Source organism: Brachyspira pilosicoli (assembly GCF_008016535.1).
Taxonomy (GTDB): Bacteria; Spirochaetota; Brachyspiria; order Brachyspirales; family Brachyspiraceae; genus Brachyspira; species Brachyspira pilosicoli_A.
Genome location: NZ_SAXY01000011.1, coordinates 1 through 43,761, shown reverse-complemented (window position 1 = coordinate 43,761; position 43,761 = coordinate 1). Strand labels below are relative to the sequence as shown.

The window sequence follows — 43,761 nt, the reverse complement described above, 5'->3', positions numbered from 1 at the left end:
GTATAGCTTGTATCCTAAAAGGTGAAGTTTTTAAGACATATTTTAAGAAAGATAAAGCACTAGAAGGTGTTTTATCCTCATAGATTTGCCTCCAACTATAACGAGTAGCTAAATCTACAGCAGTAAATTGATAAACTGTTTTTCTGCCTAATTTGATATATTTAGTGTCTATTTGAACTATTTTGCCTTCTTTTTGTATTTTAGAGACAAATTTACGCTTATCATATCGCTTCTTTTTCTTTTTTGTTTTATATCTCCAAAGATTATTTCTTTTTAGTACATTCTCTATAGCTGTAACACCTATCTTAATGCCTTCACGATTTAAATATGCTTTAATATAATGCTTACCTCGATATTCTTTAGTATAGAGTTCAATAATTAAATTAATAGCTTCTTGATTATTAAAGATATTTGGAGAAGTTTTTGGTTTAGTGCTAAAATTAGCGACAGTTCCAGTGTCTTTATATTTCTTAAGCCAAGCATAAAAAGTAGATTTGGGTATTTCTTCTATCTTTAAAAATCTTTTAATATTTTTAGTTTCTAATGCTTCATCCACTATAAATAATTTAAATTCTGTGCTATAATCTTTTTTCATAGTAGTATCCTTTATTTATTTTCTATATCAAAATATTATAACAAGTATACTGCTTTTTTTATACTAAAAAATGTCCAATATCTCATACTCCTAAACAATATTTTACTATAATAGTATTGTATAAATATTTAAATATGTTATAGTTAATGCAGTTATATATAAGGAGAAATTAATGGATAAAGTAAAGGCCGTATTAATAGAAAATGACTCTAATATTATAGGAAAATATAAAAATGGACTTTCAGCATCTTTTGATATAACTACTTTTAAAGACACTCATTCATCTATGTCATTTATTATAAAAAATAATATAGACGTTTATTTTTATATGATTAGATATAATGAAAAAGATGAAAATAGTATTAGTTTTTTTGCTGATAAAATAAAAGATATAAATCCGCAAATAAAATTAGTTATTATAGAAGCAGAAGATGATTTTAATAATGATAAATATCCTTATGCTATAATATTTAATAAGAAATCTGATATGAGTTATATCAATAATATGCTTTTACAGTATGTTAATAATAATGAAAGTTCTCAGAGAAGACAATATTCAAGAGTAAATTGGCCTTTGAATGTTATAATAGCTTATAAAGATAAAATGCGTGGCACTATGGAAAGAAATATATTATCTATTAGCGGTAATGGTGCTTATATTCGCTCTGATATTAATATTCCAAACAAGGGTGAGATGCTTGGGCTTACTATTTCTTTTAGAGATTTTAAATTATTTACAGAAGCTAAAGTTGTTTTTATAAATAATGGCTCAGAAAGACCTAATTTTCCTAAAGGTTTTGCGGTGCAATTTATTGATATAGGTGTGGCTTCTCAAAAGATTATTGATCAGATTATAAGAGATAAGTTATTACAAGAAATATTGATAGAATATGAAGATGAAAATTTCTCATCATAATAATTAAAATTAAAGTGCATACAAAAGAAGAGAAACAAATTTTAAGAAAATCATTAAAACTTATACGAAGTAAGTTAGATAGTAATTTTATAGAGAGTAGGGCTAGTATAATTACTAATAAATTCTTTAATATAGTAGACATAAATAAATTTAGAGAAGTTTGTTTATATATAGATTTTGCTAATGAAGTTCCTACAAAAAATATCATAGAGAAACTTTTAAATAAAAACATTAAAGTATCTGCTCCATATATAATAGATGATCATAATATGATATTAAAATATATAGAAGATTATGACAAGGATATTAATTTTAATACTAAGTTTGGTAATGGTGAACCATTTGAACATTGCAAAGATTGTAATGTAGAAAATATAACAATGTTTATAATACCAGCTTTAGGTTTTGATGAACATTGCAATAGAATAGGCTTTGGAAGAGGTTATTATGATAATATTCTAAAAGAAAATAAAAATGCTTTAAGAATAGGGATTTCATATGATTATCAGATACTTCCAATACTACCTAAAGATGATAATGATGAAATATTAGATATTATAATAAGTGAAAATAAAGTAATAACAGCAATATTTTAATTTTCTATATTTTCTTCTATATCGTCATCATCGCCGACTATCAATTTTTCTAAGTCAAGAACAACTAATAATTTATCTTCTAATTTAGCAACACCTTTAATATATTTTTGACCTATTCCAGATAACATAGGTGGAGGTGGCTGTATATTAGAAGTGACAATGGATACTACTTTAGAAATAGCATCTATAATAATACCCATATCTACATCATCTATTTTTACAATAATGATACCTGTATTTTTTTCACCGTCATTTTCTTCTAAATTAAATCTTTTTTTAAGATCAACTATTGGAATAATATTTCCTCTAAGATTAATAACGCCTTCAACATAATCTGGAGCATTAGGTATGAGCGTAATTTTTTCCATTTTAATAATTTCTTTAGCCTGCATAATGTCTATAGCATATTCATTGTTTCCTAATTTAAAAGTAACTAGGTTAATACTATTTTCTACATCAACCTTATTTTCAATAGGTTGTTGCTCTATTTCAGCCATATATAATGCCTCCATATAATTTTTGCAGTTATTAGATTATCGGAAATATATTTGCAAAATTAATAAATATTGTTTTTATTATTAGTAACGTATTTTATTATGTTTTTATTAAAAAGTCAATGAATATATACATTGACATATTTTAGTAATTTAAATCTTTTTAGTTTGGAAACATATTATTTGCTATAAAAAATAAATTCAAATCAATTTTCTTTAGTATACCTATACCCCCTACTTGAATTTTATTGAAAATATATTATAATAACATTGTTAGACTATTGTAACATTTTATAAAAAATAGTAAAATACTTTTTATACAGGGGTTTATATATATGAAAATGACTTTAAAAATAGGAGGCATGCACTGTGCGGCATGTTCAAGAGCAGTAGAGAGAGCTTTGAAAAAAACAGAAGGTATTGAAGAGGCTAATGTTAATATAGCTACAGAAAAAGCTGTATTTAACTATGATGAAAAAAAGCTTAAATATGATGATATAGTTAATGTTGTTGTAAAGGCGGGGTATCAAGTTTTGGGTAAAGAAGAAGACCCTGCCTTAGTAAAAGCAAGAGAAATAAAAGAGCAGAAAATAAGACTCATAGTATCAGCAATATTTTCCATACCTTTATTTTATATATCAATGGCACCTATGGTAAGTTTTGTTAAGTTTCCAATACCTAGTTTTTTAGTGCATCATTTAAATCCGCAAATTTTTTCTATAGTAGCAATATTTTTATGTGTACCTGTTATGATATCAGGCTATAAATTTTATACATTAGGTTTTCCTGCACTTTTTAGAGGAAGTCCTAATATGGATTCACTTGTGGCAATAGGAACAACAGCGGCATTTAGTTATAGTATTTATTCTACTGTTTTATCATTTATGGGACTTAATCCTCATGGAGATAATCTCTATTATGAGTCAGCTGCAGTTATAATAACATTAGTACAGTTTGGAAAATATTTAGAGGCTAGAAGCAAAGGAAAAACAGGAGAGGCTATAAAGAAACTTATGGGACTTCAGCCTAAAACTGCAACTATAATAAAAGACGGTGAAGAAAAAGAGATAAAGATTTCAGATGTAAAAGTTGATGATATAGTATTAGTTCGTCCGGGAGAGAAGATTCCTGTTGACGGAGAAATTATAGAAGGATACAGCAGTGTTGATGAATCAATGCTTACAGGGGAGAGTATACCTGTTGAAAAGAGCGTAGGAGATAAAGTAGTTGGGGCTTCTATAAATAAAACAGGAAGTTTCAAATTTAAAGCTCAAAAAGTAGGAGCTGACACTGCATTAGCACAAATTATAAAACTTGTAGAAGATGCTCAGGGTTCAAAAGCTCCAATAGCACATATTGCCGATGTGGTTTCTTCATACTTTGTGCCTGCTGTAATAACTATAGCTTTGATATCTGGTATAATTTGGTTTATAGCTCTTCATAATTTTGTATTTTCTTTAACAGTATTTGTATCTGTGCTTGTTATAGCTTGTCCTTGTGCTTTAGGGCTTGCTACACCTACTGCAATAATGGTTGGTACTGGAAAAGGTGCTGAGCTTGGAATACTTTTTAAAAATGCTGAGGCTTTAGAGATTTCTCAAAAAATAAATGCTGTAATGTTTGACAAAACAGGAACTCTTACTGAGGGCAAGCCTTATGTTACAGATATTATTTCTGATGATAAAGATAAACTTCTTTTAATAGCAGCAAGTGCTGAAAATGGAAGTGAGCACCCATTAGGTGAAGCTATAGTAAGAGAGGCTAAAGAAAAAAATATTAAACTTCTAAATATAGAAAATTTCAAAGCAATAGCAGGTTTTGGTATAGAAACATATATTGATAATAAAAAAGTTTTAATGGGCAATGACAAACTAATGAATAAAGAAAATATCAATATAGAAAATTATAATTCTGATATGGATAAACTTTCAAAAGAAGGTAAGACTCCTATGTATGTTGTATACGATAATAAACTTTTAGGAATAATAGCAGTTGCTGATAAATTAAAAAAAGAAAGCATAGAAGCAATAAATAGACTTCATAAACTTGGAATAAAAACTGCAATGATTACAGGTGACAATAAAAACACAGCTAACTCAGTTGCAAAAGAAGCGGGTATTGATATTGTATTTGCTGAGGTACTGCCTGAAGAAAAATCTAATGAAGTGAAAAAACTTCAAGATGAAGGTTTTACTGTTGCTATGGTAGGCGATGGTATAAATGATGCCCCTGCTTTAACTCAAGCTAATGTTGGTATTGCCATTGGGAGCGGTACTGATGTTGCTATTGAAAGTGCTGATATAGTATTAGTAAAATCAAACACTAATGATGTTGTTACTGCCATAGAATTAAGCAAAGCTACTATGAGAGATATAAAACAGAACTTGTTTTGGGCTTTTTGCTATAATGTAATAGGCATACCAATTGCGGCAGGAGTTTTGCATGTATTTAGAGAGCCTTTAATAGCTTCTTCTATGGGAGGATTTTTGACTGCTATTATGGGTAAGGATTTACTTCTCAATCCTATATTTGCTGCTCTTGCTATGAGTTTAAGTTCTGTTTCTGTTGTTACTAATGCTTTAAGATTAAACTTTTTTAAACCTAGCAAATAACTTTTAATAACTACTTAGTTTTTTTATTCATACTTTACTCCAAAATCTATGTAAATTAGAATTAATTTTAATTTACATATATTATTTTTTTATATTTTTTATATCTTTTAACGCACGCAGTGTGAAGCTAACAAATAATAATAAATTACTATTTAAATTTTATAAAAAAACAAAATTTTATTTATCGTGCGTTAATTGATGTGTAAATTTGATTAATACTTGTGTGGGACTATAATTTTTTATTTGGCAGTAAAATAAATTAAAATAATAATTTAAAATTAAACATAAAATATAAAAGGTGGGGGAATATATAATAAATTATAAAAATTATACTAATAACTTGAGAATTTTTTATAAAAAAACTTGCAATAGCAAATTTTTTATATATACTATTAAAATGTAATGAAATTACATTTTAAAATAAAATAAAAATAATAAATGTAATAAAATTACAAAAAAATATTTTTAGGAGTATGTTTTATGCAAGAATTATCTTCTATAGTAATTCTAATACTATGTGTATACACAGTCATAGGCGTATTAGATCAAATTTCCATACAAATTGGGGTATATACACCATTATTTGCTGCCACTTTTACAGGTTTTTTATTGGGAGATATAAAATCTGGTCTATTTATAGGTGCAACTTTGCAATTAGCTACATTAGGTGTAGCCACTTATGGAGGAGCTACAGTTCCTGATTATTTATCTGGGGCAATAATAGGTACTTCTTATGCTATATTATCTCAAATGGGTGCTGAATATGGAATTGCTATAGCGGTTCCTATAGGGCTTTTATTAACACAGTTAGATATTTTAGGAAGAATGACAAATGTAATATTCCAGCATAAAGCAGATAGATATGCCGAGGAAGGTAATTATAAAGGCGTAGAGATGTGCAATGTACTTGGTACTTTGCCATGGGTATTATCAAGGGTTATACCCGTATTTATAGGATTGTTTTTTGGAGAAACAGTGATACAAACTATCAATAATTTCATACCAGACTGGTTTATGAACGGATTAAAAGCAGCTGGGGCTTTACTTCCTGCAATGGGTATTGCTATACTTATGAGATATTTACCACTTAAAAAATATTTTTATTATTTTATCATAGGATTTGTTGCTATAGCATTCAGCGGTGGAAACATGAGTGTATTAGCTGTAGCTTTATTAGGATTTGCTTTTGCCTCTCTTAATTATTACAGAACAATGGAGAAAGGAACTGTAAAAGAAACTGCTGGAACTTCTGTTTCTGATGATGATGAAATAGAAATAGATGGATAATAATTTATTTTAATTATATAGGAGTTAATAAATGGAAAATAATAAATTAACTAAAAGTGATATTAATAAAGTATATGTTAGAAATTTATTCGGATTTCAATGGGGTTGGAATTATGAGAAAATGCAGGGGTTAGGATATGCTTGGGTAATAATGCCTGCTTTAAAAAGAATATATAAAAATAATCCTGAAGGAATGAAAAAAGCTTTAAAAATGCAATTAGGATATTTTAATACTACTCCAGCAATGTCTCATCTTATAATAGGTGCTGATATGGCTTTGGAAGAGAGTTTAGGTGAAAAATCTGAAGAGGCTGTATCTAGTTTAAAAACTGGATTAATGGGACCTTTTGCTGGTGTAGGTGATACTTTATTTATTGCAATATACAGAGCTATAGTGTTCTCTATTGCTTCTTATATAGCATTAGATGGTAATGCTGTAGGATTAATAGTTCCTGTATTGGCATGTTTAGCCGTACTTTTCGTAAGATATAAATTTACTTATGTGGGATATAATGAAAGTAAGAAATTAGCCGTAGGTTTTGCCAATTCTATAGCACCTATAACAGAAGGAGCTGCAATTTTAGGATTAACAGTTGTAGGTGGATTAATAGCATCTGTTATAACTTATAAATTAAATCTTACTTTTAATTTAGGAGAAGTTTCTTTAGATATACAGTCAATGCTTGATAAAATAATGCCTTCTTTGATACCTCTTGTTGTAGTATTATTTTCATATTGGTTGTTAGGTAAGAAAAAATTTAACTCTACACATTTGATTATAGTAATAATAGCAATAGGAATGGTATTGGGTAATTCTCAAGGAATGCTTGACTTTATTATTAGTTTATTCAGTAAATAATTTAAAAATACATATAAGGAGGCAATAATATGAGTATAGTAAATGCTAGAGTAGATGAAAGATTAATACATGGACAGGTTGCTATGGTATGGACAAATACTGTAGGAGCTACAAGAATAGCTGTGGTTAATGATCAGGCTGTAAAAGATGAAACTATAATAGCTGCTTTAAAAATATCAAAGCCTGCTGGAGTAAAATTATCAATATTATCAAAAGCTAAAGCAGCAGAAAAGTTCAAAGAAGGAACTTATGATGAAGATAAAATATTTTTAATAACTAAAAATATAGAAGATATGAATGAGATAATAAAAAATGGAGTACCTATAAAAACAGTTAATATTGGTAATGTAGCAAAAAAGGAAGGTTCTGTGCAAATAAAGAAATCTGTGAATCTTACAGAAGATGATATTGCATTAATAAAAAGTATGATAGCTGATGGTATAAATATAACAGCTCAAATGCTTCCTAATGAATCTGATCAATCTATAGAAGCATATTTAAAATAATGAGCAGAGTAATTAAATGAATGCATATTTAGTAATAAGAGATAAATACGAAGATTTTAGTAAAGCATACAAGAAAATATCTAATTATATCTTGTCCAATCCCAAAGAGGTTATTAAATTAACTGCTTTGGATATTTCAAAAAATTGCGGGGTATCTTCAGCTTCTGTGGTAAGATTTGCAAAGGATATTGGATTTAAGGGATTAGATGAGCTTAAAATATCAATAGCAAGTAAAAATAGCGATGATGATAATAAATATAATATTAATACTATAATATCAGCTGATGATAATGTAGAAGAATTATGCGATAAAATTATGCTTTTGATTAAATCATCTAATGAAGATTTTTTCTATCAGCTAGATAAAGATGCTTTGGAGAGGGCTTTTAAATTAATAAGAAAAGCAAGAAATATATATATGCTTGGTATAGGTGCTTCTTCTTTATCTGCTTATGATTTATTTCATAAACTTAAGAGAGCAAATTTTAATGCTTTCTTTTATGAAGATGCCCATTTAAATGCTGAGTTTTTTAATTATCTTACAGAAGAAGATGTAGTTATAGCTTTTTCATATAGCGGAAGAAGCAATGAAGTAATTTATCCTGTAAAAATAGCTTCTTCAAAAAATGCTTCGATAATAGCTGTAACAAGAAAAAAAACGAATTATCTCTCTAAAATGGCTGATGTTCTAATTACGGTACCTAATAATGAAGAACTTACTAGAATTGGAGCTATTACTTCTAAGTATTCATCTCTTATCGTGAGTGATCTTTTATATTTCGGAGCTATACAAAAAGATTTTGAAAATATAAAAGAAAATCTTATAAAGACTAGCATTCTGACTAGAGAATTAAAATTAGATGATGAAGAATAAAGATATATGGAGTTATAAAATTATGGAAAATTTAGATAATCTTGTAACAGAATCTGTAAATGAAAATTCCAAGAATATAGATGCTTTAAGTACTATAGAAATGGTTAAAATAATTAATACAGAAGATTCTAAAGTTGCTGATGCTGTAGGAAAAGAAAGTGAAAATATTGCAAAAGCTATAGATGAAATAGCAAAAAGATATATAAAAGGTGGGAGATTGATATATATAGGTGCTGGTTCATCTGGAAGAATGGGTACTTTAGATGCAGTAGAGCTTACTCCTACATATAATGTTTCACCTGAAAGAGCTTTCGGACTAATAGCAGGAGGCAAAGAAGCTATGTATAGAGCTGTAGAAGGTGCGGAAGATTCAAGAGAATTAGGAAGAGAAGATTTAGTAAATTGCAAACTTTCTAATTTGGATTGTGTTGTAGGTATAGCTGCAAGCGGAAGAACTCCTTATGTATTAGGAGGATTGGATTATGCAAAAGAAATAGGGGCATTAACTGTGATGATATCATCAAACAGAAATGAAAATGTTGAAAAATCTGCTGATATAGTAATTACTCCTATAGTGGGGGCTGAAGTAATATCAGGTTCTACTAGAATGAAATCAGGAACAGCTGCTAAGATGGTTGTAAACAGTATTTCAACAGGGGTTATGATAAAATCAGGAATGGTATATGGAAACTATATGGTTAATGTGCTTCCTACAAATAAAAAGTTGGAAACTAGAGCTATAAGAATGATATCTTCAATAACAGGAGTTGATATAGAAAAATCTTCTAAATTATTTGAAGAATCAGGAAAATCTGTTGCTGTATCAATTATAATGAATAAGGCTTCCATAGATAAGGATAAAGCTCAGAAACTTTTAAAAGAATCTAATAATATGGTAAGAATAGCTATAGAAAAAGCTAAAAGTGCCTAAAAAATTATAATTTATACTTAAGGAAATTACTGTGAATAAATTTGATACTATATCATCTATATTAAATAAAGCTATAGAAAACAACATTATATATAATGTTTCATATAGTTTTATTAAAGATAATGATGTTAAAAATAATTATATAGGTATTTATGGAACTAATAATTTAAAGAGAGTTGATAATAACAGTATTTATGATTTAGCTTCTCTTACAAAAGTGATAGGTACTACTTCAATGATGCTCAAATTATTAGATTTTGGTAAAATCAATTTAGATGATAAAGCTGTCAAATTTTGCAGTAATTTTAAAGATGAAAATATTACTATAGAAGAACTTCTGCTTCATAATTCAGGAGTTAAAGCAGATTTAGATAATAAAACTAATATAGATAAAAATAAAATATTTGATAGCACTATTATAAATAAAGAAAACTATCATAAAACAATATATTCTGATATAGGTTTTATTATACTTGGATTTATAATAGAAAATATTACAAATTCAAATTTAGATAAATCATTTAAAGATTATATTTTTAATTCTGCTAATATGAATAATACTTCATATCATCCTTTAAATAAAGATTGCTGCATACCAACTGAAATTACAGATAAGAGAGGAATAATTTGCGGAGAGGTTCATGATTCTAAATCTTATGCTTTAGGAGAGATAGGAAGTGCGGGGTTATTTTCTACGCTTGAAGATTTAAATATTTTTGTTTGTTCTATATCAAATGATGATGAAAAAATTTTATCTCATAATTCAATAAAAAAATTAATAGATATTAATTTTGGAGAGAGAACTTTAGGTTGGGATAAAAGATATGGAAAATATACTTTATATCATACAGGTTTTACAGGAACTTCTATATTAATAAATTTAAACTCTAAAGAGGCTATGATAATTCTTACAAACAGAATTCATCCAAATAGAGATAATAATACTTATTTAGAATTAAGAGAAGAAATTAATAAAATATTTATGGAGTAATAAATGAAACCTAGTTTAATACTTATGAGTCATGGTAATTTTGCTCATGAAATAATGGAATCTGCCAAAATGATATTAGGAGAAGTTTCAGGATATCATACAGTATGTATGACTGCTGATGACGGATTTGAAGGAACTTCTAAAAAATTACAAAGCTGTTTGAATGAAATGAATGATGTAAAAGATATTATAATATTAGCGGATTTATACGGCGGAACTCCTTTTAATATAGGAAATATATTTTCAAAAAAAGAAAAAGATAATTTTAATATAAGATTAATAGCAGGAATGAATTTTGCTATGTTATTAGAATATTTTTCTTCTGATAAAGAAGATATTAATGAATTAGTAAATGATATAATTAGTACAGGTAAAGATGCAATTTTAGAACCATCTTTAAATGAAGAAGATGATGATGATATAGATTTAGATTAATTATATTAATAATAAAAAAGCCTTTGATAGCTAAAAACTACCAAAGGCTTTTTGTTTATTGAAAACTAAATAAATATATTACTTATCTTGTAATACAGCTATACCAGGTAATTCTATTCCTTCAAGGAACTCTAAAGAAGCACCACCACCTGTAGATACGTGAGTCATCTTGTCAGCAACACCAGATTTATTAACAGCAGATACACTGTCTCCGCCTCCGATAATGCTTACAGCACCAGAATTAGCAATAAATTTAGCTACCTCGAAAGTACCCTTAGCAAAATTAGCCATTTCAAATACACCTAATGGTCCATTCCAAACAACAGTTTTAGCATTTTTTAGTATGTTTTCAATTTCTGTTAAAGTTTTAGGACCAACATCCATACCCATCCAACCAGCAGGTATAGCATTAGAATCTACAACTTTTATAGCAGCATCATTATCAAATTTGTCAGCTATAACATTGTCAACAGGTAAATATAAAGTTTTATTTAATTCTTTAGCTTTATCCATAATCTCTTTAGCAGTAGCAATATAATCATCTTCACATAAAGAAGTACCTATTTCTAATCCTTTAGCCTTAAAGAAAGTATAAGCCATACCGCCTACAACAATTAAAGTATCAACTTTGTTAAGCAAGTTTTTAAGTACAGATATTTTAGAAGAAACTTTAGCTCCGCCGATTATAGCAACAAAAGGACGAGCAGGGTTAGCAACAGCATCTCCTAAATATTGTATCTCTTTCTCCATCAAGAAACCAGCAACAGCAGGCATTCCAGCTTTAGCAGATACTATTCCAGCAGTAGAAGCATGTGCTCTGTGAGCAGTACCGAAAGCATCATTAACATAAACATCAGCTAAATCAGCTAATTGTTTAGAGAATGCTGCATCATTTTTCTCTTCTTCAGCATGATATCTTAAGTTTTCAAGTAAAAGTACGTCTCCTGACTTTAATTCAGCAGCAAGTTTTTTTACTTCTTCACCTATACAATCATTAGCAAAAATAACTTTATTGTTAGGAAGTTTAGTTTTCAAATAATCATAAACAGGTTTCAAAGAATATTTAGGATTAGCTTCACCTTTTGGTCTTCCTAAATGGCTCATAAGTATGAGAGAAGCACCCTGAGAGAGAATGTATTCTATAGTAGGCATAGCAGCATCTACTCTTGTAGTATCTGTAATTTTAGAGCTTGTTTCTTTATCAAGAGGTACATTGAAATCAACTCTCATTATGACTTTTTTACCTTTAATGTCTATATCTTTTACTGATTTTTTCATTTTTATATCCTTTAAATTTTTTATACTTATTAAAAATTTAAAGGGTGCTATAATTTATAATATTATGCACCCTTATTATAGCCTAATAAATTAATTATTATAACTTATTATTATTTTTTGCCATACATATATAATAATAAATCAATTACTCTGTTAGAATAACCCCATTCATTATCATACCAAGAAACGATTTTGAAGAATCTTTTCTCACCTTTTAAGTTGTTTTGAACTGTAGCTAAAGAATCGTAAATAGAGCTTCTGTTATCATGTATGAAGTCGCTAGATACTAATTCTTCATTGCAGAAACCTAAAACATTTTTCATATAAGATTCAGAAGCTTTTTTCATTAAAGCATCGATTTCTTCAATAGAAGTATCTTTTTCACTTCTGAAAGTTAAGTCTACAACAGATACGTCAGGAGTAGCAACTCTGAAACTCATACCTGTTAATTTACCTTTAGTAACTGGTAAAACTTCACCAACAGCTTTAGCAGCACCAGTAGTAGATGGTATTGTGTTTACAGCAGCAGCACGTCCGCCTCTCCAGTCTTTTTTAGAAGGACCATCTACTGTTTTTTGAGTAGCAGTATAAGAGTGAATAGTAGTCATAAGACCTGTTTCTATACCGATACCTTCTTTAAGAAGTACATGTACTAGCGGAGCTAAACAGTTAGTAGTACAAGAAGCATTTGATACTACATGATGTTTAGAAGGGTCATATTCTTCATGGTTAACACCATAAACGAAAGTTCTTAAATCACCTTTACCAGGAGCTGAAATGATAACTTTTTTAGCACCTGCAGCTATATGACCTTCAGCTTTTTCTTTGTCAGTGAAAAGACCAGTAGATTCTATTACATATTCAACACCTAAATCTTTCCAAGGAAGGTCTTTTAATTCTTTAGTAGCACCGATACATTTAATTTTGTTGCCGTTAACTACTAATACATCTTCACCTTCTGTTGTAATGTCAGCTTTCATTCTGCCATGAACAGAGTCATATTTTAATTGATAAGCAAAATATTTAGCATCAGTACTAACATCAACAACACCTACTACATCTATTTCTTTTCCTAATAAACCGCGTTCTACTAATGCCTGAAAAACTAGACGACCGATACGTCCAAAACCATTTATTGCTACTTTTACAGCCATAAAATTACTCCTTAATTAAAATAATATTCTATATACGAACATATAAAATCTATGCTATCATAAATAAAAATTTAAGTCAAGGATAATTTAATATTTTTAATTTTATCTAACATAATTTTATTTGTTTTATTTTCCGACATAGTTAAATTATATTATTTAGTAAAAAAATATAATTGAAATTTATTGTTTTAATTATATATTAAAAATGGTAGGGTTTTTAAGTAATGAATAAATTATTAATTATTTCATTATTGTTTGTTTTTATCATATCTTGTGAAAAAAATATAGTTTATGAAAGTAAACAATATACTGCTAATATGACAAATAATGTATATACCAATGATATAGATGTTAGAAGCAGAAAATTTGATGCTATAGGCTTAATAAAAAAAAGTTCTTTTACAATGTACCCTGATATAAAAATAGAGGATTTGATATCATCTTTTAATACTGTTGAATGGGAAGATTTTATAGCAGAAGATGATTATATGCGTTATGTAGATATCATAGGTACAATAGATACAAATAAATATATTTTTCAATTTAAAATACTTGACCATTATAATTGGGAGCTATACGCTTTTGAGATGAATAATAAGGCATATACTACAGATAGAGCTTCGTATAGATTATATTCTCTCTATACAAACCATATTGTAGAGACTAATACAGCAACAAATTAATATATGATTTTCTATTAGTAATAAAATTATAAATACTGTGCTGTAAACTCTTTTATTTTTTCCCAATATAATTTTTCATTATGTTTTGCAGAACTTATATGATAAGCACCTTCTACAATTAATTTATCCTTTTTTGATGAACAAGCATTATATAGCCTATCCATCATTTCTAAAGGCACTAAATCATCTTTACTGCCGTGAATAAATAGTATAGGAGTTTTTGTTTTTGATACAGATTTTAAAGCATTAGCCTGTGAAAAGAAATATCCTATTCTTAATTTTGTTATTAATGATATTATGGGTATAAAAGGAAAATAGGGCAGATGATAGCTTATTTTTAATCTATTTCCAAGCTGTTCATTAGCATTAGTAAATCCAGAATCTTCTATAGCAAGTTTAACATTTGAAGGGAGATTTTCAGCTAAAGCAATCATTATAGCCTCTGCTCCCATAGAAATGCCAAATAAAATAATATCAGCATTACTATTAATTGATAATATGTATTTAATCCAAGAGAGAATATCCTCTTTTTCTAAATAACCCATACCATAAGAATTACCCTCGCTTAATCCATGAGTTCTCAAATCTACAAGAAGAGCATTATACCCCATATTAAAAAACTTCTCAGCATAATATCTCATATTAGAGCCTTTACTCTCGTATCCGTGAACTATTATGGTGTAAATATTAGAGTTTTTATTCTCTATAAAATGAGCATGCAGTTTTAAATTATCAGAAGTTTTGGTATATACATCTATTTGAGATTTTTCAAACCATTCTCTTCTTTTTTCTTTTTCTAATAGTTCTTCTTCAGTTTCTTCTTTACTGTTTTTTTTGATTTCAAGTACTCTTTTTTTGCCTTTAATTAAAACTAGCTGCACATAATAATTTGATATAATAATAATAATAATAATAACTAAAAGTAATAATATTATTATAAATATCATATTATTTTTAATAGCCTATAGTAGTGCCGAATTTCATTCCCACTTGTGCACCTATATCCAAAGAAGCTAAGTTTCTGCTTTCAACAAGAACTTTTTCTGCACCTCTTAAATCTATCCCAAAATCAGTGCCGACATATGCACCAACTAATAATGCAACATTATCTTTAATGTTAAAAGAATAATCAAAAGTAAGTTTAATATATGTCATAACTGCATTTTTCATTACATCATCTATTTTTAATGCATCATAATAACTAAAAGTTTTAGTGCTTGTATTTCCGCTAAAAAACTCTGCAGAATGTGTAAGGTATAAAGGCACTTTTACTCCAATACCAAGTCCTAAAGCAAAATTATTATAATGGAACTTAGGAAGTATGCCAATTTGCATATTTTCAAAAGTATAATACTCTCTTACATTTACATCTTGCTGAGTAACTCCGTCTTTGTAAGAGCTTTTAAGTCCAAAAGAGTCATGAGAATAACCTATATCTACTAATAAACTTATTCCTTTATCTTCATCAGTTACTAAATAACCAGCCTGAAAACTTATACCCGCATCAAATCCAACAGTACCGCTATTTTTTTTATAAGCATCTTTGTAGCTTTGCGGAGCATCTTGAGAAAAATAAACATTATAAAAGCTAAAACTAGCCCCAATAGGTATAGTAGCACCAAATTGCCAGCCGCTTTCTGCAAATGATAATTTAGCAAATAAAAATAAAAAAGATAAAATAACAATTTTTTTCATAACACTCTCCATAAAATAACTTTATTTTTAAAAAATTTAATTCATATCTATTTTTTTAGCTTCATGCCATAATTTATCCAAATCATAATACTCTCTTCCTTCTTGTGTAAACAAATGTATCACCAAAAATCCGTAATCCGTTAAATACCACAAAGAATCAGAATTGTTATCATTTTCTGCATAAGGAGTAATACCCTCTTCCTTTAATTCTTTATAAACAGCATCAGAACCAGCCTTCATTTGCGGAGCAGAAGAAGCTGTTGCTATAATAAAAAAATCTGAAAGGGTAGTAACACCGTCTAAATCTAATATTACTATGTCTTCAAGTTTTTTATCGTCTAAGGCTTTTGCTGCTTTTAGAGTTAGGCTTTTAGCCATTTCTCTGTCTATCATTTTTTTTGTTTTGTTTGAATCATTGAATTTCATAGTAATCATACCCCAAAATTAATACTGCATTATTTAAAAGCCTTCTATCGGTTTTGGCATATATTCTGCTAATTCTACATTCATTAGCAACCATAAAAGACTTTTCTATCTCTCCGTTTCTTATAAGAATAATGCTATTATACACTTTAGCAGGAAAATTTCCATATTCCCCAGCCGCAAAGCCCCTATAACGCATCCTAATATTTATCCTATCCGCAAGCCCAGAAACATCAGTGCCATTCAAAATTATTAAACTAACATCTTCATTATTTAATTCGCTTCTCTCTGTTTTTAATCCCACATATAATGACAAATCTTCCATCTGTTTTACAAAAGCACTTCCTCCAAGTAACGGATTAATTATTCCATTATCATCAACTCTTCCATCAATATTTTGTACTATTAAGCTTTTTTCATTGCTGTTTGATATTATTTTTAATATAGCTTTAATATCAGGAGGTCTTAAATTGCTTTTTATCTTAGAATATATAGCATTTCTCATATCTTTTCTAACTATCATAGATTTAAGCTCAGGACTTTGTATAAAACTAATCATTAAATTAATAATAACATCTTCAAGTCTATATAATGTTTCTATATCCTCATATTGCTTCATAGTGATATAATGTAGATATGATACTACTTTATTTCCCTGAAAAATCCATTCTCCAATATCAAAATTAATATTATAAATACTGTTATTTTCTACATAATGAATAGGCTCTTCTACATACATCTTCACTCCGCCAATCAAATCTATTATGTCTGATATGCTGTTATTGTCTAATGTTATTTTATATGTTATTTTTTTATTAACAGTGTTTTCTATAGCATTAAATACCGCAGAATCGCCTCCTTCTTTATATAATTCTTTTAGAGGTATAGAGTCATCTTTTTTGTTTTTCCAAAGAGCTGCATTTCTGGGAAGCCCTATTAAACCGATTCTATTGTGTAAACTTGATAATACTCCCACATATGCCCCATAAGGCTCCTCTTTTTCATCTATAAATAGTATAGAAAAATATAATTCTTCATCATTTTTTATTGCTGAATCTATTTTGCTATATAGAAAATAATATAAGATAAAAGCTACTAGAATAATAATGAAAGCAAATGAAGATATTAATATAATTACAGCTTTTTTATTGGCATTGCTTATAGTTTTTAGTGCTTTAGTATTATTATCGTTTTTTTTAATTTTCATAAAAATATTATAGCTATAAAAAAACCATATCATTTACAGATATGGCAAGCAGATGAACCGGTGACGGGTTTCGAACCCGCGAATGCAGGAATGAAAATCCTGTGTGTTAAACCTCTTCACCACACCGGCGTATATAATGTAATTGTAGGTAATATAAAACCTATATGAGCCAAGAAGGGTTCGAACCTTCGACAACCGCCTTAAAAGGGCGATGCTCTACCGACTGAGCTATTGGCCCGTTTCTTTTATTTATCAATTAATGTTTCGCTATATTACTATATTATTTTATTTTTGTCAAGTATTAAAAATATTTTTTATATAAATTTATTATAAATATTTTTTTAATTATAAAAAAATAATAAAAGTATAGTTTTATTTAAAGTTTTAATATACAATCTTTTATTATACTATTATTGTATTGAGGTTTTTATGGAGTTAAGAAAATTAACAGAAGAAGAAAGAAATGTAATAATATTTAAGGGTACTGAATATCCTTTTACAGGCGAATATAATGATTTTTTTGAGGAGGGCGTTTATTGCTGCAAACAATGCGGGGCTGAATTATACCGCTCTGAAGATAAGTTTAAATCAAAATGCGGTTGGCCTTCATTTGATGATGAAATAAAAGGAGCTGTTAGAAGATCATTAGATGAAGACGGTTATAGAATAGAAATTACATGTAATAATTGCGGGGCTCATTTGGGGCATGTGTTTGAGGGTGAGCGTTTAACAGATAAAAATACAAGGCACTGTGTAAACTCTATTTCATTAATATTTAAACCTAAAGAAAAATAAATAAAAAAATAAATAATAAGAAAATTAATAAGGATTGTAATACTTTAATATGAATACATATATATTAATATCATCTTTAATAATTATAATTTGTATAGTAGCTAGTAAAATATCTATGAAAGTGGGAGTGCCTTCGCTTTTGCTTTTTTTAGTTTTGGGAATGTTATTTGGCTCTGACGGCATTTTAAAAATAGAGTTTGATAATTATGTTGTGGCAGAGCAGATATGCACTATAACCTTAATATTTATAATGTTTTACGGTGGTTTTGGTACTAATTGGAAAGTTGCTAAACCAGTAGCAAAAAAAGCTTTTTTACTATCATTTGTTGGTACTTTTATCACTTCTATGGTTACGGGGGTGTTATGCTATTTTGTATTAAAGTTTGAGTTATTTGAGAGTTTTTTAATAGCTTCGGTTATTGGTTCTACGGATGCTGCTTCTGTGTTTTCTATACTTCGTTCAAAGAATTTAAACTTAAAAGATGGGCTTGCTTCTCTTTTAGAGCTTGAAAGCGGAAGTAATGACCCTATGTCTTATATGCTTACGGTTATATTTTTGGGGCTTGTTGGAAAAACATTAAACAGTCCTCTTTCAATAGTTTATATGGTATTTGCTCAGATAGTATTTGCTGTTGCAGTGGCAGCTTTAATATCTTTTATGGCTTATAATGTTTTAAGAAAATTTAAGTTTCCTGTAAGCGGACTTGATACTATATTTGTGCTTGCTGTTGCTTTGCTTTCATATTCATTATCTTCTATAGTTGGGGGCAATGGATATTTAGCTGTTTATTTGGTTGGTATAGTTCTTGGAAACACTAATATTAAAAATAAAGTTGCTTTGGTTAATTTCTTTGATGGTGTTACAGGGCTTATGCAGATGGTGTTGTTTTTCTTGTTAGGGCTTCTTTCTTTCCCTTCAAGAATATCTAATGTGGCTCCTACTGCGATATTTGCAGCATTATTTATAACATTTGTATCTAGACCTATAGCAGTGTTAGCAATATTAACTCCTTTTAAGGTATCTTTAAAAAAACAGCTTTTAATTATGTGGGCGGGGCTTAGAGGGGCTGCTTCCATCGTTTTTGCTATATTTGTTATAGTAAATGGTGAAGCTATTAGTTATGATATATTTCATATTGTATTTTTCTTAGCGATTATATCTGTATCTTTTCAGGGTACTTTGCTTCCTATTATTGCTAAAAAATTTGACCTTGTCGATTCTGAAGAAAATGTATTAAAAACTTTCAACGATTATGTGGATGATGATGATATGGAACTTATACAAGTTAACATTACTAAAAATCATCATTGGGTTGGCAGAGAAATTAAAGATATAGAGCTTCCAGAAAATTCAATTATTATAACAATAGAGCGTGGTGATGAAACTATTATTCCAAATGGAAGCACTGTTATAAATAGCGGCGACACAATTATACTTAATGCTAAAAGAACAAAATATTATGATATAACATTAAAAGAAATAAATATTAATATGAATCATCCTTGGAAAAATAAAGAATTAAAAGATTTGAAATTGCCAAAGGATAATTTAATAGTAATGATAAAAAGAGACGGCGGCACTATTATACCGCGTGGAAATACTATTATAAAACATAGAGATACTATACTTATGAGAAATAATGATTAATAATATGTTTTAAAAAAATATTAAATATTATTGCTGCATTTTAAAGTGGATTCAAGTACGAATTTTTTGACGCTTCCATATTCTAAAGAAAATTCGCTTCCATTTCCATTGAGAGCTTTTATAAAAATTTCTGAGTTTTCAAAGTTGCTGTAATTGTTTTTATGGGTATATATTTTAGCATTTTCTATAACACCCAAAAAAACATCATTTTCCCCAATCTGAAAATCTTTTTCTTCAGCACATAAAAGCATAGTGCCGTCACAGCATCCGCATGATATATGAAATATTATATTTCCATTCTCTTCTTGAAGTTCTTTTATTAATTCTATAGCATTATCATCTGCTATAATTTTATTATTATTCATAAATATACTCCCATTTAATTAAGGGACTGCATTTTTATAATGCAATCCCTATGATGATTAATATATATTAAAAGAAGCCTAGTTTTTTAGGAGAATAACTTACCAAAATATTTTTTGTCTGCTGATAATGATCAAGCATCATTTTATGAGTTTCTCTTCCTATGCCTGATTGCTTATATCCTCCGAATGCAGCATGAGCAGGATAAGCATGATAGCAATTAGTCCAAACTCTTCCAGCTTTAATGCCTCTTCCAAAACGATATGCTTTATTTATATTGCGAGTCCAAACACCAGCACCAAGTCCATACATAGTGTCATTAGCTATTTCTAAAGCCTCTTCATCATTTTTAAATGTAGTTACAGATAAAACAGGTCCGAATATCTCTTCTCTAAAGATTCTCATACTGTTATTGCCTTTAAATATTGTAGGCTGTACATAGAATCCATTAGCTAATTTGCCTTCTAATATGTTTCTTTCTCCTCCTATTAATACTTCAGCACCTTCCTCTTTTCCTATTTTTAAATATTCTGTAATTTTATTTATTTGATCTTCACTAGCCTGAGCTCCCATCATAGTTTCTATATCAAGAGGATTTCCTATCTTTATAGCTTTTACTCTTTCTAAAACCCTAGCCATAAACTTATCATATATTTTCTCATGTATTAATGCTCTTGAAGGGCAAGTACAAACCTCTCCCTGATTGAATGCAAACAAAACAAGTCCTTCAATAGCTTTATCCAAAAAGTCATCATCAGCATCCATAATATCTTCAAAGAATATATTAGGGGATTTTCCTCCAAGCTCCAATGTTACAGGTATAATGTTCTCTGTAGCAAATTGCATTATCTGTCTTCCTACGCTTGTTGATCCTGTAAATGCCACTTTAGAAATTCTAGGGCTAGTTGCCAATTTTTTACCTATTCTTCCGCCGCTTCCATTAATAACATTTAATACTCCTTTAGGTATCAAATCTCCTATTACTTCCATAAGTACAAGTATGCTTGCAGAAGTAGGGCTTGCAGGTTTTAATACTATACAGTTTCCAGCAGCCATTGCAGGTGCTATTTTCCAAGCTGCCATAAGCAAAGGGAAATTCCAAGGTATAATTTGTCCTACAACGCCTAATGGTTCATGAAAGTGGTAAGCTATAGTATCATCATCTATTTCGCTTATAGTTCCCTCTTGTGTTCTAATCGCACCGGCAAAATATCTAAAATTATCTGCAGATAAAGGTATATCCGCATTCAAAGTCTCTCTTATAGGTTTTCCATTATCCCAAGTTTCAGCATATGCTAATAATTCTAGGTTTTCTTCAATTCTTTCAGCTATTTTTATAAGAATATTAGCTCTTTCTGTAGGCGAAGTTTTAGCCCAAGCATCCTTTGCGGCGTGAGCGGCATCAAGAGCAAAATCAATATCTTCATCGTTAGAAAAAGGTACTTTATTGATAACTACACCGTTTATAGGGCTAATATTATCAATATATTTTCCGCTTTTAGGTGGTACCCATTCTCCTCCTATATAATTTTCATATTGTTTTTTAAAAACTTTTGAAAAATCTTTGTATTTACTCATATTACTATATCTCCCCAAACTTTTTTTGTTTAATATAACTATTAGTATATAAAAAAAATACATATATTCAAGATAATTTGAACATTATTTTTAATTTAATGTTAAAAAAATAAAAAATAATTGAGTATTTAATTATTTTATTTTTAAAAATAATGTTTTGTTATTGTGTTTGTAAAATAATATAAATATAAAATTTTTACAACTGTATTTAGTGGTTTTTTTATAAATAAAATAACTTTACAATATTTATTATTAATACTTGAAAAAAAATATATTGATTGTATAATGTTTTCAATAAAAATTAAGAAAATAATTAAAATTAAAATATTTGTAAGGAGAAAGATTTATGGCAGCAAAACAGTTGTTATTTGATGAAGAAGCTAGACGCTCCCTTATGCGTGGAGTAGATGCTTTAGCTAATGCAGTAAAAGTAACTTTAGGACCGCGTGGACGTAATGTTGTAATAGACAAAAAATTTGGTCCCCCTACCATAATAAATGATGGTGTTACTATTGCTAAAGAAATAGAATTAGAAGACCCTTTTGAAAATATGGGGGCTCAAATAGTTAAAGAAGTAGCTACTAAAACTAATGATGTTGCTGGCGATGGTACTACTACAGCTACAGTTTTAGCACAAGCTATGGTTAAAGAAGGTTTAAAAAATGTAACTAGCGGTGCTAATCCTATGCTTATTAAAAGAGGTATAGAAAAAGCAGTTAGCGAGATAGTTGCTCATATTAAATCTGAAGCTAAACAAATTAAAGGAAAAGAAGAGATTGCTCAAGTTGCTACAATTTCTGCTAACAACGATAAAGAAATAGGTGCTTTAATCAGCGATGCTATGGAAAAAGTTGGTAAAGAGGGTGTTATCACTGTTGAAGAGGCTAAATCATTAGAAACTAGCCTTTCATTAGTTGAAGGTATGCAATTTGATAGAGGTTATATTTCTCCGTATTTTGTAACTAATGGAGATAGTATGACTGCTGAATTAGAAGATGCTTTAGTTCTTATTTATGACAAAAAAATATCTAACATGAAAGAACTTCTTCCTGTACTTGAAAAAATTGCTCAAACAGGAAAACCTTTCATTATTATTGCTGAAGATATAGAATCTGAAGCTTTAGCTACTTTAGTATTAAACAAAATGAGAGGAGTATTAAATGTATGTGCAGTTAAGGCTCCTGGTTTTGGCGACAGAAGAAAAGCTATGCTTGAAGATATTGCTATATTAACAGGCGGACAAGTTATCAGTGAAGATTTAGGTATGAAGCTTGAAAATACTGGTTTAGAGCATCTTGGTAAAGCTAAGAAAATCACTGTTGATAAAGAAAACACTACTATAGTTGAAGGTGCTGGTAAAAAAGCAGATGTTCAGTCAAGAGTTGCTGCTATTAAAAAACAAATAGAAGAAACTGACAGTGATTATGACAGAGAGAAATTACAAGAGAGATTAGCTAAACTATCAGGAGGAGTTGCTGTTATTAATATTGGTGCTGCTACTGAAGTAGAAATGAAAGAGAAAAAAGCTCGTGTTGAAGATGCTTTATCTGCAACTCGTGCTGCTGTTGAAGAGGGAGTTATTCCTGGCGGCGGTATCACTTACTTACATGCTCAATCTAAACTTGATGCTATTAAATTAGAAAATCCTGATGAGCAAGTTGGTGTTAATATAGTAAAAAGAGCTATAGAAGAGCCTATAAGAATGATAGCACAAAATGCTGGTTTAGACGGTTCTGTTGTTGCTATTGAGGCTAAAAAACAAAAAGGCAATATGGGTTTCAATGCTCTTACTAATGAGTGGGTTGATATGCTTAAAGCTGGTATTATTGACCCTGCTAAAGTTTCAAGAAGTGCTTTACAAAATGCTGCTTCTATTGCTTCTCAAGTATTAACTGCTGAAGTTATTATTACTGATATACCTGAACCTGAAAAACCAATGCCTCCAATGCCTGGCGGCGGAATGGGCGGTATGTATTAATAATTACCATTAGCTTAAAAAATAATTTTTTTAAATATAAAAGCCTTAGCGATTATTTGTTAGTCGCTTGGGCTTTATTTTTTATATGGAGTTTTTGGGAGTGTTTTTTATGAAAGATTTTAGTATTAGATTTGCCAATGTGGACGATGTTTCTACTATATTAAAGTTTATTAGAGAGTTAGCTTCTTATGAAAAGCTTGAAAATGAGGTTGTAGCTACTGAGGATATATTAAAAGAATGGATATTTGAGAAAAAGAAGGCTGAAGTTTTGATTGCTTTAGAGAATGATGCTCCTATTGGATATGCTTTATTTTTTCACAATTTTTCTACTTTTTTGGGTAAGGCTGGTATATATTTAGAGGATTTGTATATTAGAGAGAGTTTTAGAGGTTTAGGATATGGTAAGAGATTATTAAAAGAGCTTGCTAAGATTGCTGTTGATAGAGGGTGCGAGAGGCTTGATTGGCAGTGTTTGGATTGGAATAAGGGGAGTATTGATTTTTATTTATCTATCAATGCACTTAAAATGGAAGATTGGTATACTTATAGATTAAGTCATAATTCTTTAAAAGAATTCTCTAAAAACAAATAATTTTTTATAATTTTTAAAAATATATTTTATAAAATTATTATATTAATAATGTGAATTTTCTTTGCATTTACTGCAATCTAAAAAATAAGAATTAATATTAATAAATATCTTATTCAAATATGTAATAATAATAATTTTTTCAATTTTCTGTAAAATAAATATTTTATTGTAAAAGATAATATTGACTTTATACTGAAATTATGTTATTTTATAACCGTTGATAGATAGAAAATAAGAATTAAAGTATAAAAAATAAATGAGGTGAAGGTATGAATGTAGTTATAATAATCACCTCTGTTGTAGTTGCGTTTGTTTTTGGATATATAACCCGCTGGGTAATAGCTAAAATTAATCTTAATTCAGCGGAGATAATAAGACAAAATATGCTTCGCGATGCTAAAGAGCAGGCGGAAAATGAAAGAAAAAATATTATTTCAGAAGCTAATTTAGAATTACAAAAAGAACGTAATAGATTAGAAAATGAAAATAAAGAAAGAAGATTAGAAGTTCAAAAATTAGAGAATAGAGTACTACAACGAGAGGCGAATTTAGACAAAAAAACTCAATATTTAGAAAATAAAGAACATAATATTGAAAATAAACTGAAAAAAATAAAAGAGCAGGAAGAAAAATTAGATTCCTTATTGGAAGAAGAGAAAAAAGAGCTTGAAAAAATTGCAGGCTTTACTCGTGAAGAGGCTAAAAATGCTCTAATGATAGAAATAGAAGAAGATGCTAAAAAAGCAGCTTCAAAGATAGTAGATAATATAGAAAAGAATGCTATAGAAGCAGGGGAGAAAAAAGCTAGAGAGATAATTGTTCAAACTATACAGAGAATATCTAGCGATGTAACTCAAGAATCTTCAGTTACTTCTGTTTCTTTGCCTAGTGAAGAGATGAAAGGAAGAATTATAGGCAGAGAGGGAAGAAATATAAGAATGCTTGAAACACTCACTGGAGTTGATATTATTATAGATGATACTCCTGAGGCTGTTGTTATATCTTGTTTTGATCCTGTAAGAAAGCATATTGCTAAAGTTTCATTAGAAAAACTTATATTAGACGGACGTATTCATCCTGCAAGAATAGAAGAAATTGTTGAAAAAACTAGAAGAGAAGTGGAAGATTCTATTATGACTGCTGGAGAGAATGCTATTGCTGATTTAAATCTCACTACTATGCATCATGAGCTTATTAGACATATGGGTAGGCTTCAATATAGAACTAGTTATGGGCAGAATATGCTTCTTCATAGTAAGGAAGTAGCAAATATTGCTGGTATGATTGCGGCAGAAATTGGTGCAAATGTTGAAATGGCTAAGAGAAGTGCGTTTTTGCATGATGTTGGAAAGGCTATAGAGATTGAGGGTGAAGATTCTCATGCTATTAGCGGGGCTGATTTAGCTAAAAGATGCGGTGAGAGAGAGGAAATTGTTAATGCTATAAGGGCACATCATAATGATGTAGAAACTCAAACTGTTGAGGCTGTTATAGTGAAGGCGGCTGATGCTATTAGTGCTGCTCGTCCGGGTGCTAGAATGGAATCTTTTGAAAATTATATTAAAAGACTTGATGATTTGGAAAAGATTGCTGATAGTGTTGAGGGTGTTGAGAAATCTTTCGCTATACAGGCTGGAAGAGAGATTAGAGTTATGACTAAGAGTGATGTGGTTGATGATGTTAAGGCTAAACAGATTGCAAGAGATATTGCTAAAAGAATAGAAGATGAACTTAAATATCCGGGTATTATTAGAGTTACTGTTATTAGAGAAACTAGGGCAGTAGAAGTTGCTAGATAATAATAAAGGTTTATTTTATGGCTATTAAAAATATATTATGTCTTGGGGATATTGTTGGAGTTACGGGCAGATATGCTGTAAGAAGGCATTTGGAAGAGATTAAATTAGAGCATAATATAGATTTTGTTATAGCGAATGGAGAAAACGCGGCTAATGGGGTTGGTATCACTAGAGATACTGCCGCAGAGCTGTTTAATTCTGGTATAGATGTACTTACTACTGGAAACCATGTTTGGAATAATAGAGATGTATTTGCATTGATTGGTAATGAGAACAGACTTCTTCGTCCATACAATTATCCTAATGAATCTCCCGGGCTTGGTTATTATATATATGACTGTGATGATTGTAAAATAGGTGTTCTTAACCTCATGGGCAGAACTTTTTTAGACCCTTTGGATTGTCCTTTCAAAAAAGCTAATATTGCTATTAAACATCTAAAAGAAAAAACTAATGTTATATTTATAGATTTTCATGCCGAGGCTACTGCTGAAAAAATTGCCTTCTCTTATTATCTTGAAGGACAAGTAACTTGTATTTTTGGCACTCATACTCATGTTCAAACTGCTGATGAAAAAATAATTTCTTCTCATACTGCTTATATATCTGATATTGGTATGTGCGGAAGCTATGATTCTGTTATTGGTATGAAAAAAGAGGCAGCTATTGCAAGGTTTGTTACTAAAATACCTCATAGATTTGAAGTTGAAACTACCAACCCTATGATTAATGGTATAATAGTGCAGGTGGATACTCAAACTGGAAAAGCTGCTTCTATTAAAAGAATTAATATAGTATATAATAATGATCAAGTTGAAAGACTTGAGAAGTAAATAATATTATGCCTAATACTAGCATTTTTTTTAGACATTTTTTCATCTTTTATATAAAAGTAGCTCTAATACACACATTAACATATTTTATCTTTGGATTATTATTTTCAAATATTTTCGATTATTCTACAGTTTATAGTTATAATGTTGTCAATAATTTTATGCGTAATTTTGATTCGCCTTTAATATTATTAGGTCCTTTTTTACAGCCTATAAGGGCTATATTTATTGCTATTGCTTTATACCCTATAAGAAATACTATTGCTACCAAATTGGGTTTTTTGAAATTATGGATAATATTAGTATTCATTGGAATTATAGCAACCCCAGCAGCTTCTCCTTCATCTTTGGAAGGCATAATATATACTCAGCTTCCTCTTGAATATCATCTTATATCACTTCCAGAGCTTTTACTTCAAACATTAACTTTCTCTATTTTACTATGGGCTTTAGAACTATTTCCACATAAAAATAAAGACTTTTCTAATAGGCTATTCTTATTAAAAATAATTTTCTCTCTAATTTTTGCATTATTTGGAATATTTTTAACTTCTGTTTCTGGACTAATTATAATAAATTTTTTAGAAATTGATTATATGAATATTAAATTAGACAAAGAAACTATTTCATATTTAACTGCTATATTAATATTAACTATAATAGTTTCTTATGGTTTTGCTAATAAAGTTGCCAAAAAGAAAATATGGCTTTTACTAATTATTCCTTTAATTTTTATTATATATTTAGCTTTGCCTTATTTTTATAATTATTTTTTTAACACAGCTTACAACACAAAAATTGCTTTAATTCCTTATGCTTCAAGTTCTGTTTTAATGTCTTTTATATACTATGTTTTATTTGCTTTATTTTATGGACGCATAGTGAAAAATAAAAATATTAAAAATGATGATAAAACTTTAGAAATTAAAAACATTGAAACTAATGAAGAAACTAAAAACGATGAAGATACAAACAACATTTCATTAGATGCTCAAAATAAAGAAGATAATCAATAACTCTATTTTTATTAAGACATATTATAATTAATGTCCTAAAAAATGTATAAAATGTATATTAATAATTGATATTTTTATATTTATTTCTATTTTTATGAATATTTAGAAGGGTTTTTCAAAAAGACTGTCATGGAGCCATAGATATTGTACTTTTACTTGCTATAATATTTTTGATTCTTTCTTTGATTGTAATATACAATAAAGAAGAAATCAATCTTTGATTGTTATAAAAATGTGTATATTCTTTTAATTTTTCTCTTAATAATTCTACTGTGATATTTTTATTTAATCGTGAATAAAATTCTCTTTCGTCTATGCCGTGTACTCTTTCTACTACGCCATTGTATCTTGGTGTTGCTATAGGAATATATCTCCTCTCTAATTTATTTTTTAAGCAGTATTCATCAAAAATATTGATTTTAGGAGTATTAATACAGCGATAAGTATATTCCATACCATTATCGGTCTGTATAGATTGTATCTTAAAAGGTGAAGTTTTTAAGACATATTTTAAGAAAGATAAAGCACTATAAGGTGTTTTATCCTCATAGATTTGCCTCCAACTATAACGAGTAGCTAAATCTACAGCTGTGAATTGATAAACTGTTTTTCTGCCTAATTTGATATATTTAGTGTCTATTTGAACTATTTTGCCTTCTTTTTGTATTTTAGAGACAAATTTACGCTTATCATATCGCTTCTTTTTCTTTTTTATTTTATATCTCCAAAGATTATTTCTTTTTAGTACATTCTCTATAGCTGTAACACCTATCTTAATGCCTTCACGATTTAAATATGCTTTAATATAATGCTTACCTCGATATTCTTTAGTATAGAGTTTAATAATTAAATTAATCGCTTCTTGATTATCAAAGATATTGGGAGAAGTTTTCGGTCTAGTGCTAAAATTGTCGACAGTTCCAGTTTCTTTATATTTTTTAAGCCAAGCATAAAAAGTGGATTTGGGTATTTCTTCTATCTTTAAAAATCTTTTAATATTTTTAGTTTTTAATGCTTCATCCACTATAAATAATTTAAATTCTGTGCTATAATCTTTTTTCATAGTAGCATCCTTTTTATTTGTTTTATGTTCAAAATATTATAACAAGGATACTGCTTTTTTTATACTAAAAAATGTCCAATATCTCACACTCCTTAACATTTTTTCAAAAAGACATTATTTACTTTTTGTCTTTTTTTTATATAATATCTACAAATATTTAAAAGTGTTTATTTTGGAATTATTATGAAAAGACTATTGTTTTATATAATATTATTAACATATTCAACAGCATTGTTTGGATTTAGAGATATTGATAGAGAGGGTTCTTTTAGTTCTTCTAAATTTAATGATTGGCTTTTAATTGCTGCTTTTAATTCTGATAATGTTCCTTCTTTTAAGTTTGTAGATAAATATGATGATAAAGATTGGGAGAGTTTAGATTCAAGCAAAAAAGAATATTCTTATAAAGGTGCTAATAGTAAAGCTGGAATATTTGCTATATATAACATGAGATATTATCAATATAGAGGATATAATCCGCTTTATACAAAACAACTAAATAGTAAATATTCTAAGATGCTTAAACGTTTTTATTTTTACAGATTTAGTGGCAAGGGTGCTGGATTAATTTCATTAGATAATTCACTTGTTGCAATTGATACTTATTCAAAATACGTTTATATATATGGTATGCCTATAAGAGAGAAAAGTACTTTTGGTGTTGATTTACCTTTAGAATGGGGAGCGGCTGATACTAATATGACTGCTGGAAAAGATTTTATGCCTTTTTATATGTATGACCCTGTAGGACATGTTAATGAAGATGGGAGCGTTGAACTTTATGATCAATATAAAGAGTCTTTTTTAGACAAAGAAAAACGCTATAAACCTGTATTTAACCATAAATCTATATACAGATAATTGACATTATTTAAAAATATATCATAATATTTGCATTATGAATAATAATTTTGATGAAAAGCCTATATTAGATTATATAAAAAAATATCTTCCATTTAGAGAAGAGCATATACTTTCAACTAGAGATTTATCTGTAGAACTTGCAAAGCATTATAATATTGATGTTAGTAAGGCATCTATTGCAGCATTGTGTCATGATTTGGGCAAGAGATACAAAGAAGAAGAGATTAGAAAAATATTATTAGAGTATGATAAAATAGAATACCCTAAACATATCACTTCTGCTTTACTTCATGCGAGGGTAAGTGCCATAATAACAATAGAAGAGTTTCATATAAAAGATGATGATATAATATCTGCCATAGAAAGCCATACAGTGGGGCATGCTAATATGAGTATGCTTGAAAAGATTATATATGCATCAGATTATCTTGAACCTACGCGTAAATTAGAAACTGCTGATAAATTAAGAGAAGAGATTTTTATTAATTTTGATGAAGCATTTTTGAAAGTTGTGTTAGAATCAATATATTTTGTACTTTCAAAAAAACAGTATTTATCTGATAAAACTATAGAGCTATATAATTCATTAGTGATTAAATAATTAAGGTATTTATGAAAAGAGCGTATATAATATTTGTAGCAGATTCCAGAGAATATAGAAGCAAAAAGATTAATATAGACAATATTTTAACAGAGTTATCAATGCTATGTGATACTGCGGGTTATGAGGTAGCTGATAGATTTTCTTTTATACAGCAGAAAATAGTAGCAGGCACTTATATAGGTACAGGTAAACTTGAATCTTTAAAAGAGAGTGCTATAGCTGACAATGTAGAATATTTTGTTTTTGACAATGAGCTTAGCGGTTCGCAGGTGAATGCTATAGAAGAAGGCTCTAATATAAAAGCATTAACTAGAACAGAGATTATATTAGAGATATTTGCAATGCGTGCCAAAACTCTTACAGCTAGAATGCAGGTAGAATTAGCATTTTTGGAGTTTGAATATCCAAGATTAAAAGGTAAGAGAAGCAATTTAAGCCAAGTGAGAGGTGTAATAGGTTTAAGAGGTGGAGCAGGAGAGAAACAACTTGAGTACGACAGAAGAAGAGCAAGAGAGAGAATACATAAACTTAAAACTCAATTAAGCAAAGTAGAAAAATCTGCAAGCACAGAAAGAAAGGGAAGAGGGGCTACTTTTAGAATAGCTATTGTAGGTTATACAAATGCTGGAAAAAGCACTTTATTTAATCTTTTATGTAAGGAAGACACTTATGTAGAAGATAAACTTTTTGCCACATTAGACACTCATACAAGAAAACTTTATTTATCTGATGATGCACCTGTAGAGGCTATTATTAGCGACACTGTTGGTTTTATAGATAGGCTTCCGCATACTTTAATAGCTTCTTTTAAGTCTACATTATCTGAAGTGGTAGAGGCTGATTTGCTTTTGCATTTGGTTGATTCTACAGATGAATATATTGAAGAGAAACTTATCAATGTTGAAGCTACAATAAAAGAGATAGAAGCCTCAAATATAAAACGTATAATGGTATTTAACAAAGTTGACAGTTTGGAAGAAAATCAAAAAAACAAAATACTTACTATGTATGATGATGCAATTTTTATTAGTGCCAAAAACAATATAAATATAGATATATTGAGAGAAAAAATATTAAAAATAATTTTGGAGTCTTTTAATAACGGTTGATAATTTATATTTTTAGTATATACTGAAAGCGTAATTTTTTGTAAAAAATAAAATTATATTTTGTTTTGATATCTGGGACTTTACCACATTGTACATGCTTTGCAATACCCAACTATTAAAGCTAATATACTTGTACTTTTTGCAACTTTTTGCTGCGGGAAAAAGTTGAATAAAATAAGACTTACATAAAAAGCAAATTTTTTAATACATCATTAATACAAATTTTTTTAAGGAAAACAAATTATGCGTTTATCGAAATTATTTATGCCAACACTAAAAGAAGCTCCAAATGATGCTATAATAGCTTCTAATAAATTAATGATAAGAGCAGCACTTGCAAGAAAAATATCAAACGGTCTTTATTCTTATTTGCCTTTAGGTGTGAGGGTATTAAATAAAATATCCAACATAATACGCGAAGAGATGGATGCAATAGGCTCTAATGAATGCATAATGCCTATACTTGTTTCAAAAGAATTATTAACTCCTTCTGGAAGATGGGAGAGATTTAAAAAAGAATTATTTATATTAAAAGACAGAAATGATGTTGATATGGCAATGGGGCCTACTCACGAAGAGGCTTTCACTATTACAGCTCAAAATGAAATACAGTCTTATAAAGATTTGCCTGTTACATTATATCAAATACATACAAAATTTAGAGATGAGATTCGTCCAAGATTTGGGGTGATTCGCTCTAAAGAGTTTACAATGAAAGATGCTTATTCATTTCATATCACTAAAGAATGTCTTGACAAAACTTATAATGATATGAGCGGTGCTTATACAAAAATATTTAAAAGAATGGGGCTTGATACTGTAAGCGTAAAGGCAGACAGCGGAGCAATGGGTGGAGAAGGAAGCGAAGAGTTTATGGTGCTCAGTGAAGTAGGGGAAGAAACTATTATTTTCTGCTCAAAGTGTAATTATAGGGCTAATGTTGAAAAGGCTAATGTAATGGAAGATGAAGAGGCTAAATCTTATACTGATAAGCCATTAGAAGAAGTGTATACTCCAGATATAAAAACAATCGAAGATTTAGAGAAATTCTTTAATACTTCTTCAAAGAATTTTATTAAAAGCATAATATACAAAACAGAAGAAGATGAGGTAATATTAGTTGCTATTAGAGGCGATTTAGAGATAAACGAAACAAAACTTTCAAATGCTTTAGGAGGTCTTGATATTGAGCTAGCTTCTGAGGATATTATAAAAGAAGTTACTGGGGCTAGGGTTGGTTTTGCTTCTCCTGTTGGATTAAAGAAAAAGATAAGAATATTTGCAGATAAGTCTATAAAAACAGTAGCTGATGCAATAGTAGGCGGAAATAAAGATGACACGCATATAAAAAATGTCAATATAAACAGAGATTTTAATGTTGATGTTTGGGGAGATTTTAGAGTTGCCAAAGAGGGTGATAGATGTCCAGAATGCGGTGAGAAGTTGTATCAGAAAAAAGGTTTAGAGCTTGGGCACATATTTAAGCTAGGAGACAAATATACTCAGGCATTTAATTTCACTGTATTAGATGAAAACAATAAAGCAGTTACACCTATAATGGGATGTTATGGTATTGGTGTTAATAGGGCTTTAGCTTCTGTAATAGAGCAGAATTATGATGACAAGGGTATCATATTTCCTATAAGTGTTGCTCCTTATGAAGCTATAGTTGTTGCTATTGATAAAGAAACTGAAGAGTCATTCAAAAAAGCAGAAGAGATATATAATGCTTTAAGCTCTATTGGTGTTGAAACTATGTTTGATGACAGAAAGGCAAGACTTGGTGTTAAACTTAATGACTGCGATTTGATTGGTGTGCCTATGAGAATAATAGTAGGAAAGAAATCTCTTGAACGCGGGGTTGTTGAGTTTAAGTTAAGAAGAGATTCAGAGAGTGTTGAAGTTAAGCTTGAAGATATAGTTGAATATGTAAAGGCAAAAAAGAAAGAATTATTCGATGAGATAAACTCTAAATTATGAATATTATAAGTATATACCTAAACAACTATGTTTTGTAATTTTTTATATTTGTATAAAAATATTATCAACTTTTTTCACATAAAAAAGTTGATATCCTTTGGATACGTTTCATTAAAAACGCAATTACTAAAATTTTATATTTAAAAAATATCTATAAAATATAAGATAATACTTATATTTTGTTTAAAAATGCAGTTTTTTTGCTTCTTTTATATCAATAAAAGAAGTGGGGGTGTGGGGGCAAAGCCACCACAAAAAAATTAAATAATATTTTGATAAAATGCAAAATTTTTAGTATATATAAATTATTGTTTATTTTTAATATGGAAAATATAGAAATTGTAAATAATATCAATGAAAATATAATTGAAAATATTTTTTTTATATCATCAAAAAGCGAATATATTACTTTATCTAAAAATTATATAAAAGAGTATATAGAAGATAAAAATCATAAAGTAGTTATAATAAAAGATAATGAAAAAATAGTAGGGTTTATCATATATTTTTTACTTCCTCCAGAGATTGATATTTTATTTATAGCAACATATCCTAATAATAAAGGTTACGGAAAAAAATTATTATCATATTTATTTGATGATGCTAAAAAAAATAATGTAGATAGCATCAAATTAGATTTGCATGAGAACAATATTAATGCAAAAGAGTTTTATACAAAGCATGGTTTTGAGTGCATAGGCATTAGAAAAAAATATTATAACAATAAATATAATGCTTTAATTTTAGAGAGAAAATTATAAAAACAAAATTAATAGAATTTTTTAAATGCCAAGAAACAAAGTCCAGCAAAAATAATATTAGGCATCCAAGCAGCTATAAATGGGTTCATGTTTCCTCCATCTCCCAAAGAGCGAAACATCATAAGTATAGAATAATATAATAAAGCAACCATTATAACCATTACCAAACTTACCACCAATACACTTTGAGTAGAAAATTTTGAAAACAATGAAGCAAGTAAAACAATGATAAATCCAGAAAAACAATATGATATTCTATAATGAAAATCTGTTTCAAGTGTGTTAGTATTTAAATTTACTTCTTTTCTTAATTTAATCCAATGCATCTCTTCACTTAAACTCATAGAATCCAATGGCGGTCTATTCATAAAATGTTCTGGTCTTTCAAGAACATTGATTGGATAATTAGTTATTTCTTTGACAGATATATTTTTTTCATCATCAAACTCAGCCAATATTCCATTTTCAACATACCATTTTCTTTCGTTATCATTCCATCTCACACTCGGTGATGATATTCTCATATCTATAGCACCGTCTTTTTTTAATTTTACAATAATAGTATTTGTAAGATAATTATCATTAAAATTAAAGTTTTCTATAAAATATATATAATTATTAGCTCCGAATATATTTAATGCTCCAGTATATTCTGCTTTTTTATTCCCTCGCCCTAAATCATTAGCTTCAAAAGATATTTTATTCATGGGAGCAGCTACAAACTGCCAAAATGCAATAAGTCCTAAACATAATGCTATTACTATAATAAATATTGGAGAAGAAAATTTAAACAAACTTATACCAGAATTTTGTACAGCAAGCATCTCTTTATTTTTTACAAAAGTACCAAGTACATAAGTAGAAGAAAACATTAAAGCTATTGGAAATAAATAATATAAATTATGCGGCGTTCTTGCTAAATGATATGTAATAAAATACTTCATATTTTCTGGATGTTCTGTATAATAAGACAATTTACTGCTTAAATCCGCTATAGTAACTAATATAACAAATAGTATTAGAGAACCTATAAACATAGATAAAAATTCTTTTAATAAATATAAGTTAAGTTTTTTCATTTAAGTAAATTAATCCACATTTATTCCATAGTTTTCATTTAAATAAGCTAATTCTTCATTTATACGAGTATGCAACTCTTTTAATTTTTCAAGCAATGCAGAAGGTTTTGATTTACTACTTTTACCAGAACCAAATATTTTACTGATTTTTCTTTTAGCCTGCACTAATGTTCTAGCTTTAACATTAGGGTCTGGAATAAATTTAGCAGCATCTGTGCCAAGTAAAGCCCCCATATAAAGCATTCCCTCATATCCGAAATTATTATCTATATCAGGACCAAAGCTTTTTAATTTATCAAAACTTTCTTTTCCATTTTGCATATATTCTATAGCCTCAGTATAAAATTCGCTGGCTTTATATTGGAAGAATGGTATTAATTTATCGTAATTATTATTCGGATAAACATTTGCCAAATCTTCTAAAGTCCAACTGAGCCTTAAAGAACATAAAGCCTTTTTAAGAGTGGGAGCAGAATCTTTTGTATGATAACGATAACCGTCTAATGCTAGAAAATAGCTTGCAGCACCTGAAATCAAATCTCTATTTTTCTTAAAATCTAAATCTATGCCAAAAAACTCATGCATATATTTTGATCTCTGCTCATAGCTATCAAGTGCCTCATTAATTTTTTTATTATCAATTAAGCTAAACTCATCTTGAAAAGCAGCATATAAACAATGCGGACAAACAGCTACAACATATATAAGAGGGTACACTGTGCCATATTTCTTACTCTTTTCATAAGTCCTTCTTAAATCATCTCTTAAATTACCGGCAATTAACCTGCCGCCTCCAGTAAGAAGCATCTCATGATAGAACTCTTTATTACATACAGGACAAGTTCTTGGGTTTTTTTCAAAGTATGATATTTTTAATTCTTCAGCCATAAAAATTCCTATTTATATAACTTTATAAACACTTCAAATGTTAAATTAATTATCGGTTTATTTTTATTTTTCAATATCACTTATATTAAGCTTACTTATTCTAAGCTCTTTAAACAGAGTATTATAATATGCTATATAAAATTCAGGATATCTTGCTGCACTAATTCTCACTTCCCCAACACTTTTCCCAAGAATTGATAAATCTATAATCTGACCATCAATATATATATATTTGTTTCCATCTTCTTTTGTATACAACACCACAGGCTGCGATGCATAATCTAGAGTAGAGTCAAATGATATAATATTTTGGTCTTCTGCAGATATTATTCCATCTATAAAAGTGCCATCATAGAACTTCTTGTATCTTATTTCTTTTATATTGTCTTTAATATTATATATAATATTAAATCTGTTATGTGCCTCGTGCTCTACTGTATATTGATTTACATTATTTAATATAGGATTATTGTCAAAAAATCTAAAAGCTGTATTTGTTTTTCTTGAAGCATAAAATAAATTTCCTGTAGAATATTCTTTCATATATACGGCATATCCGTCATTTTCTGCTACTGGATATACTTTTTCTATTATTTTATTTGTATATACTAAATCCGAAAAGAAATTATCTCTATAAAATCTTGATACAGATAATACACCTTTGCTGTTTATAAAAAATAATATAGGAGAATTAAATGTAGAAACTACTAATTTTAAATCTATAATTTTGCTGTTATTTCTTAAATCCATAGCATAATTATTAAAAGCACCCGAATTATTATTTGCATACCATATTTTATTATTTTTTAAATATGATATATGAATATTATCTGAATTACTTGCTATGCTTATTAAACTTCCTAGTTCTCTGTTTTTGTCTAATATTTCTCTTTTGAAATTTCCATCTTTTCCAAACATATAAACAGGAGAATTAATTGTATTATCATAGTAAGCTATATGCAAATTATCATTTGGGTCTATTAATAATTCACTAATATAAGGTTCGCTATTTAAAGATGCTACCGACCAAGTTAAAATAGATTCAAAACTGCTTATTCTATAATATTGTTTTGATAATGGCGGTGCATCTTTATTAATATCTTTTTCATATTGAGCATTTATATTCGAGTAGAAAATAATAATAGCAATTAATATTAAAAAGATTTTATTTCTTTTTAGTTTTTTTAGTATTTTCATCTTTTAATTTAACAACAGATTCTATTCCTTCTTCTTTTGGTCTTATAAATCTGCACTTAATAACTTTTCCATTTTCATCAAGAACAGCTTTTATATGAGAGTAGTAGAATATACAATGCTCTATATATGCATTATCATCTACAATAGAGCCGTATATATAGCTTACTCCTTTAATAAGTACATTTTTACCTATGCTAAGCGGATGTTTATCACTTCCTGTAACATTAACACCTCTCTCTAATACAGTGTTCTCACCAATATATACATTTCCTCTTATTTGATTTCCAGCATATATTTGTACATTGTTAGAAAGTACCATTTTTTGATTATCTAGGCAAGATACTAATGCATTATCTCCTATATAAGTATGCTCTCCAAGTTCAATATTACCTTCAAGTCTTGCACCATGGTCTATATAAACACCATAATTAATTTTCACACCCTTACCAATATAAGCACCTTTTCCTATATATATATCAAGCGGCTTTTCATCTTTATCAATTTCTAATATCTGCTCAACTACACTGTTATCAATAAAGAAATCTTCTCCGTCATATATTGTAATAATGTTTTTTAATTTATTGTAAACATTATTTCTAGCAATAGACTCCATTTCTTTAAGTACAGTTTTATCATTAAAGCCTAAAACAACTCTATTGTCTTTCGGCATATATGTTGATATTGATAAATTATTATTAACAAACATCTCTATTAAGTCTGTTAGATAAAGTTCATTTTGAGCATTATTTGCTTTTAATTCTTTTATTAAATTTAAAAGAGGCTCTATTTTAAAACCATATATACCAGCAACATATTCATGCATACTGTCTAAAAGCTCATCTTTTCCGTATTCAAATTTTTCATCTTTATAAGCCTTTACTAAATCCTCATCATCTTTAAGAGCAAGTATATCTTTGTATTCTATTACTCCCATTACCTGCCCCTTATTTCCTTCTCTATATTGACTTTTTTTATGGTCTTTAGTTAATCCTCTTGTTCTTAATACCCTTCCATAATAATTACTACCCTTAGGACCATCATACATAGCAGTCATCAATATCATATCAGTTTTTGCTTTCATAAACTCATCATGAAACTCTTTCATAGTGTTAGAGTCTATTAGTCCCATATCAGCATATATAACATAGCAATATTTAATATTTTTTAAATCACTCTTTTCAAGTCCCACTTTTACAGCATGCCCAGTTCCTAATTGCTGTTCCTGATAAGCAAAATTAGTATTAGCCTGCTTTCCTACTGCATTAGCCACTTCTAAAGCCTTTATTCCAACAACTATAGTAATATTACTTTTATTTATACCATTTTTTACAGCAAGTCTAACTCTCTCTATGCTAGGTACTCCCCAAATAGTATGAAGCATTTTTGATGTTGAACTTCTTATTCTTTTACCATGTCCTGCTGCTAATATTATTACTAAACTATCATTTTTAGAAAATTTAGATGATAATTGCTCTAATCTTTCTTCTATATTTTTGATATTATTTTCTTCTTCTCCTTTTGTCATAAACTAGCTCCTCATTTTTTATACTTTATTTATTTTTACTTTTATAGATTTGTTCAAATACAGGCTTTTTTATAATTTTATTATTTATTTTTTCATTATTTAATTGCTCTTTACTCAATTTTTCTTTATCAAGTTTTTCTTTGGCATTTAGAATATCTTCTAAGCTATTTTTTTTATAATAATTATTAGGAAGATAAGTATTTTTTGAATCTAAGGATAATTTGTTTGTTTTAGAATTATTAAATGTTTCATCATCGTTTAACCATTTTTGCAATACTTTTGCTACAGATTGCGAGAGAGTATCTAATTTTTGCTTAGCTCTTATATTGCCGCCTAGGTTTGAATCTTCTTTGAGTATAAACTTATATAATTGCATAGCTTTTATAAAATTTTTAGTTTCAAAGTTATAATAGTCAGCAATCTTTTCTATTCCGCCGAAGTATGAAGCTGTAAGATAACATCTATACGCTTCTTCTATTTTTCTTTCATTAAAAAGTTCATTACCTTTTCTAATCAAGGCACTTTTAGTTTTATCATCTATACTCATATTATACAATTATATATCAATAATATTAAACTTCAAGCATATTTTCTACTATAATATAATAAAATATTATTATGTTTCATATACTTGCTTATTTGAGCTTTTATATTAAAATACTACTCATAAAAATATTGGAGTTTTTTCTATATGTTTAATGGTGTTAAGGATAGGTTAAGAGAATTAATAAAAGAAAGGTATTTAATAATAGACGGTGCCACAGGTACGGAACTTCAAAAGAAAGAAATTAAAAAAGAGTCTTGGATTATAAACGGCAATAATATAGAAGGCTGTAATGAGATATTAAATATAACAGCTCCACATATAATGAAAGAGATACATATAGATTATTTGAATGCCAATGCGAATATAACAAAGACTAATAGTTTTGGGGCTATACCTTGGGTTTTAAGCGAATATGATATTGCTGATAAGGCTTATGAACTAGCAAAACAAGCGGCAGTTATAGCAAATGAGGCAAAGGAAGAGTATTTAAAAAATCCTAATTCTAAAGGGGATTTGAATAGAGATATATTTATTGCAGGCAGTTTAGGACCGGGAGTAAAATTACCTAGTTTAGGTCAGATTAGTTTTGATGAGATGTATAGCGGTTATACTTTAGCTGCAAGAGGTTTAATAGAAGGCGGAGTTGATATAATACTTCTTGAAACGGCACAAGATGTTTTGCAGTTAAAAGCTGCGATATTAGCAGTTAATGATACGGCTAAAAAATTAAATAAAGATATTCCAATAATGGTTTCTGTAACAATAGAAAAAGAAGGCACTATGCTTTTGGGTACAGATATAGAAACAGCATACACAATACTTTCAAATTTGGATATATTTTCTATAGGTATGAATTGCGGTACAGGTCCGGATATGGCAATGCAGCACATTAAAAAACTTTCAGAAATATCATGCCTTCCAATATCCATACACAGCAATGCTGGTCTTCCAGAAAATAGAGATGGAAAAGCATATTATAGTATGACTGCAGAAGAGTTTGCTGAGATTAACAGTAAGTTTTTTGATTTAAATGGGCTTACTTTTATTGGAGGATGTTGCGGAACTACTCCTAAACATATAGAGGCATTAGCAAAAAAAGTTAAAGGAGTAAAACCTAAAAAACCTGCATTAGAAAAACAAAGAGCTTATATAGCTAGTTTATTTAATTCTGTCAGCATTAAGCAAGAGCCGGCACCTTTAATGATAGGGGAGAGAAGCAATGCAACAGGAAGTAAAATATTTAGAGAGCTTATGATATCGGGTGACATGGACGGTATGCTTGATGTTGGTATAAAGCAAGTTAAGTCAGGAAGTCATGCTATAGATGTTAATGCTGCTTGGGCGGGGCGTAATGAAATAGAAGATATTACAAAAATTATTTCTGCTTATGTTAAACAGATTTCTCTGCCTTTGGTTATTGATGCAATAAAACCTGATGTTATAGAGGAGGCTTTAAAAGTATATGGAGGAAAGCCAATAATAAACTCTGCCAATATGGAGCAGGGGGAAGAGAAGTTTGATGCTATATGTTCACTTGCAAAAAGATATGGAGCTTCTATTATGCTTCTTACTATAGATGAAAAAGCTATGGCATTAACTTGTGAGGATAAATTAAGAATGTGCGGTCGTATGTATGATAGAGCTGTTAATGTGCATAAAATACTTCCGCATGATATTATATTTGACCCTTTAACATTTACACTTGCAAGCGGTGATGAAAATAGTTTTTTAGCTGGTGTTGAAACTTTAAATGCTATAAAAAAGTTATCAAAAATGTATCCTGAAAGCTCTATAAGTTTGGGGGTATCAAATATATCTTTTGGGCTTAAAGAAGAGGCAAGAAAGGTTATGAACTCTGTGTTTTTGTATGAGGCTGTCAATAATGGACTTAGTGCTGCTATTGTTAATGTGGCTCAAATTCTTCCTATTTCAAAGATAGGTGAGAAAGAAATAGAATTAGCAAGAGAATTAATTTATAATAAAAACAAAACTAAAGAACCTCTTATAAATTATATTAATTATTTCTCTGACAAAAAAGAAAAGAAAGAATTAACTGATGAAGAAAAAATAAAAAAGCCTATAAGGGAAGCTATAAGAGATGCTATGCTTGATGGTGAATGGAAGGATATGCAAAACTTACTTACTGAGGCTAAAGAAAATAGTGAAGAGTTTGGAGGAGAGAAAAAGTTTGCACAGGCTATAATTGATGAGATACTTCTTCCTACTATGGCAGATATTGGTGTAAAGTTTGGGGAGGGCAGTATACAGCTTCCTTTTGTTTTGGGTTCTGCTGAGGTGATGAAAAAGAGTGTGGATTTTTTATCTGGGTTTTTAGAGAAAAAGAAACAGGAGAAAACTGCTAAAATAATACTTGGCACTGTTGCAGGGGATGTGCATGATGTGGGTAAAAATTTAGTTGAAATAATAATAAAAAACAATGGATTTGAAACTGTTAATCTTGGTACAAAAGTGCCTATAGAAAAATTTATAGAGGCGTATCATGAGCATAATGCTGACTGCATAGGAATGTCTGGGCTTTTGGTAAAATCTACAGAAGTGATGAAAGATAATTTAGCATATATTAGAGACAAGGGCTTAAAAATACCTATACTTTTAGGCGGTGCTGCTTTAACTAAAGATTTTGTTGAAAACACTTGCAAAAAAGTTTATGGAGATAGCGGCAAAATATTTTACTGTAAAGACGGTTTTGATGATATTGTAGCTATAAAAGAGATAATAGCTGACAGAGATAAATAAAAATAATAATTAAAGGATACCAACTACCAATGCCAGAAATAAATCATAAAAATCATGAACATCATATAAATAAACCTCCTTTCTATGGAAGAAAAGTTTTTGAGTTTAATAAGCAAATAGAACAGGAAGCCTTTGATATGATTAATAAAATTAGGCTTTTTAGGGTTGGTTTTGGTTATTCTGCAAAAAATCAGGATATTGAAAAATATAATGAAATGATTAAAACAAAAGTAGAGCCAAAATACGAAGAGATGAAGAAAAATATTATAGAAAATAATTTGCTTGAGCCTGTAATGATTTATGGGTTTTATAAAACTGTTACAGAGAATGATAAACTTTATATATATGATGTTGAAACTAATAAATTAAAAAATGAAAAAATAGAAATTCCTTTAGAGCGTATGGAAAATGAGCCTTATAATTCTATAGTTGATTTTTTTGACAGAGATGAAGATACTATTGGTTTTACTCTTGTTAGTCTTGGAGAGAAGTATCATAAATTCTTAAATTGTTTATATGATAATAATGATTATAAAGAATATTATTTTTATAATGCATTAGGAATACATATTATAGAAAATTACGTTGATATACTTCAAAGCCATATGGACAATTTACTTAATTTAAATAATAAAGGTAAAAGAAAGCATGTAGGCTGCAGATATTCTTTTGGTTATAAGGCACTTAGCAATATGTACGGCAACAAAATAATATTTGATAAATTAAAACCAGAAGAGTTTAATGTAATACTTACAGAAAGCTATATGATGGAGCCTGAACTAAGTACTTGTGCAATAGTTTCATTTTGTGAAGATGCTTACTATTTTGCTAATTAATTTTATTTAATATATATTATAATTTTTTAATTATTTGTGAATAGAATTATAATTTATAATGGTATAAAATATAAATATATATTTAAACTAAAAATATAGCCTTTTTGCTTCTTTGTGGCACGCCCAAGGGCACTTCCTTCGGTCGCCCTGAAGGACTCCCTTTGGTCGCAAAAGAAGTTGGGGTTCGGGGGCTAGTCCCCGAAAATAATTGTCATGGAGCCATAGATATTGTACTTTTACTTGCTATAATATTTTTGATTCTTTCTTTGATTGTAATATAACCTAGCGAAGAAATCAATCTTTGATTGTTATAAAAATGTGTATATTCTTTTAATTTTTCTCTTAATAATTCTACAGTTATATTTTTATTTAATCGTGAATAAAATTCTCTTTCGTCTATGCCGTGTACTCTT

41 protein-coding genes, 2 tRNA genes and 1 pseudogene are annotated in these 43,761 nt (G+C 28.8%); 25 read left to right on the top strand and 19 right to left on the bottom strand.

The annotated features are described in order from the left end of the window. A pseudogene (locus tag EPJ72_RS01425) lies at window positions 1-595 on the bottom strand (DDE-type integrase/transposase/recombinase); the annotation flags it as partial. Between the two features lie 172 nt (window positions 596-767). Between EPJ72_RS01425 and EPJ72_RS01420 the strand changes: the two are divergent. Both EPJ72_RS01420 and EPJ72_RS01415 read left to right on the top strand, forming a co-directional pair. Next, window positions 768-1,511 carry a PilZ domain-containing protein gene (locus tag EPJ72_RS01420; protein WP_147730490.1) on the top strand — a complete coding sequence of 248 codons (744 nt, stop codon included), beginning with the start codon at window positions 768-770 and terminating at the stop codon, window positions 1,509-1,511. Between the two features lie 14 nt (window positions 1,512-1,525). Then, a complete protein-coding gene (locus tag EPJ72_RS01415; protein ID WP_147730489.1) occupies window positions 1,526-2,107 on the top strand; it encodes a 5-formyltetrahydrofolate cyclo-ligase in 582 nt (193 codons plus the stop codon). Here EPJ72_RS01415 and EPJ72_RS01410 read toward each other — a convergent pair. After that, window positions 2,104-2,604, bottom strand: coding sequence for a chemotaxis protein CheW (locus EPJ72_RS01410; protein ID WP_147730488.1), 501 nt, complete (start codon window positions 2,602-2,604; stop codon window positions 2,104-2,106). The two genes, EPJ72_RS01415 and EPJ72_RS01410, sit on opposite strands and share 4 nt — an antisense overlap. A 332-nt stretch (window positions 2,605-2,936) precedes the next feature. Here EPJ72_RS01410 and EPJ72_RS01405 point away from each other — a divergent pair, with 332 nt between their 5' ends. The 8 genes from EPJ72_RS01405 (at window position 2,937) to EPJ72_RS01370 (ending at window position 11,096) form a co-directional block, all read left to right on the top strand. Beyond that, complete coding sequence (locus EPJ72_RS01405; protein WP_147730487.1) at window positions 2,937-5,213, top strand: heavy metal translocating P-type ATPase; 2,277 nt, start codon at window positions 2,937-2,939, stop codon at window positions 5,211-5,213. Window positions 5,214-5,693: 480 nt separating this feature from the next. Continuing rightward, window positions 5,694-6,500, top strand: a complete 807-nt coding sequence (locus EPJ72_RS01400) for a PTS mannose/fructose/sorbose/N-acetylgalactosamine transporter subunit IIC (protein ID WP_147730486.1) — start codon at window positions 5,694-5,696, stop codon at window positions 6,498-6,500. Window positions 6,501-6,531: 31 nt separating this feature from the next. Then, window positions 6,532-7,359: a PTS system mannose/fructose/sorbose family transporter subunit IID gene (locus EPJ72_RS01395; RefSeq protein ID WP_147730485.1), complete on the top strand. Its 828-nt coding sequence runs from the start codon at window positions 6,532-6,534 to the stop codon at window positions 7,357-7,359. A gap of 29 nt (window positions 7,360-7,388) precedes the next feature. Continuing rightward, window positions 7,389-7,865 (top strand): PTS system mannose/fructose/N-acetylgalactosamine-transporter subunit IIB, encoded by a 477-nt coding sequence (locus tag EPJ72_RS01390; RefSeq protein WP_147730484.1) that lies wholly within the window; start codon window positions 7,389-7,391, stop codon window positions 7,863-7,865. A 16-nt stretch (window positions 7,866-7,881) separates the two neighbouring features. Next, entirely contained in the window at window positions 7,882-8,739 is an 858-nt protein-coding gene (locus tag EPJ72_RS01385) for a MurR/RpiR family transcriptional regulator (protein ID WP_147730483.1), read from the top strand. 22 nt (window positions 8,740-8,761) lie between these two features. Next, the gene (gene murQ, locus EPJ72_RS01380; RefSeq protein WP_147730482.1) at window positions 8,762-9,670 is read left to right on the top strand and encodes an N-acetylmuramic acid 6-phosphate etherase; all 909 of its coding nucleotides are present in this window, start codon (window positions 8,762-8,764) and stop codon (window positions 9,668-9,670) included. A 31-nt stretch (window positions 9,671-9,701) separates the two neighbouring features. Further along, entirely contained in the window at window positions 9,702-10,661 is a 960-nt protein-coding gene (locus tag EPJ72_RS01375; protein WP_147730481.1) for a serine hydrolase domain-containing protein, read from the top strand. 3 nt (window positions 10,662-10,664) lie between these two features. Continuing rightward, complete coding sequence (locus tag EPJ72_RS01370) at window positions 10,665-11,096, top strand: PTS sugar transporter subunit IIA (protein ID WP_147730480.1); 432 nt, start codon at window positions 10,665-10,667, stop codon at window positions 11,094-11,096. A 78-nt stretch (window positions 11,097-11,174) separates the two neighbouring features. Here EPJ72_RS01370 and EPJ72_RS01365 read toward each other — a convergent pair whose 3' ends face one another. After that, window positions 11,175-12,374, bottom strand: coding sequence for a phosphoglycerate kinase (locus EPJ72_RS01365; RefSeq protein ID WP_147730479.1), 1,200 nt, complete (start codon window positions 12,372-12,374; stop codon window positions 11,175-11,177). Between the two features lie 110 nt (window positions 12,375-12,484). Further along, window positions 12,485-13,528 (bottom strand): type I glyceraldehyde-3-phosphate dehydrogenase, encoded by a 1,044-nt coding sequence (gene gap / locus EPJ72_RS01360; protein WP_147730478.1) that lies wholly within the window; start codon window positions 13,526-13,528, stop codon window positions 12,485-12,487. A gap of 224 nt (window positions 13,529-13,752) precedes the next feature. Between gap and EPJ72_RS01355 the strand changes: the two genes are divergently transcribed. Then, entirely contained in the window at window positions 13,753-14,211 is a 459-nt protein-coding gene (locus EPJ72_RS01355) for a hypothetical protein (protein ID WP_147730477.1), read from the top strand. 26 nt (window positions 14,212-14,237) lie between these two features. Here EPJ72_RS01355 and EPJ72_RS01350 read toward each other — a convergent pair whose 3' ends face one another. From EPJ72_RS01350 to EPJ72_RS01325, 6 genes are all read right to left on the bottom strand, one after another. Continuing rightward, window positions 14,238-15,158: an alpha/beta hydrolase gene (locus EPJ72_RS01350; protein WP_147730476.1), complete on the bottom strand. Its 921-nt coding sequence runs from the start codon at window positions 15,156-15,158 to the stop codon at window positions 14,238-14,240. 7 nt (window positions 15,159-15,165) lie between these two features. After that, on the bottom strand, window positions 15,166-15,906 hold the full coding sequence (locus tag EPJ72_RS01345; RefSeq protein ID WP_147730475.1) for a hypothetical protein: 741 nt from the start codon (window positions 15,904-15,906) through the stop codon (window positions 15,166-15,168). A gap of 36 nt (window positions 15,907-15,942) precedes the next feature. After that, window positions 15,943-16,332, bottom strand: coding sequence for a ribosome silencing factor (gene rsfS, locus EPJ72_RS01340; RefSeq protein WP_147730474.1), 390 nt, complete (start codon window positions 16,330-16,332; stop codon window positions 15,943-15,945). Then, on the bottom strand, window positions 16,319-17,536 hold the full coding sequence (locus tag EPJ72_RS01335; RefSeq protein WP_147730473.1) for an LCP family protein: 1,218 nt from the start codon (window positions 17,534-17,536) through the stop codon (window positions 16,319-16,321). The genes rsfS and EPJ72_RS01335 overlap by 14 nt, the downstream gene beginning before the upstream one ends. Window positions 17,537-17,591: 55 nt before the next feature. Then, window positions 17,592-17,665 (bottom strand) — tRNA-Glu (locus tag EPJ72_RS01330). A 36-nt stretch (window positions 17,666-17,701) separates the two neighbouring features. Continuing rightward, window positions 17,702-17,774: transfer RNA gene (locus tag EPJ72_RS01325), tRNA-Lys, on the bottom strand. A 191-nt stretch (window positions 17,775-17,965) separates the two neighbouring features. On the opposite strand from EPJ72_RS01325, the gene EPJ72_RS01320 reads away from it, so the two are divergent. Both EPJ72_RS01320 and EPJ72_RS01315 read left to right on the top strand, forming a co-directional pair. Continuing rightward, on the top strand, window positions 17,966-18,331 hold the full coding sequence (locus EPJ72_RS01320) for a methionine-R-sulfoxide reductase (RefSeq protein WP_147730472.1): 366 nt from the start codon (window positions 17,966-17,968) through the stop codon (window positions 18,329-18,331). Between the two features lie 49 nt (window positions 18,332-18,380). Then, window positions 18,381-19,979, top strand: a complete 1,599-nt coding sequence (locus EPJ72_RS01315; RefSeq protein ID WP_147730471.1) for a potassium/proton antiporter — start codon at window positions 18,381-18,383, stop codon at window positions 19,977-19,979. 20 nt (window positions 19,980-19,999) lie between these two features. Here the strand turns inward: EPJ72_RS01315 and EPJ72_RS01310 are convergent, their stop codons facing one another. Continuing rightward, window positions 20,000-20,344 carry a DUF779 domain-containing protein gene (locus tag EPJ72_RS01310; protein ID WP_147730470.1) on the bottom strand — a complete coding sequence of 115 codons (345 nt, stop codon included), beginning with the start codon at window positions 20,342-20,344 and terminating at the stop codon, window positions 20,000-20,002. 67 nt (window positions 20,345-20,411) lie between these two features. Then, on the bottom strand, window positions 20,412-21,920 hold the full coding sequence (exaC, locus tag EPJ72_RS01305) for an acetaldehyde dehydrogenase ExaC (RefSeq protein ID WP_147730469.1): 1,509 nt from the start codon (window positions 21,918-21,920) through the stop codon (window positions 20,412-20,414). Between the two features lie 346 nt (window positions 21,921-22,266). Here exaC and groL point away from each other — a divergent pair, with 346 nt between their 5' ends. From groL to EPJ72_RS01280, 5 genes are all read left to right on the top strand, one after another. Then, complete coding sequence (gene groL / locus EPJ72_RS01300) at window positions 22,267-23,898, top strand: chaperonin GroEL (protein WP_147730468.1); 1,632 nt, start codon at window positions 22,267-22,269, stop codon at window positions 23,896-23,898. 109 nt (window positions 23,899-24,007) lie between these two features. After that, the gene (locus tag EPJ72_RS01295) at window positions 24,008-24,490 is read left to right on the top strand and encodes a GNAT family N-acetyltransferase (protein WP_147730467.1); all 483 of its coding nucleotides are present in this window, start codon (window positions 24,008-24,010) and stop codon (window positions 24,488-24,490) included. A gap of 269 nt (window positions 24,491-24,759) precedes the next feature. Next, window positions 24,760-26,289 (top strand): ribonuclease Y, encoded by a 1,530-nt coding sequence (gene rny / locus EPJ72_RS01290; RefSeq protein ID WP_147730466.1) that lies wholly within the window; start codon window positions 24,760-24,762, stop codon window positions 26,287-26,289. A 17-nt stretch (window positions 26,290-26,306) separates the two neighbouring features. Beyond that, complete coding sequence (locus tag EPJ72_RS01285; protein ID WP_147730465.1) at window positions 26,307-27,122, top strand: TIGR00282 family metallophosphoesterase; 816 nt, start codon at window positions 26,307-26,309, stop codon at window positions 27,120-27,122. Window positions 27,123-27,130: 8 nt separating this feature from the next. After that, entirely contained in the window at window positions 27,131-28,138 is a 1,008-nt protein-coding gene (locus EPJ72_RS01280; RefSeq protein ID WP_147730464.1) for a hypothetical protein, read from the top strand. Between the two features lie 127 nt (window positions 28,139-28,265). On the opposite strand, the gene EPJ72_RS01275 is transcribed toward EPJ72_RS01280, so the two are convergent. Further along, entirely contained in the window at window positions 28,266-29,201 is a 936-nt protein-coding gene (locus tag EPJ72_RS01275; RefSeq protein WP_158636871.1) for a DDE-type integrase/transposase/recombinase, read from the bottom strand. 183 nt (window positions 29,202-29,384) lie between these two features. Here EPJ72_RS01275 and EPJ72_RS01270 point away from each other — a divergent pair, with 183 nt between their 5' ends. The 5 genes from EPJ72_RS01270 to EPJ72_RS01250 all read left to right on the top strand — a co-directional run bounded on the left by EPJ72_RS01270 (window position 29,385) and on the right by EPJ72_RS01250 (window position 34,519). Next, entirely contained in the window at window positions 29,385-30,062 is a 678-nt protein-coding gene (locus tag EPJ72_RS01270) for a hypothetical protein (RefSeq protein WP_147730463.1), read from the top strand. 37 nt (window positions 30,063-30,099) lie between these two features. After that, window positions 30,100-30,666, top strand: coding sequence for a bis(5'-nucleosyl)-tetraphosphatase (symmetrical) YqeK (gene yqeK, locus EPJ72_RS01265; protein WP_147730462.1), 567 nt, complete (start codon window positions 30,100-30,102; stop codon window positions 30,664-30,666). Window positions 30,667-30,677: 11 nt separating this feature from the next. Continuing rightward, window positions 30,678-31,778: a GTPase HflX gene (gene hflX, locus EPJ72_RS01260; RefSeq protein WP_147730461.1), complete on the top strand. Its 1,101-nt coding sequence runs from the start codon at window positions 30,678-30,680 to the stop codon at window positions 31,776-31,778. 243 nt (window positions 31,779-32,021) lie between these two features. Continuing rightward, the gene (locus EPJ72_RS01255) at window positions 32,022-33,758 is read left to right on the top strand and encodes a proline--tRNA ligase (RefSeq protein WP_147730460.1); all 1,737 of its coding nucleotides are present in this window, start codon (window positions 32,022-32,024) and stop codon (window positions 33,756-33,758) included. 323 nt (window positions 33,759-34,081) lie between these two features. Next, entirely contained in the window at window positions 34,082-34,519 is a 438-nt protein-coding gene (locus EPJ72_RS01250) for a GNAT family N-acetyltransferase (RefSeq protein ID WP_147730459.1), read from the top strand. A gap of 8 nt (window positions 34,520-34,527) precedes the next feature. On the opposite strand, the gene EPJ72_RS01245 is transcribed toward EPJ72_RS01250, so the two are convergent. From EPJ72_RS01245 to EPJ72_RS01225, 5 genes are all read right to left on the bottom strand, one after another. Next, window positions 34,528-35,598, bottom strand: a complete 1,071-nt coding sequence (locus EPJ72_RS01245) for an LptF/LptG family permease (protein WP_147730458.1) — start codon at window positions 35,596-35,598, stop codon at window positions 34,528-34,530. 9 nt (window positions 35,599-35,607) lie between these two features. Further along, complete coding sequence (locus EPJ72_RS01240) at window positions 35,608-36,486, bottom strand: DUF2225 domain-containing protein (protein ID WP_147730457.1); 879 nt, start codon at window positions 36,484-36,486, stop codon at window positions 35,608-35,610. A gap of 63 nt (window positions 36,487-36,549) precedes the next feature. Beyond that, window positions 36,550-37,683 (bottom strand): hypothetical protein, encoded by a 1,134-nt coding sequence (locus EPJ72_RS01235; protein WP_242004864.1) that lies wholly within the window; start codon window positions 37,681-37,683, stop codon window positions 36,550-36,552. After that, a complete protein-coding gene (locus EPJ72_RS01230) occupies window positions 37,652-39,208 on the bottom strand; it encodes an NTP transferase domain-containing protein (protein WP_147730456.1) in 1,557 nt (518 codons plus the stop codon). Before EPJ72_RS01230 ends, EPJ72_RS01235 begins: the two co-directional genes overlap by 32 nt. A gap of 25 nt (window positions 39,209-39,233) precedes the next feature. Continuing rightward, entirely contained in the window at window positions 39,234-39,755 is a 522-nt protein-coding gene (locus EPJ72_RS01225) for a hypothetical protein (RefSeq protein WP_147730455.1), read from the bottom strand. Between the two features lie 144 nt (window positions 39,756-39,899). Here EPJ72_RS01225 and EPJ72_RS01220 point away from each other — a divergent pair, with 144 nt between their 5' ends. Continuing rightward, window positions 39,900-42,512, top strand: a complete 2,613-nt coding sequence (locus EPJ72_RS01220) for a homocysteine S-methyltransferase family protein (RefSeq protein ID WP_147730454.1) — start codon at window positions 39,900-39,902, stop codon at window positions 42,510-42,512. A gap of 29 nt (window positions 42,513-42,541) precedes the next feature. Further along, window positions 42,542-43,348 (top strand): vitamin B12 dependent-methionine synthase activation domain-containing protein, encoded by an 807-nt coding sequence (locus tag EPJ72_RS01215; protein ID WP_147730453.1) that lies wholly within the window; start codon window positions 42,542-42,544, stop codon window positions 43,346-43,348. Window positions 43,349-43,559: 211 nt separating this feature from the next. Here EPJ72_RS01215 and EPJ72_RS12970 read toward each other — a convergent pair. After that, window positions 43,560-43,761, bottom strand: a 202-nt coding sequence (locus tag EPJ72_RS12970) for an IS3 family transposase (protein WP_158636870.1), incomplete at its 5' end; no start/stop codon positions are given.

Coding starts and splice junctions, on each gene's coding strand:
- EPJ72_RS01255 (WP_147730460.1), top strand. CDS start 32,022: ATGCGTTTATCGAAATTATTTATGCCAACACTAAAAGAAGCTCCAAAT.
- EPJ72_RS01335 (WP_147730473.1), bottom strand. CDS start 17,536: ATGAAAATTAAAAAAAACGATAATAATACTAAAGCACTAAAAACTATA.
- groL (WP_147730468.1), top strand. CDS start 22,267: ATGGCAGCAAAACAGTTGTTATTTGATGAAGAAGCTAGACGCTCCCTT.
- EPJ72_RS01285 (WP_147730465.1), top strand. CDS start 26,307: ATGGCTATTAAAAATATATTATGTCTTGGGGATATTGTTGGAGTTACG.
- murQ (WP_147730482.1), top strand. CDS start 8,762: ATGGAAAATTTAGATAATCTTGTAACAGAATCTGTAAATGAAAATTCC.
- EPJ72_RS01420 (WP_147730490.1), top strand. CDS start 768: ATGGATAAAGTAAAGGCCGTATTAATAGAAAATGACTCTAATATTATA.
- EPJ72_RS01390 (WP_147730484.1), top strand. CDS start 7,389: ATGAGTATAGTAAATGCTAGAGTAGATGAAAGATTAATACATGGACAG.
- EPJ72_RS01410 (WP_147730488.1), bottom strand. CDS start 2,604: ATGGCTGAAATAGAGCAACAACCTATTGAAAATAAGGTTGATGTAGAA.
- EPJ72_RS01240 (WP_147730457.1), bottom strand. CDS start 36,486: ATGGCTGAAGAATTAAAAATATCATACTTTGAAAAAAACCCAAGAACT.
- EPJ72_RS01405 (WP_147730487.1), top strand. CDS start 2,937: ATGAAAATGACTTTAAAAATAGGAGGCATGCACTGTGCGGCATGTTCA.
- EPJ72_RS01245 (WP_147730458.1), bottom strand. CDS start 35,598: ATGAAAAAACTTAACTTATATTTATTAAAAGAATTTTTATCTATGTTT.
- EPJ72_RS01400 (WP_147730486.1), top strand. CDS start 5,694: ATGCAAGAATTATCTTCTATAGTAATTCTAATACTATGTGTATACACA.
- EPJ72_RS01275 (WP_158636871.1), bottom strand. CDS start 29,201: ATGAAAAAAGATTATAGCACAGAATTTAAATTATTTATAGTGGATGAA.
- EPJ72_RS01350 (WP_147730476.1), bottom strand. CDS start 15,158: ATGATATTTATAATAATATTATTACTTTTAGTTATTATTATTATTATT.
- hflX (WP_147730461.1), top strand. CDS start 30,678: ATGAAAAGAGCGTATATAATATTTGTAGCAGATTCCAGAGAATATAGA.
- EPJ72_RS01315 (WP_147730471.1), top strand. CDS start 18,381: ATGAATACATATATATTAATATCATCTTTAATAATTATAATTTGTATA.
- EPJ72_RS01215 (WP_147730453.1), top strand. CDS start 42,542: ATGCCAGAAATAAATCATAAAAATCATGAACATCATATAAATAAACCT.
- exaC (WP_147730469.1), bottom strand. CDS start 21,920: ATGAGTAAATACAAAGATTTTTCAAAAGTTTTTAAAAAACAATATGAA.
- EPJ72_RS01270 (WP_147730463.1), top strand. CDS start 29,385: ATGAAAAGACTATTGTTTTATATAATATTATTAACATATTCAACAGCA.
- yqeK (WP_147730462.1), top strand. CDS start 30,100: ATGAATAATAATTTTGATGAAAAGCCTATATTAGATTATATAAAAAAA.
- EPJ72_RS01310 (WP_147730470.1), bottom strand. CDS start 20,344: ATGAATAATAATAAAATTATAGCAGATGATAATGCTATAGAATTAATA.
- EPJ72_RS01250 (WP_147730459.1), top strand. CDS start 34,082: ATGGAAAATATAGAAATTGTAAATAATATCAATGAAAATATAATTGAA.
- EPJ72_RS01320 (WP_147730472.1), top strand. CDS start 17,966: ATGGAGTTAAGAAAATTAACAGAAGAAGAAAGAAATGTAATAATATTT.
- EPJ72_RS01355 (WP_147730477.1), top strand. CDS start 13,753: ATGAATAAATTATTAATTATTTCATTATTGTTTGTTTTTATCATATCT.
- EPJ72_RS01230 (WP_147730456.1), bottom strand. CDS start 39,208: ATGACAAAAGGAGAAGAAGAAAATAATATCAAAAATATAGAAGAAAGA.
- EPJ72_RS01345 (WP_147730475.1), bottom strand. CDS start 15,906: ATGAAAAAAATTGTTATTTTATCTTTTTTATTTTTATTTGCTAAATTA.
- EPJ72_RS01225 (WP_147730455.1), bottom strand. CDS start 39,755: ATGAGTATAGATGATAAAACTAAAAGTGCCTTGATTAGAAAAGGTAAT.
- EPJ72_RS01235 (WP_242004864.1), bottom strand. CDS start 37,683: ATGAAAATACTAAAAAAACTAAAAAGAAATAAAATCTTTTTAATATTA.
- EPJ72_RS01395 (WP_147730485.1), top strand. CDS start 6,532: ATGGAAAATAATAAATTAACTAAAAGTGATATTAATAAAGTATATGTT.
- gap (WP_147730478.1), bottom strand. CDS start 13,528: ATGGCTGTAAAAGTAGCAATAAATGGTTTTGGACGTATCGGTCGTCTA.
- EPJ72_RS01365 (WP_147730479.1), bottom strand. CDS start 12,374: ATGAAAAAATCAGTAAAAGATATAGACATTAAAGGTAAAAAAGTCATA.
- EPJ72_RS01295 (WP_147730467.1), top strand. CDS start 24,008: ATGAAAGATTTTAGTATTAGATTTGCCAATGTGGACGATGTTTCTACT.
- EPJ72_RS01220 (WP_147730454.1), top strand. CDS start 39,900: ATGTTTAATGGTGTTAAGGATAGGTTAAGAGAATTAATAAAAGAAAGG.
- rsfS (WP_147730474.1), bottom strand. CDS start 16,332: ATGAAATTCAATGATTCAAACAAAACAAAAAAAATGATAGACAGAGAA.
- EPJ72_RS01385 (WP_147730483.1), top strand. CDS start 7,882: ATGAATGCATATTTAGTAATAAGAGATAAATACGAAGATTTTAGTAAA.
- rny (WP_147730466.1), top strand. CDS start 24,760: ATGAATGTAGTTATAATAATCACCTCTGTTGTAGTTGCGTTTGTTTTT.
- EPJ72_RS01370 (WP_147730480.1), top strand. CDS start 10,665: ATGAAACCTAGTTTAATACTTATGAGTCATGGTAATTTTGCTCATGAA.
- EPJ72_RS01280 (WP_147730464.1), top strand. CDS start 27,131: ATGCCTAATACTAGCATTTTTTTTAGACATTTTTTCATCTTTTATATA.